The sequence below is a fragment of the Hymenobacter lucidus genome (assembly GCF_020447265.1).
Taxonomy (GTDB): Bacteria; Bacteroidota; Bacteroidia; order Cytophagales; family Hymenobacteraceae; genus Hymenobacter; species Hymenobacter lucidus.
In genome coordinates, this window is sequence record NZ_JAJADR010000001.1 from 573,191 (window position 1) to 630,082 (window position 56,892).

The window sequence follows — 56,892 nt, forward strand, 5'->3', positions numbered from 1 at the left end:
GGCACCACCGGTGATGGTTACGGTGTAATCTTCGGTTTCGCCGTAGCTGTAGCTGCCGCAGCTGGTCGTACCCGAGCCGTCGCTCATGACAACGCGCATGCGGGTGCTACCCGATTTGGCCGTGGCTGGCACCGTGAAGTTCGAAGAACGGGTGGTAGCCACGTTGCTGGCGGCCGAGCTTACTACCAGTTCGCCGGCGTCAGTAAATACGCCGTTCTGGTTGTAGTCGATGTACACTTTAAAGTACTCCGAGTAGGCCGTGCCCGTGAAACCTGCACTGTAGCTGATGGTTTGTGCCGAGCCAGCTGCCAGCGACGTGCTGATAGCCGTACCGTTGTAGTAGCCGGCATCAGCACCCGAAGTGCGGGCAATGGTACCCAGCTTCACGTAGTCGATGAACTCATACGATACGCTGGTGCCTTTCGAGGTGCAATACGTAACGGGGGTAGTTCCACCACCGCCAGTGCCGGGAGCAGTGCCGCCCAGCGAGGTAAGCAGCGAAGCGCGGCTGCCGCCCGAAGCAAACAGAGCGTTCATGCGGGTGCTCTGGCCGGTCGAGAACATGTACATGCAGGCATCATCGGTGTAGTCCATGTAGTTCATGAACATGTCACCGTTGGTAGTATTGCCGCAGGTGCGGTGGGGGAAGGAGGGGCAGCCGGCATTGTCGGCCTGCTGGGTCGGCGTGTCCGATACCAAGTCGCTGCCACAGTTGGCATCACCCCAGATGTGGCGCAGGTTCAGCCAGTGGCCTACTTCGTGGGTAGCCGTGCGGCCCAGGTTGAAGGGAGCCGACAGGTAGCCCGTGCGGCCGAAATAGTTGGGGCCGATAACAACCCCATCGGTGCTGGCCGCGCCGCCGGGAAACTGAGCATAGCCCAGAATGCCACCGCCGATGTTGCACACCCACAGATTCAGGTACTGGGTAGCGGGCCAGGCGTTCAGGCCACCCGTGCTGGTGCTTTTCATGGCATCAGCCGTGCCCCAGGTCGTCTTGGTGCTCGATTTACGCTCGATACCCGTAGTGGCGTTGCCGTTGGGGTCGCGCTTGGCCAGCACAAACTGCAGGCCGGCATCGGCGGCGAGGCCGGCGAAAGCCGCCGGCGTTTTGCTCACGTCGGAGTTAAGCTTGCGGAAGTCTTCGTTCAGAACGGCAATCTGCGACTGAATCTGGGCGTCCGAAATGTTTTCGTTGGCGTTGCTGTAAATAACGTGAACCACTACCGGGATGGTGCCGGTGAGGGCCGTAGCACGCTGTGCCGTTGAATTGGCTTCAAACTGACGGGTTCGGCTTTCGATATCGCCCATGCGCTGCGCCAGGGATGGATCGGCCGCCATCTGGGCCTGCAATGCTTCCATGGTAGCGCACTGGCGTTTGGTCAACGCCTTTTGTGCGAGGGCTTCAGAAGTTAACCCGAGGCCTAGACAAGCCAAGGCTACTGCGTAAAAGGTTTTTTTCATGTGAAATGGAAAGATTTGGTTGTGGAAAGGAGAACGAGGGTGCCAATGTATTGAATATTTTGACAGGAATAATTCGATATGATATAAAATCTATAATTTTTTAGCTGAAACATTTCGTTATGCTCAACGTAGCGCGGTATTAATTGGTGAATATTGTAATAAAGTCAGCCAAGCCGTGTAGGTACAGATAATTGGATTATTCCAGCGTTTGACCGGAATTGGACAAAAAAAGAAAAGCCCACCGATATCGGTAGGCTTTTCCGGTGAGTGAAGTTCAGATCCTAGATCAGAAAACCAGCAGCTGCTGCAACAACTGCCAGCGCTGCTAAGATAGAGTTTTATTGCTTTTCGAAGCGCTGACGGATGGTTTGCTTGCCGTCGGACAGCGTCATCTGGTACAGGCCTTTGGGGAGTCGACCTACCGATACCTGACCCTGACCATTGTAGCTGGCCTGCTTCATTTCGTAGCCGCGTAGGTCATATACTTTTACTTCCCAACCGTTAGTAGCCGTCGTTTGTGGCAGGCTCACATTCAGCAGCGAAGTGGCAGGGTTAGGATAGAGGGCCGCCTCCGAAGCTGCCCCCAAAGTGCTGGCCGCAACCAGGCGGGGAGCGGTGCCGCCGAGGGAGGAAATGAGCGAGGCGCGCGTGCCACCCGAGGTGAACAAGGCATCCATGCGGGCCGACTGACCGCCGGTGAACATGTACATGCAGGCATCATAAGTGTAGTCCATGTAGTTCATTGACATGTCACCCTGGTTGCCGCAGGTTACGTGGGGGAAGGTTGGGCAGCCGCCATTGCTGGTTTGCTGGGTTGGCGTATCCGATACCAGGTCATTGCCGCAGCTGGCATCACCCCAGATGTGGCGCAGGTTCAGCCAGTGGCCTACTTCGTGGGTAGCCGTGCGGCCTTTGTTGTAGTTGCTGGCCGTGCCGCCGGGTACCGACGAATACAGGCAAACTACGCCATCGGTAGCCGCGGCACCGCCGGGAAACTGGGCGTAGCCCAGCAGGCCCTGGCCCAGGTTGCAAAGCCACAGGTTCAGGTACTGGCTGGCGGGCCAGGCATTGCTGCCACCTTTGCTCGAGTATTTCACAAAATCATTGCTGCTGAACGAGCGGGTCTTGGTCGACACTCGAACGATGCCCGTGGTAGCTGCGCCGGTGGGGCTGCGCTTAGCCAGTACAAACCGCACGTTGGTACCAGCGGCCACGCCGGCAAAAGCTGCCGGAACCAGGTTGGCATCGGCGTTGGCCTTGGCAAAGTCATCGTTTAATACCTTGATCTGGGCATTGATCTGGGCATCGGTTACGTTTTGGGCAGCCGTGTTGTATACCACGTGTACTACCACCGGAATGGTTACAATGGCGTTTGTCCGTTTGGCGGTAGGGTTAGCCAGCACTTGGGCCGTGTGCTTCTCCACATCGGCCATGCGCTGGGCCAGGCTCGGGTCGGCGGCCATCTGGGCCGCCAGGGCTTCCATAGTAGCACACTCACGCGTGGTTGCGGCGAGCGGCGAGTGGTCAATGGCTATCATGCGCTGGTCCTGCGCCTGGGCTGAGAAAGAAGCTAAGCCCAGGCAAGCCAGAGCAACGGCGTAAAAGTTTTTTTTCATGGGGGAGAGGTTGATTGGGTTTGGATTGTGGAAAAGAGAATCGAGGATTCCAAGCTATTGAAATTATTATGTAATGCAATGCTGCATGGCTGTAAATTTATATTATAGTTAATTCAATATATTGGTTGAAATAATAACAAATGTTGAATTAAACGCCGTTTTGAGGGGGATTCAATATTAAACAAGGTGAAAAATAATTGAAAATAGTTTGTTAGCCATTCCGGTTTCGCTATTCGAATATTGCTATTTGCTCCGAAAAGGATAAAAACGAGCAACCGCCTTATACTGCTACTGATTTAATATGGTTACACATAAAAAAACGCCCGAACGTAGCGTCCGGGCGTTGATCAGAAAAATGGTAGGCGCCAAGCGTGGCTATTCGGCCTCGTCGTAGGCTTGGGTGGGGTAGCGCTGGGCCTGTAGCGTGGCTACGTGACGCACCAGCAATGCCCGTAGCTCGTCGATATTCTGGCGCTCCTGGGCCGAAATAAAGATAACCGGGTCGTGCATCTTAGCCATGTAGGTGGCCTGCATCTGCTCCAGCGTGAGGCGGGGCACGGCGTCCTCGTCGGGGTTCATTCCCTCAAAATCGGCGTGGTACTCGGTGCTTTCGTGGCTGTACTGGTCAATCTTGTTGAAAACCAGTAGCATGGGCTTATCGGCGGCGTCAATTTCCTTGAGCGTGTTGTTAACCACTTCAATCTGCTCCTCAAAGGAAGGGTGCGAAATATCCACGACGTGCACCAGCAGATCGGCTTCCCGGATTTCGTCGAGCGTGCTTTTGAAGCTCTCAATGAGGCGGGTGGGCAGCTTGCGGATAAACCCAACGGTGTCGGAGAGCAGAAAGGGCACCGTATCGAGCACCACTTTGCGCACCGTGGAGTCGACGGTGGCGAAGAGCTTGTTCTCAGCAAACACGTCGGAGCGGCTCAGCAGGTTCATAATCGTGCTTTTGCCCACGTTGGTGTAGCCCACCAGGGCCACGCGCACCATGCCGCCGCGGGCCTTGCGCTGGGTAAAGCTCTGCTTGTCGAGGTCTTTGAGCTTTTCCTTGAGGAAGGCTATCCGGTCGCGCACCACACGCCGGTCGGTTTCGATTTCGGTTTCCCCCGGTCCGCGCTGGCTCACGCCACCGCCGCGCTGCTTATCTAAGTGACTCCACAAACCCGTGAGGCGGGGCAGCAGGTACTGGTACTGGGCCAGCTCCACCTGGGCCCGGGCCGTGGCCGATTTGGCGCGGCGGGCAAAGATGTCGATGATGAGCAGGGAGCGGTCCACGATTTTGACCTGCAGCTCAGCTTCGAGGTTGCGCAGCTGGGAAGGCGAAAGGTCATCGTCGAAAATGACCATGCTGGATTTGGTATGCTGCACGTAGGCCTTAATTTCGGCCAGCTTACCCTCGCCCACGAAGGTGCGGATATCGGGCCGGTCGAGGCGCTGCACGAAGCGTTTGGTGACTTCGGCCCCGGCGGTTTCGGCCAGGAATTCCAGCTCGTCGAGGTATTCGTTGGTTTGGGCTTCGGGTTGGCGCTTATCGGGCACGGCCACCAGCACGGCGGTTTCCTGCTCGTTGGCCGTATCGTAAGTACCGTTGTCGTTGGCTTTGGCCAGAATGCGGCCGGCGCGGCCTTTTACGCCATCGGTGGCCCCCACGTGGCGGGTGCTATTGCCGGGCTTGCGGCCTTTGGAGGCGGGTTTATTAGCCATAATTCAGAAAAGAGGCGGGTGGAAATGAAAAGCCGGCGGGCCGGGTAGAAGAGCCCCGCAAACGAGGCTTATTTCAGCGTGAGAGAGTATTCCACGACCTGATAAATCTGCTCGTCCGTGAGCTGGGTTTTAAAGCCGGGCATCTTGCCCAGGCCCTGGGTTACCATATACACGCGGCCGGCCGTATTCAGGTTGCTTTTGGTCAGGTCGTGGGCGCCATTCAGGCCCTTCTTGCCGTCGGCGCCGTGGCATACGGCGCAGTTTTGCGTGTATAAGGCTTTCCCGGGCAAATCCAGGCTGGTGGCAGCGGCGGCGGTTTCGGTATTCTGCGCGGGGTCGGCGTGCTGGCAGGCGCCGGCCAGCACGAGCAGCGCGGCCGCCGGCAAAAGAAAAGAGGCAAAGCGAATCATAAGGACGAAGGTACGTAACCCAGAGAGGCAGTCCGCCGCTTATTTTTTGCAATTCCCGCTACCCGACCTACTACCTTTGCGACCCTTAAACCTGAGTTTGGCCTATGCGCGTTGCCATTGTTATTAATACGTCCTGGAATATCTGGAACTTCCGGCGGAGCCTGGTTAAGGCCTTGCAGGCAGCCGGGCACGAAGTGTTGGCTATTGCCCCGCCCGATGCCTATTCCGAGCGGCTCGAAACCGAGCTGGGCTGCCGCTACGTGCCGATTCTGATGGAAAACAAGGGCACCAACCCGCTCAAGGACGCCCAGCTCACGCGCCGTTTCTACACCATTTACCGCCGCGAAAAGCCTGATGTGGTGCTCCAGTATACCATCAAGCCCAACATTTACGGCACGCTGGCCGCCAAGCTGGCCGGTATTCCGAGCGTGAATAACGTGTCGGGGTTGGGTACGGTATTTATCGTGCAGAATCTGGTGAGCAAGGTGGCGCTGGGCCTCTACCGTTTTGCCTTCCGCTTTCCGAAACGCGTGTTTTTTCAAAACGGCGACGACCGGCAGCTGTTTCTGCAGCACGGCTTGGTGCAGCCCGATATTACCGATCTGCTGCCCGGCTCCGGCGTAGATACGGCTCGGTTTCGGCCGGCCAAGGAGTTTGTACGCCACGAACCCTTCACCTTCCTGATGATTGCGCGGGTGCTCTACGAAAAAGGCGTGGAGGAATACTTCGAAGCCGCCCGTATCGTGCGCGAAGCCATGCCCGGCACTCGAGTACAGCTGCTGGGCGGCGTCGATGAGTCGGGCAATATCGGGGTGAAGCGCGCCGTGTTCGAGGAATGGCTCAAGGCCGGTAACATCGAGTACCTGGGCACTTCCGACAACGTGGCCGAGCACATTCACTTGGCCGATTGCGTAGTGCTGCCCTCGTACCGCGAAGGCACGCCCAAGACCCTGCTTGAAGCCGCCGCTATGGGTAAGCCCATCGTAACGACCGACGTGCCCGGCTGCCGCGAAACGGTGGTGGATGGCCACAACGGCCTGCTCTGCCAAGTGCGCGACGCGGCCGATCTGGCCGCCAAAATGCTGGCCGTGCAGCGCCTGCCCACCGCCGGACTCGAAGCCATGGGCAAGGCCGGCCGCCAGCTGGCCGAGCAGAAATTCGACGAGCAGATCGTGCTGGATAAGTACCTGCGCATTGTGGAAGCCGTGGGCCCGGCCGCACGCTAGCAGATTGTTTTAACCTGACCCTTAGTGCTCCGTACAAGGCACACTCTATACAACATCTCTCCCTAAATGGAAATTAAGCACCACGCTCTGGCTGGCGTAATTGAGTTTACTCCTCGGGTATTTGGCGATGCCCGCGGCGCATTTTTTGAGTCGTTCAGTGCCCGTATTATGCAGGAAGCCGGGGCCGTCGGCGACTGGGTACAGGACAATCAGTCCAGCTCGAGCGTGGGCGTACTGCGCGGGCTGCACTTTCAGCGTCCACCCTACAGCCAGGCCAAGCTGGTGCGCGTAGCCACCGGCCGGGTGCTGGATGTGGTAGTGGATCTGCGCCGCTCTTCCCCCACCTACGGGCAGCACGTAGCAGTAGAACTCGATTCGCGGCGCTGCAACATGCTCTATGTGCCTACCGGCTTTGCCCACGGCTTCATGGCCCTGGAAGACAATACGCTATTTCTCTACAAGTGCACCGACTACTACAATCCCGGTTCGGAAGGTGGCCTGCGCTGGAATGACCCCACTCTGGGCATCGACTGGGGTATTGCCGAGCCGCTAGTATCAGACAAAGACCGGGTGCTGCCGCTATTGGCCGACTTTGACACGCCGTTTGAATAGCCACTTTTGCTTTGGGTAAAAGACAAAGAAGGCCGCCGGATTTTATTCCGGCGGCCTTCTTTGTGGCAGATCAAACAAGATGGCAGCCGAAGCATGACGTGCCTCCTGCTCAAAGCCATGCCTTACACCAACGGCAGCAGGGTTTCCAGGCCCATACCGCGGGAGCCTTTAATCAGGATTTGCCGGCCCGTGAGCGGGTGCGCTTCCAACCATTGGGCCGCTTCGGCTTTGGTGGGGAAGTGACGAAATTCGGGGCGCAGAGCGGCGTGCTGCATATCGGGGCCCACCAGCAGCACAGTGCCAAACTCTTGGGTGGCCAGCAGCTCGCCCAGGGCGCGGTGCTCGGCGGTGCTTTCGGTGCCCAGTTCAAACATGTCGCCCAGAATAACCACCTTTTCGGGGGTGTCGGGCCGGGCGCCGAAGCTAGCCAGGGCCACGGCCATCGACGACGGGTTAGCGTTATAAGCGTCCAGAATTACCTCGTTGCGGCCCGTCTGCACCAGCTGGGAACGGTTGTTGGTGGGCGCGTAGCCGGCCAGGGCGGCGGCTATGTCGGCCGCTGGTACCCCGAAATGCGCCCCCACGGCAGCGGCGGCGGCCAGGTTCAGGAAATTATAGCTACCCGTAATCTGGGCTTCTACCACCGTGCCATCGAAGAGGCGCAGCACCACGTTGGGCGCCGCTGCCAGCAGCTCGGCGGGATAGGTATCGGTAGTGCTGGGATAGGTGATGCGCTGCGGCACGGCGGCAGCCAGGGTCGGGAGCTGGGCATCGGCCGTATTCACGAAGGCCGTGCCGCCGGTAGCGGCCAGAAACCGCCACAGCTCACTTTTGCCCTTCGCAATGCCTTCCAGGCCGCCAAAGCCTTCCAGATGCGCCTTGCCAATGTTGGTAATAAGCCCGTGAGTGGGCTCGGCCAGCCGGCTCAGCAACTCGATTTCGCCCTGGTGGTTGGCTCCCATTTCTACGATGGCCAGCTCGTGCTGTCCTTCTCGGATGCTGAGCAGCGTGAGCGGCACGCCAATGTGGTTGTTGAGGTTGCCGCGCGTGTACTGCACAGCGTAGCGGCGGCTGAGTACGGCGTGTACCAGTTCCTTGGTCGTGGTTTTGCCGTTGGAGCCCGTGATGCCGATAACCGGAATGGCCAGCTGCTGCCGGTGGTAATGGGCCAGCTCCTGCAGCGCCAGCAGTGGGTCGGGGGCGTAGGTGTAGTGGTCGGGGGCTGAGGCGGCCAGCTCGGCGTCGTCCACCACGGCGTAGCGCGCGCCTTTGGCCAGGGCCTGGGCGGCGAAGTCGCGGCCCCGGAACGAAGGACCGTTCAGGGCGAAGAATAAAGTGCCCGCCTGGTCCTGCCGCGAGTCGGTGCTGACGGCCGTGCAGTGCTGAAACCGGGCGTAAAGAACCACTATATCTTCCATACTGTTTGTGCGTAACTTGGGGGGCTTTTGTTTTGCTCTAACGCTGTACTACTGATGCGACAACCGTTATTCTTCCTGCTTGTACTAGGTGCTTTTATTGGGTTGCCGCAGCGCGTTTCGGCCCAGACGCCCTTCGCGTTTGAATACCGGTCGGTGGCAAAAGTAGTACACGGCACCGACACGCTGCGCACGGCCTGGGTGGGCGGCCTCAACACGCCGCATTTCTCCAGCATCGACCTGAACGGCGATAACCAGCCCGACCTCTACCTGTTCGACCGTCAGACGCGCCGCTCCTACACCTACCTGAACGCGGCCAACCCCAGCGGCGGCCGGATGTGGCAATATGCCCCCGATTACCAGTCGCTGTTCCCGGCCGACCTCTCCAACTGGGTGCAGCTGCGCGACTACGACTGCGACGGACGCCCCGACATCTTCACGATGGGCCCCATCAGCGGCAGTATCAAGGTGTACCGCAACGTGGCAGGAGCCGGTGGTCGGCCAACGTTTCAGTTGGTCAGTGACGAGCTGAACTTCTTCGACCCCGGCCCCAATGGCGGTATGACCAACATTAGCACCGGCGGCTACAACACCCCGGCCATCGAGGATATCAACGGCGACGGGCGGCTCGATATCGTGACCTTCAACTACATCAACAGCACCACCGTCCATTCCTTTATCAACAGCAGCACCACGGCCTGCGGCGGGCTCGATTTTCGGCAGGACAGTCAGCGCTGGGGCGGCGTGAAAACCTGCTACACCAGTTGCTCGTCCTTCGTATTTGGTACCGAAGAGTGCCGTAGCAACAACGTGCTGAAGCCCAACCACACCAGCGGCAACAACCTACTGCCCATTGACTTGGACGGCGACGGCGACAAAGACCTGCTGACGGCCCGCGACAACTGCGCCGAACTGGTGCGCCTCACCAACGCCGGCACGCTGGCGGCGGCCCGCTTTACTTCTGCGGGCCAAACGGCCAGTTTTCCGCCCACTACGCCGGTGCGCCTGCCCAACTTTCCGGCTCCGTATTCTCTGGATGTAACGTTCGATGGCCGGCCCGACCTGGTGGTGACCCCCAACGTATTCGACCACCTCGATACGATTGATACCCACCAGACGGTGTGGCTGTATGAGAATACCAGCGCCACGGCTGCGCCCAACTACGCTTTCCGGCAAAACGACTTTCTGCAGCGCGACATGCTGGACGTGAGCGACAAAGCCGCCCCGGCTTTCGGCGACCTGACCGGCGACGGACTAAAGGATATGCTTATCGGGGGCGTGAGCCGAGCTACTACGGGGGGCTTTTACCGCGCCTCGCTGTGGCTGTACCAGAACGTGGGCACGGCTAGCAAGCCCGTGTATAAGCTCATTACCAACGACTACCTGGGGCTATCGGGCAAAAAGTACGGCTCGTTGCGCCCCGCGCTGGTCGATTTGAACCGCGACGGGGTGCTGGACTTAGCGTACTCGGCTTTTTCGCTGCGCAACAGCTCTTACAACTTCATTGCCTACGTGCTGAATACGGCCACCACTAGCCAGTCGGCCGCCTTCAATGTAGCTTCGCCCACGCTGCTGGAGAATATTCCGGGCCGGGTGTACGACACGCCCTGCTTCACCGATGTGGATGCGGACGGCTATGTGGATATGCTGCTGAGCACCAACACCAACTCCAGCGACTTTCCCGGCCAGGCCCTGCGCTACTACCGCAACAACGGCAGCCAGCCCCTTAGCCGCGCCTTTGTGCTGGTCAACAACGACTTCGGGCGCATTCGCACGCCTACCGATGAGCGGCCCAACAACCTGGCGACCACCGTGGCCGACTTCGATGGCGACACCCGCCCCGATCTGGTAACGATTGATGAGCTGGGCGTACTGCACTTCTATGCCGATTACCGCAGCCAAAGCAGCATTTTCCTTGACCGCAGCGACGTGCTCTTCAACCCCACGCTGGCCCGTCTCGAACCGCTGCAACTAGGCTCACGCATCGAAAACCTCTACACCCTGACGTCCAGTGACGTCAACAACGACGGTATTCCGGAGCTGTTTGTGGGCACCGAGGACGGGGGCGTGGTAGCCCTGGGGGGCCTGCGTCCAACGCTGGGTGCCAAAGCCGCGGCCCAGAAGCTGCCCTTGAGCGTGTATCCCAACCCGGCTACGACGACGGCCATCGTGGAAACGCCCCGGCCCACGCGCCTCGTAGTGCTCGACATGATGGGCCGCCGGGTCCGTGCCGAAGCTGCTCTGCGCCAGCGCCACACGCTCGATCTGCAGAACCTAGCCGCTGGTGTGTACCTGGTGCGGGCCGAGGCCGCCAACGGCGAAACCGGCGTGCAGCGCCTGGTGGTGCAGTAGCTCCAGCCACCGCACCTGACCACAAAAAAGCCTCCGGCGCACTGCCGGAGGCTTTTTTGTGGTTTAGACTCTATTCTATACCTGATGAGACAGGGCTGATACGACCGGTTCGTTGAGCGAGAAGGGGTCAGCATCGTTCAGGGCCGGGAACCGCTCCCGGAATGCTTCTAGGTCGGCGCGGCGCAGGGTGCGGGTGATGCTAGTTTCGTGGTTGCCGACTTCCACTAGGTACTCGCCGCGCATATCCAGCAGGGCCGAGTCGCCGGCGTAGGCCAGGCTGTTGCCATCGATGCCCACAATGTTGACGCCCACAGTGTAGGCCAGGTTTTCGATGGCGCGGGCCCGCAGCAGCGTAATCCAGGCGGTGCGGCGCGAGGCGGGCCAGTTGGCCATGTACAGCAGCAGGTCGTAGGGCTGGTTTACGGAGTTGCGGCTCCAGACCGGAAAGCGCAGGTCGTAGCACACCAGCGGGCAGATGCGCCAACCGTGCCATTCCTCAATCAGGCGCTCAGTGCCGGCCGTGTACACGTCTTTTTCGCCAGCCACCCCAAACAGGTGGCGCTTGTTGTAGTAACTAATGCTGCCATCGGGCCGCACCCATAGCAGGCGGTTGAAATACTGGTCCTGATCCTTGATGATGAGGCTGCCGGTTACTACTGCGTCGCGGGTGGCGGCCAGCTGCCGGAGCCAAGCCACCGTGGGGCCGTCCATGGTTTCGGCCAGGTTGGCGGCATCCATGCTAAAACCGGTGGTGAACATTTCCGGCAGCACAATCAGGTCGGTCGGAATGGAAATATCCTCGATGTGGCGGCCCAGCTCGGCCCAGTTGGCCGCCGGGTCGTGCCACTGCAGAGAAGATTGGACGAAAGAAACGGTCAGGTCAGACATTTGCAGATAGGTTTCAGGTAGGAAGGGCGAGAGAAGCGTACCGCCATTTTACAGAAAAAACCAAGACTTGTAGCGAGAATAATGCAAGATATTTTTCGATAGTTCCTACTGCGGAGCTGTCGGGGCTATTGAGCCATTAACGGGGCTGTTACTCTCTACACCGCCCGCAGCCGCTCGGCAGCCAGAGCCAGGGTTTCGTCGCGCTTGGCAAAGCAGAACCGGATCAGGCCCTGATCCAGCCCATCGTGATAAAAAGCCGACACTGGAATAACGGCCACGCCAAACTCGCGGGTGAGTCGGCGGGCAAAGTCCACGTCAGCTTCAGCCGAAATCTGGTCGTAGCGGGCCAGTTGGAAATAGGAGCCCGGCGCGGGCAGCAGCTCGAAGCGGGAGCCCTGCAATAAGCCGGCAAACAGGTCGCGCTTGTGCTGGTAGAAGTCGGGCAAAGTCTGATACTGCTCGGCGTCGGCTAGCACATCGGCCAGAGCGTGCTGGGCCGGCGTGCTCACGGCGAAGGTCAGGAATTGATGGACTCGTCGCACCTCGGCCGTGAGCAGCGGTGGGGCAATGCAGTAGCCCACTTTCCAGCCCGTGGCGTGGTAGGTTTTGCCAAACGACGAGAGTACGAAGCTGCGCTCGGCCAGCTCGGGCAGCTGCAGGGCGCTGGCGTGCTGCTGCCCATCAAACACCATGTGCTCATACACTTCGTCGCTGAGCACGAGCGTGGCCGTATTGGCTAGCAGCGCGGCCAGCGTGGCCAGGTCCTGGGCGGTGAGTACCGCACCCGACGGGTTGTGGGGCGTGTTGAGCATGATGAGCCGGGTGCGGGGCGAAAGCGCAGCCTTCACCAGGTCCCAGTCGGGGCTGAACTCGGGCACCCGCAGCGGCACGTACACCGGAATGCCGCCCTGGAGCCGGATGGCCGGCCCGTACAGGTCGTAGGCGGGCTCCAGCACCAGTACTTCGTCGCCGGGGCGCACCACGGCGGCCAGCACGGCATAGAGGGCTTCAGTAGCGCCGCTGGTAATGGTGATTTCGGTATCGGGGTTGGGCGCAGCCACGCCGTAGACGGCGGCCGTTTTCTGGCTGATGGCTTCGCGCAGACGGGGCAGGCCGGGCATGGGCGCGTACTGGTGGTGGCCCGGCGTGCGGGCGTGCCGGGCCAGGGCATCGGTGAGGGCCTGGGGTGGGTCGTAGTCGGGAAAGCCCTGGGCCAGATTGATAGCGCCGCACTCGGCCGCCAGCTGCGACATGACGGAAAAAATGCTGGTGCCTACATCAGGCAGCTTCGAGGTAAGGAGCGGTAAGGGCATAGGTAAGCATACTTGCGGGCAGCAAGAAACGAAGCCGTACCGGAATTGCTAGCGGCCAGCCGATTAAATTGAATAGATCTGCTCCTCAGAAGGGGCAGCGTCGAGCGAGTGGCCGGCCAGTGGGATATGGATGCGGAACGTGGAGCCCTGGCCCAGCTCACTCACCACCTCAACCCGCCCGCCGTAGCTCTGCACAATCCGGTTGACCAGGTACAAGCCCATACCAGAGCCGGAGACATGGTCGTGGAAGCGGCGAAATAGCTGAAACAGCTGGCCCCCAAACCGCTCCAGGTCGATGCCCAAGCCATTGTCGCGCACCCCGATAACGATGTGGCCGTCTTCCTGGCTGCTCCAGATGTGGATGCGGGGCGTGCGTTTGGGCGCGGCGTACTTCAGGGCGTTGCTGATGAGGTTATACAGTACGCTCTGCAGGTTGGGCCGCACGAAAACCACCAGTGGCGCGGCGGCAAAATCGGTGGTGACGATGGCGCGCACGTTGGCCAGCTGCTCGCCCATGCTGCTGAGCACTTCGCGCGTGAGGTTTTCGAGCAGCACCGGCTCGGTGGGCAGCTCGTGGCGCAGCTTCTGCACCTGCACCAGCTCCGAGAGGTTATAAATCGTGTCGTAGATCTGCTGCAGGGCGCGCTCAAACATGGTGATGAGCTTCATGGCGTCCGGGTCGCGGAAGTAAGCCGTGCGGGTCAGCTCCTCGAAGATGCCGGCCATGTTGTTGATGGGCTGCTTCAGGTCGTGAGAAGCGGTATACACGAAGCTGTCCAGGTCTTCGTTGATGCGGCGCAGCTCGTGGTTTTGCTGCTTGAGCTGCTGCTGCACCCGCTGGGCCTCCGTCACGTCGGTGTTGGTGCCAAACCAGCGCACGACTTCGCCCTGCTCGTTGAGGATAGGCTCGGCCCGCGACAAAAACCAGCGGTATTCGCCGTCCTGCCCACGCAGCGGAAAGGTGTAGGTCCAAGGCTGGCTGGCGGCCAGGGCAATGGCCCAGCTTTCCTGCACTCCCGCTATGTAATCGGGGTGCTGCATGGTGGTCCAGTCCCAGTCGGCCATGGCTGCCAGGGAGATGCCGGTGTACTCGTGCCAGCGCTGATTGTACCAGAAAATTCGGCCATCGGGGCCAGCCATCCAGGCCAGCTGGGGCATGGCGTCGGCCAGCAGGGTAAACTCTTTTTCGCGCTGGCGTACGGCCTCATCCAGGGCCTGGGCGCGGCGGCGCGTGAGCACCCGCTCAGTGGCTTCTACCGCGAATACCAGCAGGCCCTGGATGCGGCCAGTTTCGTCGAGTAGAGGCTGGTAGGTGAAATCGAGGTAATGGGTTTCGGGCTGGCCGGTTTGCTCATTCTCGATAAGCGTAAGCTGCTCGATGCCGTAGTGCGGCTGCCCGGTGGTATATACCTGGTCCATGATGGCTACAAACCCCTGGTCGGCGACTTCGGGAAAAGCCTCCGCAATTGGGCGGCCCGGCACCGCACGGCTGCCATAGAGACGCTGCATGCCTTCGTTTACGAAGCCAATAGTGTGGTCGGGACCGAGCAGGGTGGCAATATCGGCGGGCACCTGACCTAGAATGCGGTGCAGGAGCCGGTCTTTTTCCAGTAGCTGCTCGCGCAGCTGGCGGCCGTCGTGAATGTCGGTGTTGGAGCCTACCCACAGTAGAATAGCGCCTGTTTCATCCGTCACGGCCTCGGCGCGAGCCAAAAACCAACGGTAGTCGCCCTGGCGGTTGCGCCAGCGGTGCTCGGTTTCGAAGGGAGTACCCTGCCGGATTGCTTCCTGCCAGCGGGTTATGGTAATCGGCAGGTCGTCGGGGTGAATAAACCGCTCCCAGCCCCAGTCCTGGAGCTCAGCGAAGGTGCCGCCCGTGAAATCATACCAGCGCTGGTTGTAATACGTGACGCCGCCGCCGGGGTGTGAGGTCCAGGCCATCTGGGGCAGGGCTTCGAGCAGGCGACTGAAGCGCGCGTTGCTTTGCTGCAGTACCCGCTCGGCCTGGCGCTGCGTGGTCACGTCCTGCATGGCCCCCAGCAGGCGTACGGCCTGCCCGTCGGCCCCACGCACCACGTAGGCCCGGTCGACCACCTCGGCCCACGAGCCATCGGCGCGCTGAAAGCGGTATTGGTCGTTGATGACCGAAGCGGTACTGGCAAACACGGCCTCCCGGCCCGCTTCCACAGCGGCCCGGTCGTCGGGGTGGAGGTGTTCGAGCCACAGGGTCGAGTCGGCCGAAATTCCGCCCGGGTACCCAAACAGCGTGGTAAACATTTCGTTGCGCCACACCTGGCCGGTGCGCAGGTCGGCGTCCCAAATGGCGTCGTGCGTGGCCTGGGTCAGCAGGCTAAAGCTTTCCTGGCTGAAGCTGCCCTGGGCCTGCAGCGTAACCTGTTCCGTAACATCGAGCACGCGGCACACCAAGTGGCGCAGCTGCCCGGCCTGCACAATGGGCCGCAGCGTGGCCTGCCAGTAGCGGGTACTGATGGTACCATTGGCCCGGGGCAGGTCGTAGCGCTGAATGTCGAGCGTGCGTACAGTTTGGCGGGCCAGCACATCGAGCAGGGCCGCGCGCCACAGGCTGGCGGTGGCCTCGGGACCCGCAGCTGAGGCCGGCAAAATCGTGAGCAACTCCTGGCCTTCCAGCTCGGCCGCCGGCCGGCGCAACACGCGGCACATGGCTTCATTCACGGCCTCCACCACCAAGCCGGGGGAAAGCAGCAGATTGGGCGTAGGCAGGGAATCAAAAATGAGTTGAAAGTCAACGGCTTCGGCAGGCATAGCATCTCGCGAAAAAATGGCAGAAGATTTCTTCGGTCCGAGCAAGGCTGGGGAAGCAACCGGAACAAATATAACCTGGCCGGCACGCAACCCGGCGCACCGGCCCTGAATAAAACGAATAACAGGCGGCGCGTGCGGCGATCCGGTCCGCGTTGTCACAAAGGGCCAGCGAAATATTTTTTTGTAACGGACCCTGTCACAAAAATTAGCAGACAAAAAAAGTGTGACAAGCTCTGTCACACTTTTTTTAAACGGTTCTACACTGTGACGCGGCTTCAGCCTAGCTCAGCATGACCAACGTTCTGTTGCCAACAACATCAGCCTGCGAGATGCTTCAGCGGTGTCTCAGTAGAGTAGGCTCAACACACTATTCGGTGGTGATTTTGTCCTTAAAGGCTTTGCGGAACTTCTCGATTTTGGGCGTCGATACCGACTGGATGTAGGGGTTTTCGGGGTGGAGACGGTAGTAGCCCTGGTGGTAGTCTTCGGCGGGCCAGAACTTCTGGAAGGGTACCACCTGCGTCACGATGGGGGCGGAGTAGTGCTTGGAGGCATCCACCTTTTTGATGGTGGCCTCAATCAGCTGCTTTTCCTGGGGCGTGCGGTAAAAAGCTACCGACCGGTACTGGGTACCGGCGTCGGGGCCCTGGCGGTTGAGCGTGGTTGGGTCGTGGCCGGCCAGAAAAAACACGTCGAGCAGCGTCTGGTAGCTGATTTGCTTGGGGTCGTAGTATACCTCAATGGCTTCAGCATGGCCGGTACGGCCGCTGCCTACCTGCTCGTAGGTGGGGTTCTTTTCCAGCCCGCCGGCGTAGCCCGACACGACCTGCTTCACGCCGCGCAGCTCTTCGAATATTTCTTCGGTACACCAGAAGCAGCCGCCGGCGAAGGTGGCCACGGCCAGACCTTTGAGGTTGGTGGGCGCCGCGCCGGTCGTAGGGCGGCGGAAAGTTTGGGCATCGGTGTGGTTTTGCGAGCAGGCGGCTATCAGCAGCACCAGACCCAGCAGGAGCGGTTTTAGTTGGTTCATCACGGGGGTATCTACGAAAACAGGATTGGTTTGGACGTGGAGCTGGCGGTTGGATTTTGGTAATCCTGGCCGGGTCAGCGGTAGCCGTTTATTCTCCCGGCAAGTGTCAGCTTTGCCGTTAAATTTGTCAGACCCGCTGGCCTGGCTTTTTGTTCCGGCGCCGGTAGTTAAACCCTGCCTTTTATCCGGTGCGCCGCCCCACCTGTGCGCCTATTCCCACCGTGTGCATGTCCAAGCTTTTCCTGTCTACTCTGTGTGCCGTGCTGAGCTTTGTGCCAGCCCTGGCCCAGCCTACGCTGCCGGTGCTGCCTCAGAACCCGGCGTCGCTGCCCTGGTACCAGGTGCGCACGCCCCACTTTCAGGTGCTTTTTCCCGAAGGCTTTGCCCCGCAGGCCCAGCGCACGGCCCTGCGGCTGGAGCAGGTGTACGGGCCGGTGAGTGCCTCGCTGGAAAAGGAGCCCCGGCCGGTGTCGGTGGTGCTCCAGAACCAGACTATGGTAAGCAACGGCTTCGTGACCATCATTCCGCGCCACTCCGAATTTTTCACCACCGCGCCCCAAGACCCATTTCTGACCGGCACTCTCGACTGGCTCGACCAGCTGTCCATTCACGAGTTCCGGCACGTGGTGCAGTACGAGAAAGGCCAGCAGGGCATCGGGCGGCTGGCCTACTCGCTCTTCGGCTACGGCGGGCTGGGCGTGGTCACGCTCGGCATTCCCGACTGGTTCTGGGAGGGCGACGCAGTAGGCACCGAAACCCTGCTCACGCGCAGCGGCCGGGGCCGGATTCCGTATTTCAACGTCGGGCTGCGGGCTAATTTGCTGGCCGGGCGGCGCTACGGCTACAGCAAGGCGGTGGCCGGCTCTTACCGCGACAATGTGCCCAACCACTACGTGCTGGGCTATTTCCTGACTACCAACTACAAGCGCACCAACGGCCCCAACGCCTGGAGCGACGTGCTGAACCGCTACTACCGGTTTCCGGTGTACCCGTTCTCGTTTTCCCGCAGCCTGAAGCTCGCCTCGGGCACCGGCCTGCGCCCCGACGACCTCTACCAGCGCACCATGCAGCAGCTCGACTCGACGTGGCGCGCCGAGCAGCAGCGCCTCACCCTAACCGAGGCCACGACGTTTGCGGTGAAAGCCGAGCCGAAGGTCTTCACCGAATACCAGTATCCGCAATACGTAACCGACAGCACCGTGCTGGCCGTGAAAGCCGGGCTGGGCGACATTTCGCAGCTGGTGCTGCTGCGGCGCAACGGGGCCGAGCAGCGGGTATTCGTGCAGGGGTTGGTTAATAACCCCGAGATGCTGTCGGTGGGCGGGGGCAAGGCATGCTGGCCCGAATTTCGGCCCGATGTACGCTGGGGGCAGCGCGTTTATTCTGACATCAAGGTGCTTGACTTAACTAGTGGGCAGCTAACCAAACTCACCACCAAGCAGCGCTACACCGCCGCCGCGCTGTCGCCGGATGGCAATTCTATTATTGCCGTGCGGGCCGAGTCCGATTACCAGAACCAGTTGGTGGTGCTCGATGCGCGCACCGGCCAGGAAAAGCGGGTGCTGCCCAACCCCACCAACGCCTTTTACCTGCAGCCCCGCTGGCGCGCCGACAACCGCGCCGTGGTGGTCGTGAAGCTCGTGCCCGGCGGCAAAACCATCGAGAGCATCGACACCGAAAGCGGGCAGCACCAACTGCTCGTGCCCGTGAGCAACACCAACCTGAGCCACCCCCAGCCCTGGGGCGACTATGTGTTCTACAACTCCCCGCAGTCGGGCATCGACAACGTGTATGCCGTGGACGTGCGCTCAGGGCAGATTCGGCAGGTTACGTCGCGGCCGTTGGGGGCCTACCACGCCGCCGTGGCCCCCGGCGGGCAGCACCTGGCGTTCCACGATTTCCGGGCCGAGGGCACGCGGGTAGCCGAAATGCCGCTGCAGCCCGAAACGTGGCCGGTAGTAACCCCCGCCGCACCACCCGCCGCCTACACCGACCCACTGCTGACTCGGGAGCCGGGCGTGGCCACGGTAGGCGCGGTGCTGCCCGACTCGGCCGCGCCGGCCGCCACGCCGCTGGCCTTGGCGCGCTACCACCGGCTCAGCCACGCCTTCAATGCCTTTAGCTGGGGTCTGGTGCAGGCGCCCACGGGGCAGGGCCTCAGCGTAGGCATTCGTTCCCAGGATATTCTCAATACCACCCAGGCCGTGCTGGGCGTGGGCTACGACCAGACTGAGCGCACCGCCAACGTCTCGGCCGACATCAGCTACCAGGGCCTATTCCCAATTCTGGATCTGGGCTTCCAGCGCGGCGGCCGCAATGTAGCCGTGCACTTCGACCAAAAACGGCCACTTGACAGTCTGCGCTCCGACCGGTGGACTTACAACCGCGTCACCATTGGCGGGCGGCTGCCTTTCAACCTGACGCGCTCCAAGTACCAGCAGTTTCTTACGCTGGGCGCTTACTACAGCGGCGAGCAGGTGCAGGGCTACGATTTGCCGGGGCGCTATTCCTTTACCGAGGTGGGCGGCAGCACCGGCCTGCACGTACTCAACTACACGCTGGCCTACTCCCGCACCCTTAAGCAGAGCAAGCGCGACGTGGCTCCGCGCTGGGGCCAGGCCCTCACGGCTTCGTGGCGCAACACGCCGTTTGGCGCGGGGCTGCAGGCCCGGCAGTGGGCCGCGTTTGGCAGCCTGTATCTGCCCGGCATCGGCAAGCACCACTCCTTGCGGCTGCGGGCCGGCTACCAGCGGCAGGAACTGCTGCAAGATGCCCAGCAGTACCGGTTTGGCGCGGCGGTGTTTTACCCACGGGGTGAAGGCTACGTGAGCTTCCGGGAGTTGCAGGTGGGCAGCGTGGAATACCGCCTGCCGCTGGCCGATACGCACTGGGAGCTGGGTCGCCTGCTCTACGTGCAGCGCATTAAAGCCATGGGCTTTTTCGACGCGGCGCAGGGCACCAACACCACCAGTCGCAACTTCCAGACGGCTGGCCTCGACGTGTCGTTCGTGTTCAATCCGCTGCGGCTGCGCACCTCGCTCGAAGCTGGCGTGCGTACCATCTACAACCTGCGCACCGGCCTTTGGGAAGTGCAGCCGTTGGTGCTGAACATCGGGTTTTAGGGAGGGCAGGAAAACAGAACGTCATGCTCAGTGAAGCCGAAGCATCTCGCGTGCTGACGTTGTTTGGTCTGTCATCCTGAGCTTGCGAAGGACCTTCCTCGCCTGAGTGGAAAGCACTATTCAACGTGCAAAAGCCCTTTACTGCTGCGGTAGTAAAGGGCTTTTTCATATTGTTATAAACGGCGGTGAGGTGAGTCAGGAAAGCCCTTCACTCTGCTTTGCGGCGTTCAGGATGACAGACGAAACAGGAGAAATCTTCGCGCCGGGAAATCCAGTGGGGAAAGAGGCTGCGTAAGTGCCCACAGTTCCGACCCCCCCAACCTTTTTCTGCAAAGAAGTACCATGAAAAAAAATCTGTTTTCCCTCGCCGTAGTGGCCCTGTTGGGCGTTGCTAGCACGCAGTCGGCTTCGGCCCAGGCCAAGATGACGCCCGCCGGCACCGTGATGGTAGGTGGTGAAGCCATGTATGCCAACAAAGATATTGTGGCCAACGCGGTAAACTCGAAAGACCACGAAACGCTGGTAGCCGCCGTGAAGGCCGCCGGCTTGGTAGAGACACTGCAGGGCAAAGGTCCCTTCACCGTATTTGCCCCCACCGATGCCGCCTTCAGCGCCCTGCCCGCCGGCACCGTGGAAACCCTGGTGAAGCCCGAAAACAAGGCCACGCTTACCAAAATCCTGACCTACCACGTAGTAGCAGGCAACATGACGGCCGATAAAATCATGGCCGCCATCAAAGCCGGCAAAGGCTCGGCTACGCTCAAAACCGTGAGCGGCGGTACCCTGTACGCCACCATGAACGGCCCGAAAAACGTAGTCCTGACCGACGAAAAAGGCAATGTATCCTGCATTTCGACCTACGACGTAATTCAGAGCAATGGCGTGATTCACGTCATCGACAAAGTGCTGATGCCCAAATAAGCTTTCGTAGAATTTCTGCTCTACAGTACACGCTTACATAGATTTCCTCTCTAAAAAAGCCCGGCTCTTTGAGTCGGGCTTTTTTTATGGTCCACCGGCCAGCTGCTAGGGTAGTTCCAGGCGCACGTCGCCGTGCACCGGGTAGCCAGTGCAGGTAAGCACCAGGCCGCGGGCCGTTTCCCGGTCGGTCAGCACTTCGTTGGTGGCCATCCAGACGGTGCCGGCGGTGCAGCGGGCGGCGCAGTTGCCGCACTGTCCGGCCTCGCAGCTGTAGGGCAGTACCAGTCCCCGGGCTTTGGCCGCCTGCAATATGGTTTGCGGATACTGCACCCGGAAACGGTGCTCGGTGCCGCGCAGCCGGATACATACCTCGTGGGTCTCGGTATCGGGCGGCACGCTGTGGGGCACGGTGGCCGTGGCCGTATGGAACAGCTCGCGCCGGATGTGGCTGAGCGGCAGCCCGGCTTCGTGCAGACCGTAGGTACCCATGCGCATAAAGTTGAGCGGCCCGCAGAGGTAGGCCAGCGTCTGGGCGGGCGGCGTGGGCGCATACTTGGCCACCAGTGCTTCGAGCAGCTCCTTGTGCAGGTGGGCCCGCGCCAGGTTCGGGTCGGTGCTGAAAATAAGCTCCAGGTGCAGCTGCTGCGGGTGCTGCTGGGCCAGCTGCTCCAGATTTTCCCCGAAGATAGTAGTGGCCGGACTACGGTTGCTGTAAATAAGCAATACCCGCAGTGCTGGATGCTGGTGGAGCACGGTTTTGAGCAGTGAAAACAGGGGCGTAATGCCACTGCCCGCCGCCAGCAGAATCAGCTGCTGGTAGTCGTTCAGGTTGTCGGGTAGCGTGAAAAAGCCGGCGGCTCCGAGCGTGTGCAGGGTTTCGCCCACCCGGGCCTGGTCGATGAGGTAGCGCGAAAACAGACCGTTATCGACACGCTTGACGGTGATGGTCAGCAACTCGTCGAGAGCCGGCGCGGAGCTGATGGAGTAGGAGCGCCGGATTTCCCGGCCCTGCTGGGTGTGTACCAGCGTCAGGTACTGGCCCGGCTGGTAGCTGATGAACTGGCCGGCAGCTGGCTCCAGCACGAAGCTCTTCGTGTCGGGCGCTTCGTCCCGGATGGCGCGAATGGTGAGGGGAATATAGCTGGAAGACATGCGGACAAGCGGCAAAAAAATACGGTCGGGACGCAGATGCCCCGACCGTATGGTACGAACTATTCCGGTACGCCGGGCGGCAGCGGCTTACCCAGCCGTTGGTAGTTTGTTCAGCTCTTTGGTGATGTAGTCCAGCTCCTCACTGGAAAGCTTCACGTCCATGGCTTTAGCGTTTTGGGTGGCCTGTTCGGCGTTGCGGGCGCCTACCAGGGCCACCGTAATACCGGGCTGGGCCAGCGTCCAGCGCAGCACTACCTGCGAGAGGCTGACATTCTTGCTTTCAGCCAGGGGCCGAATCTGGTCCAGGAAGGCATTGACGCGCGTCACAAACTCGGGCTTGAACAGCGGATGAGTAGCGCGCAAGTCGCTGGCGTCGAAGTGCTGGCCGGGCTTGATTTTACCGGTCAGTAGCCCCAGTTGCAGCGGGCTATAGGCCAGAATAGCTTTGTTGTGCTCCAGGCAGTAGGGCACCACGTCCTTTTCAATGTTGCGCCGCACCATGCTGTAGGGCACCTGGTTGGAAGCCAGCGGCACGGTTTTTTCGGCTTCGGCCATCTGCGCGGCTGAGTAGTTGCTCACGCCCACGGCCCGCACTTTGCCCTGCTGCACCAGCTTGGCCACGGCTTCCATTGTCGCGTCGATGGGCGTCGTCACATCGGGCCAATGAATCTGATAGAGGTCGATGTAGTCGGTACCCAGGCGGCGCAGGCTGTCCTCGCACTCCCGAATGATGCTTTCTGGCGCGGCGTATTTATACACGTCCAGGTCGTGGCCGCTGTTGTCCTTGGTCTTGAAGCCGAAGTCGCCCTGGGGCGTGGGCAAGTCCCAGCGCATGCCAAACTTGGTGAGCACCTGCACCTTGTCGCGCGGCAGGCCCTTGATGGCCTGGCCCACGATTTCCTCGCTCAGGCCCATGCCGTAAATCGGGGCCGTGTCGATGGAGGTGACGCCCAAATCGTAGGCGGCCCGAATGGCGCCTACGGCGTCGTTCTGCTCGGTACCGCCCCACATCCAGCCGCCCGCCGCCCAGCTGCCAAACGTAATAACCGAGGCGCGCACGCCCGAATTGCCCAATTCCTTGTATTCCATAGTCCTATTGTGAGTGGCTGTTATGAATGCTTGATACAAGCCAGTTTACCGACCGGCCCATAGCCTGCTAAACCGGCCGGCCGCGCCGAAGGTTGTGGTCCAGCTCGCCCCGGCCCATCTGATTTCTGTTGTCAGGGGGCGGAAATAATCCGGTAATCAGCCTGATTATCTTAGTTTTGTAGCCGGATGATCGGCGGGGGCCAGCTCCTGGTTTACTCTTTTTTAGCCTGGCATATGGCGTTGCGCATTCTTCAGGAGCTACCATACCTTACTATCTACTACGACTACAACAACGAGTGGCTTTACGCTTTCTGGTACGGGGCCATTGGCTTTGAGCAGGCTCTGGAAGGCGGCGAGGCAGTGTTGCGCTCGGTGCAGACGGAGAAATGCCATAAGTTGCTCAACGACAACTCGGAGGTGACGGATATGTGGCTCGAAACCCCGGAATGGCGCGAGATGAACATGTTTCCGCGCCTGCACGCGGCCGGATTGCGTTACGTAGCCTGGGTGTATTCGGCCAATTTGTACAGCCGCTTTTCCGCCGACCGGGCCCTCGCAGCCCTAGCTCAGCCCGTGGCCCTCGCCTTCGAAGACTTGGACATGGCTAAAAACTGGCTGCGCGTGGTATAGCAGTACCTAGGGCCGATAAGGAAACGTGCGGGCCGAATTGCGCACCAGCACCCGGGCCAGCGTGGCGGGGCTGGGGCTCAGGTCGCCAATGAGCTGGTGGTCGAATTTCCAGACCAGCTCCCCGCTCTGGCAGTCGTGAATCGTGACGTTGGTCAGCACTTCGCTGGGGGCCAGGCCGCCCGTGTCGGTGAGCACCAGCAAGGCCACGGCCAGCCCATTAGGCAGAGGCTGAAACAGCGAGGTTTCGCCCGACAGAATAGCATCGACGCCCAGGGCCGCCTGCAGCTCGGCCATGCTGTGGTCGTTGAGGTTGTCGTATGTAATACCGGCCCGCTCCAGGCGGCTGTTGGTTTCGGCTACGTTCTGAAACTGCACCGAATACGGGTGCTTGGCCTGCCGCTCGGCCAGCTGTTTTAGCAGTTCCTGCTGCAACTGGTACGCTACCAGCCGGCGCTGCTCCTGCTGCTTTTCGGGGTCCGGGGCGGCGGCAATGTCCTGTAGCCGGATTCGGGCCAGCTGCACGTCGAAGGGCAGAATGGCCACCAGCCGGTGCCGGGTCAGGGCCTGGGGCACTATTTCGCGGGTGCTGTATACGCGCTGGCTGCACGAGGCCAACAGGCCCAGCAGGAGCAAAGGAAGTAGATAACGCCGCATAGTAAGCCGCATAAGAAGTAGGGTAGAGAAGGATAAACTCCCTGGGCAAATATCCGAATTTGCCGCCAGCCGGCCCAGGGCTCCGCGGGTTATTCCAGGTCTTTGGGGGCCCGGAAGGGGTGTCCGCCCGTGGCCAGTTGCCGCAGTACCTGCATGGTGCGGTTGAGGCGGGTTTCGGGGCGCTTGGCGCTGTTGACGTGGTAGGCAATGGCCCGCTTCACGCCCCCAGTCAGCTGCTCGAAGCCGGCGGCAGCCTCGGGCCATTCGGCCAGGCCCTCGGCCAGCTCGGCGGGCAGGTCTACGGCGTCGGGCGTCGGGTCGGGGGTTAGGGTCACGGTCAGCTGCTGGCCCAGTTGGATGCCGGCCGCCTTGCAGGTTTCCTTGTTCACCATTAAGTACCGCTCGCCCGTACTCAGGGGCAGTAGGCCCAGCCGTATCGGGTAGGTGTTGAGGGTGCCTACTACGCGCCGCGTCGCTTTGCCGCCCAGCGCCTCTACTACTTCCAGGGGCACTATCACTACCTGGGTGGGCATAAAACTGGGGCCGCCGGGCTCAAGCAGGGCGGTGAAGGTGAGACTGGGAGCAGCAGACATGGGAGCGTACATTAAAGCCGGACCAAACAGGAGCTACCGCAAGATAGCGTAGCACCGCGTCTGGGGCCAACTACATGCGCCGGAACTCCGGCGGCCGGCCGCATTGTTGTCCTGGATTGGAGCTAGCCCGCCCAAACATTCCGGCCGGCTCCGGCTTATTACGCCTGTCAAATCCCTGAAGCAATGAAAATAGAAATCTGGTCTGATATCATGTGCCCGTTTTGCTACGTGGGCAAACGGCGCCTGGAAACCGCTCTGGCGCAGTTTCCGCACCGCGACACGCTCGACATCGTGTGGCGCAGCTTCGAGCTGGACCCCACCATGCACACCAAGCCCGGTCAAAGCATTCATGAGCTGCTGGCCGAGCGCAAGGGCGTATCGGTGGCCCAGGGCCGCCAGATGAACGAGCACATGGCCCAGATTGCCCGCGAAGTTGGCCTCGACTTCGACTTCGAGCACATGGTGCCGGTCAATACCTTCCTGGCCCACCGCTTCCTACACTTGGCCGCCAAACACGGTAAGCAGAACGAAGCTAAGGAGCGGGTGCTGGCCGCCTACTTCACCCAGGGCCGCAACGTAGCCGACCTCGATACGCTAACCGAGCTGGGCACCGAGCTGGGACTCGACGCAACCGAAGTACGCACAGCCCTGGCGTCGGAGGCTTATGCCGAGGAAGTACGCCACGATGAGTACCAGGCCCGCCAGATCGGGGTGCGGGGCGTGCCCTATTTCGTCTTCGACGATAAGTACGCCGTATCCGGGGCCCAGCCCAGTGAGCTGTTTCTGGAAGTGCTGGAAAAAGTGTGGGAAGAAAAGCACCCCGCGCCCGTAGTGCTGGCTTCCGGCGGCGCCTGCGGCCTCGACGGCTCCGACTGCTAACGTCGGCTAGCTTCTTACGCCTGCCCACGGCCCCTTCCCCAGAAGGGGCCGTGTTGTTTTCGGCCCGTTGCGGTTCCACACCGCAACCGCGCGGTTTCACATCGGAAAGTCGCGGGTTTACACCGCAGTTTTGCGGTTTTGCACCGCGAAGTCGCGGTTCCGCACCGCAGTTTTGCGGTTTTATACCGGAAGCTTGTGGTTCTACACCGCGAAGTTGCGGTTTTGCACCGCGGCTGCGCGGTGTAGAACCGCAACTTCGCGGTGTAGAACCGGGCGGCGGCATTTGGGTTAGGCGCTGAGCAGGCCCCGGCGGAGGAGCTCAGCGCGCAGCTGCTCGGCCGACTGGAAATGCACCGTTTGCATGCCCACGGCCTGCGCCGCCAGAATGTTCCGCTCGTTGTCGTCGATGAACAGAGCCTGGCCGGGCTCGATGCTGTAGCGGGTAAAGAGCGTGTGGTAGAAGTCGGGGAAGGGCTTGCGCGACTTCTCCGTGCCCGACACCACGATGCCTTCAAACCAGTGCAGAAACTCGAACTGCTGCAAAGCCACCGGAAACGTTTCTTCCGACCAGTTGGTGAGGGCATAAAGGTGGTAGCGGCCACTGGCGCGCAGCTCAGTCAGCACCTCCACGGTACCCTGAATAGCGCCGCCCAGCATTTCGGGCCACCGGCCGTAGAAGTGCTCAATCAGCTCCCGGTGCTCGGGGTGCTGCTGCACCAGTAGGGCCGTGCCCTCAGCAATGGTGCGGCCCGCGTCCTGCTCCTCGTTCCAGTCGGGCGTGGTGATGGTGCTCAGGAAGCGGTTCATTTCCTGCTCATCCGGAATCAGCTTCTGGTAAAGGTAGCGCGGGTTCCAGTCGATAAGCACGCCGCCGAGGTCGAAAACGATGGTGGTAATAGGGGAGGAGTTCATCAGCAAATCACAGGGTTTAGCGGCTGCAGCCCACTGGGGCGCCGCCGAAAGCTTTATATTTGGAGTGAGGCGCGGCACATTAGCCGGCCATAGTACACCGTTTATTCTCTTTTTCCATTCCGGGTTTTATGTCCTTGAATATCCCCCGCATTTTTGTTGCCAGCCTGCTGCTGGCCCCCACATTAGTATTTGGCCAGGCCACCAAGCAGGTCACCCGCACCAGCCAGTCGCCTATCAGCAAGGAAGTATACTCCGTGCTCAAGGCCGACAAAGCCGTGAAGCACGGCACCTACACGCTCTACAAGGGGCAGCAAAATAAGCTGGCCACGCAAGGGCATTTCAGCAACGGCCGCAAAGATAGTACCTGGACCACCTACGGCTGGGACGGCCGCACGGTAGTGGCCAAAGGAGCTTATCAGAACGACCAGCCGGCCGGCATCTGGGAGTTCTTTACCAGCAAAGGCGAGCTGGAGCAGAAATACGACTACGACCAGCGGCAGATGCTGTTTGTGCGGCCCGGCAAGAACAAGAGTATGTCGGTAACGCTGCTGGCGCCCACCGCCACGGGCCAGACCTCGCCCGACGTGGCTCCGGTATACATCGGCGGCACCTCGGCTATTACCAACAATATGCTTATGATGCGCTATCCGGTGGAGGCTATCCGGGGTGGCGTGAGCGGTACGGTGCAGGTAGCTTTCAGCATCGGCAAAGACGGTACTGCCTCCAACCACCGCGTTACGCAGGGCATTGGCAGCGGCTGCGACGAAGAAGCCCTGCGCGTGGTCCAAAGCCTGTCCAACGGCTGGATTCCGGCCCAGGTAGCCGGGCAGCCGGTGGCCGTCGAGTGCGAGCTACCCATCAAATTCGGCTTGCAGAAGCCCGTTGTTACGCCCATTAGGTAGCAACGCTGATTAGGCCGCTGTTAGCGCCGAAAGTTTTAATTTGAGCCGATCCGAGGGCTGTTTGCAAAGCACCCTGCGGCGGCGAAGTCATTAACTCTCCAGGTATTCCCAACTTATTCCCAACTATATGTTCCAATCCTCAACTACCTGCTCTATCTCCCGCCTCCTCGTGCTGCCCTTGCTGGCGCTGCCCCTGCTCGGCTTCGGGCAGGGAACCCGGAAAATCACCGTTAGCCACCATGGCCCGGATTCTAAGGAGGTGTACTACACACTGAAGTCTGACGCCAAGGTGCGGCACGGCAGCTACGAGCTCTACGGTGGGCGTCGGCGCCAGCTGGCTACTACGGGCTATTACACCAATGGCCAGAAAGACAGCATCTGGACCAGCTACGGCGAAGACGGGAAGACCGTGCTGGCCCGCGGCGCCTACCGCCACGACCAGCGCGTGGGAGTATGGGAAGTGTATAATTACAAAGGCGAGCCAGTAGAAAAGTACGACTTCACCAACCGGATTCTCGTCTTTTCGCAGCTCGCCCCACCCGTCGGCTCCGAATCGTATAAAGTAATCCTGCACGAGCCCACTGCTGACGGCCAAACCAAACCCGAGCTGGAGCCGCTCTATATCGGCGGTGCCAATGCGCTGTTCAGCCACTTGGCGGCTATTCGGTTTCCTGCGGCGGCTATCCGTAGCCGCGTCAGAGGTAAGGTCTGGATTGGCTTTACCATTGATGCCGACGGCAATGCCTCCAGCTACCGGGTAGTGCAGGGCATCGGCAGCGGCTGCGACGAAGAGGCCTTGCGCGTGGTAAAGAGCATTCCCAGCAACTGGCTGCCGGCGCAGGTTGCCGGCCGGCCCGTCACCGTCGATTTTGCCATGCCCGTTACCTTTGCCGTGATGTAGTAGCCACTAGGCACAAAAAAGCCTGCTCCGGGTTGGGGCAGGCTTTTTTGTGCCTAGTGGCTTACATGCCGTTATTTCTTCACCGCGGCGGCCGGCCGGGCTTTGTCCACGGCCTTCATCACCCGAAACAGGTTGCCGCTCCAGATCTTAAAGATGTCCTTTTCCGAGTAGCCGCGCTTTACCAGCTCCAGGGTCAGGTTCGAAAACTCACCCGCGTCGCCCAGGCCCGTCAGGCGCGTGCCGCCGTCGAAGTCGGAGCCGATGCCCACGTGGTCGATGCCGGCTACTTTCACGATGTGGTCAATCTGGTTTACCGCGTCCTGCACCGTGGCCAGGGCCACCGGAAACTGCTTGTCGAGCTGGTCAATATCGGCCAGGGCCTGCTGTTGCTCGGTGGCCGGCAGGCCATACACGTTCAGGAAGTTCTTGATTTTCCACTTCGCGAAAAACGCCTGCTCGGCGGCCAGCCGCTCGGGCGTTTTGGCCTCCGTTTTCACGTAGGGGCTATATAGGTTCACCTGCACCACGCCGCCGTTGCGGGCCAGAGCCTTCAGCATCTCGTCGCTCAGGTTGCGGGGCGAGTCGCCGAGGGCCCGGCTGCCGGAATGGGAGGCAATAACGGGCGCTTTGCTCAGGCGCAGCACGTCGTAAAAGGTCGAGTCGGAGGCGTGCGACACGTCGACCATCATGCCCAGGCGGTTCATTTCCGTTACGGCCTGCTTGCCAAAGGCGCTCAGTCCCTGGTGTTCGGGGCCGTTGGGGTCGGTGGCCGAGTCGCAGAGGTCGTTGTTGGAGGAGTGGCACAGGGTGATGTAGCGCACGCCCAGGTCATAAAATGACTTAATCAACCCCAATTCCTGGCCGAGCGGGTAGCCGTTTTCCATCCCGATAAACACCGCCCGCTTGCCCACGCGCCGAATCTGCAGGGCCTGCTCCTCGGTGGTAGCCAAATCCAGCTTGGTGGAGTGAGCCTGAATGGTGGAGCGAATGGCGTTGAAAATCGTCAGGGCTTCTTGCTTGGCGGCAGCATTGCCGCCCGGCGTGCGGGGGCCCTGGCCCATATACACCGCCCAGAAAGCGCCGTCGAGGCCGCCGCGCTGCATTTTGGGCAAATCCACCTGCGCTTCCTTCGGGTCGTGGTCCTGGCTGATGTCGAAGCCCGGCTTCATCAGGTTGATGGGCGTGTCCTCGTGCGAGTCCAGTACAAAGGCCTGGTTGTGAATATAGTTAGCCTTGGTTTCTAGTGTCGACTCCGCTTTCTGGGCGCTGGCGGCGGCCGGGCTCAGCAGTGCCAGCAGAATCGGCAGCAGGCGCAGGGTAGAATTTTGCATAAAATCAGGGAGTAGAATATTGATGCCGCCCAAAATTACTCAATACCCCGCAGCTTATCACGGCAATGGCTATGGATGTCGAAGTTATTATTTAGGCAATAGACTGTTATTCAGTGTAGTATATGTCGAAAATAATTCGGCATGACGACTACTTTGTATTCGATTGGGTGAGTCGTAAAACGGCCTTACGTAAGATGTTTAATGTACGGTGTAACTTTTCTAAGATGACAAAGGGGCGTTTGGTAAGTGGCAGAAGCTGGTGCTCCGGTAGCTCTCAAAAGCCGGGCTGATCAGCCTGAACGGTAAGCTGAACTATAACTTTTTCGCGGTGGCCTATCTATTGTGCGTAGCTTTGTAGCCTTTGCTTACCGCTTTTTAGCACTATTAATGAAAAAATCAGTACTCTTTATCGGCCTGCTATTCAGCAGCAGCGCAGCCTTTGCGCAGGCCAATTTCCGCCCCGGCTATATCTTGCCCCTCACCGGCGACACGGTGCGCGGCAGCATCGACTACCAAGGCGAGTTACGCAACAGCCTGCTCTGTCGGTTCCGGCCCACGGCTGAGGCGGCCGTTGTTGAGTACCAGCCCGCTCAGCTGCGGGGCTACGGCTTCAGCACGGGCCGCGACCTGCAGAGCCGGCAGCTGCCGGGCACAGCTGCTAAGCAAGCTTTTCTGCAGACGCTGGTGCTCGGCAAGGCCTCGCTCTACCACTCCATTAACGACAAGGACAAAGACCTGTATTACGCCGGCGCGGGCACTACGGGCCCACTGGAAGCCCTCATTCAGCAGGACAGCACGCAGTCGGGCAACGATGCGCAGCGCTACACCACGCTGCAGCAGGTGCGCACGTATCCGTTTCGCAACGTGCTGTGGAAGCTCATGGCCGATTGTCCGTCAGTGCAGGCCAAACTGGTGCGGCTGGAGCTGAAAGAAGCTGCTTTGATCAAGACGTTTGAAGCCTACAATGCCTGCGGGGCCGATGGCAAGCCGCAGTACGTAGTAAAGAAGCAAACGTCGAAGCTGCGCTTTGCGGCGCTGGGCGGGATGCAGCAGTCGTCTTTAACCTACGTCAATAAAGGTGACCACCAGGTAAAGTCGTCCCTGCAACCCGTGCTTGGAATAGGGCTGGCGCTGCAGCCCGGCCGTTTCAATCCCCGGCTTTCGCTGCAGGTGCAGGCGTTGTACCTGCAGCAGACGTTCAATGACAAAATTCAGACCCTCGGCGACGGGCTGTATGCCAACGAATATGTGACGCGGGAAATAAACGTCAGCATCACTTCGGTGCGGGTACCCGCAATGCTGCGCTACACCTTCCTGACGACCGGCATTCAGCCTTATCTGCAGGGCGGCGGGGCTTTTTCTATCAATGTGAATGGTGAGGGTACGCGCCGCACAACCGGCTCCCGCTTCAACGTGGATGAGACGCAGAAAGTGGAATTGCGCCCAACAAATATGTCGGTACTGGCGGGTGTGGGGGTGGCCAAGGATATGGGCCCCGGCCGCCTGTCTCTCGAAGTGCGCGTCGATTTCCTGGACGGCACCTCTTCCGTGGCTTCGGGCGAAAACCGGCTGTCGGGTTCCCGCAACATAGCCTTGCTGGCGGGCTACACCTTCGGCCGGTAGCCTACCCCAAAGCGGACGGTTACTAACGACTACCAAAAACCAAAAAAGCCCGGTACTACCGGGCTTTTTTGGTTTCAAAATGGAGCAGAGTTAACCGCGTTTGACAACTCAGGCCCCCTCATTATGCCGCCAGTGTGCGGCCACGAGTGCGTAGCGAGTCTACACTCCAGATGCCCGCGCCGTAGGCGGCAATGAACAGAAAGACAAAGCAGTAGAGCACCGCTAGCTCGCCTTGGTTTACGATGGGGAGAGCGCCTTTGGAGGCGTGGGCCATGAAGTAGGCCACGGCCATGGTGCCACTGGCCAAGAAGGCCGCCCCACGGGTAAAGAGCCCAATGGCAATGAGCAGGCCGCCCACCAGCTCGATAATACCGGCCAGCCCCATCAGCGACAGTAGCGGCATCGTGGTACCGTCGCCGCCGGGGAAGCCGAGCAGCTTCTGGCTGCCGTGCATGGCGAACATGAGACCCGCCACGATTCGGAGTAGGGCATACGCGTAAGCAGAGTAAGAAGCAGTATTCATGGTGTTTTTCGGTTTGGTATGTAGCTACATACGCCGGAAGGCGGACGGGGTTAAGCGCCCGGGGCTGCCGGCGGCGGGCCAGGCTGGTAGGTAAGCAGCACTACGCCCGAGCTGAATGTGCGGCTGCCGGTGAGCCGCAGCGTGGCGGCGCTGTCGTCGGCAAAGAGCCGCTGGCCGCTACCCACCACGATGGGAAATACCATGAGCCGGTACTCATCGGCGAGGCCCAACTGGAGCAGCGCCCGTACCAGGCGGGCGCTGCCGTACACCAGAATATCCTGGCCGGGCTGGGCTTTGAGCTGAGTTATTTCCTCGGCGAGGCCGCCCGAAAGCACTTGGGTGTTGTGCCAGGCTGGCTCCCGTAGCGTGGCCGATACCACGTATTTGGGCAGGCTATTCATGCGGCTGGCCAAGCCCTGCTCGTCGGTGCGCGTGGGCCAGGCCGCCGCAAAGCCCTCGTAGGTGCGGCGCCCCATCAGCAGCGCGTCGGCAGCCAGCAACTCGTCGAGCTTGAACTGCGCCTGTCCGGCCGAATGGAACCGGAGCGTCCAGGCTGGATTCTCCATCACCCCATCCAGCGACACGAACTCGGAAACAATTAGTCTTCTCATGTTGCGGAACAAAGGAAATGAAGTGCCGGCACCGGGCAGTTATCAAGCCTTTTCGTGCTGGTAGTGCAGGCCGATGACGCCGGAGGAAAACGTACGGCTGCTGAGCAGCTCGAGCGGCGTGCGGCGGCGTGCCCCGTGAAACAGCGGCACGCCCTGGCCCAGCAGCACCGGATTCACATTGAGCAGGTACTCATCGATAAGGCCCAGCTGCATGAAGCTGTGCGCCAGTCTGGGGCTGCCAAATAGCATCATATTCCGGCCGGGCTGCTGCCGAAGTTGCTGTATTTCTTCCGCCACGTTGCCGCTTATCAGCCGGGTATTGTGCCAGTCGGCGTGGGGAAGGGTGGTCGATATGACGACTTTGGCCACCTGCTCTACCCAGCTGGCGTGGTGCCGCTGCCGCTCGGTGCTAGCAGGGTTGGCGGGCACCGTGGGCCAGTAGTCGCGCATGCTCTGGTAGGTGGCGCGGCCGTAGAGGCAGGTGTCCACGGTTTGGAAATGCTCGGTGACGTAGTCGAAGATTTCGCCGTCGTGCCGCACCCAGTCCAGGTTGCCGGCGGGGTCGGCCACGAAGCCGTCGAGCGAGACGTGCATCAGCATAATTATCTTACGCATAGTACTGCTGGGTTAAACCGGCTGCTCGACCGGCACCTTGTCGTAGTTCAGCATCCAGGCAATGCCAAACCGGTCGGTGAACATGCCGAACGTGGCCCCCCAAAACGTGTCGCCGAGTGGCATCGTGACGTTGCCGCCCGCGGAGAGCTTCTCAAACCAGTCTGCAATCTGGGTTTCGCTGCCGCAGTTGATGGAAATCGAAACCGAGTTGCCGGCCGTTACTTGCTGGCCGCCGCTGTCGGAGCCGAACAGCAGCAGGTCGCCGTTGGTCAGGCTGGCGTGCAGCACGCTGTCGGCGGTGGCGTTGGCAGGCAGATACTCGGCGGCCGGCGTATCGGCAAAGGGCTGAATCATCAGCTCGCCGCCCAGGCACTGCTGGTAGAAAGACATGGCCTCGCGGCAGTTACCATCGAAAGTGAGGTAGGGAACCAGATACGGCGTGTTCATGGCGTGCAGGGAAAAGAAGTGGAAGATGAGGTTGAAAAATTGGCTCAGGTTGCTGCTAATAAATGTAGTATTATTGGCCTCAATTCAACTCTGAGCGCCAACAAAATTAGTAACAGCGGCGTACTATATAGGGGGAAATCCCGACGAATAGCGGGTTGATTGCGACACCACGTTCCACTAGCTTTAATATCATGAAGCACATCACCATCCTGGTTCCTAAGGGAGCTATTCTGGGCAGCATCGAGGGCCCACGTTTGGTATTTGCGGAAGTAAATGCCCTGCTCGGCCGCATGGGCCGGCCGCCGCTGTTCGATATCCAGCTGGTGGGCCTCACCCACGAAACGCCCGTGTGCGGGGGCCTCTACGCGGTATACACGCCCCTGCTTACTACTGATGTGACGCAGACCGACCTCGTTATAATCCCGGCCGTGGACGGCGACCCGGCCCAGGCCTTGGCAAACAACCGCGCCTTTCTGCCCTGGATTATTGCGCGGCACAAAGCCGGGGCTGAAATAGCCAGCCTGTGCATGGGCGCGTTTCTGCTGGCCGCCACCGGCCTGATAGACGGGCGGCACTGTACCACGCACTGGGCGGCGGCCAACGACTTCCGGCGGATGTTTCCGGCCGTGGAGCTGCTCGAAAATCAGGTCATCACCGATGAGCACGGCATTTATTCCAGTGGCGGCGCGTTTTCCTACCTGAACCTGGTGCTGTATCTGGTGGAGAAATTCGCGGGCCGGGAAATGGCTGTGGTCTGCGCCAAGGTATTCCAGATTGATATCGAGCGGGTCAGTCAGTCGGCCTTTATCATGTTCAACGGGCAGAAAGAGCACGGCGACGAGCCCATCAAGAAGGCCCAGGCGTTTATTGAGGGCAACTACCAGGACAAAATAACGGTGGAGCAGCTAGCCGATATGCTGGCGCTGGGCCGCCGCAACCTGGAGCGGCGCTTCAAGAAAGCCACGGCCAACTCGGTGGTCGAATACATTCAGCGGGTGAAGATTGAGGCCGCCAAAAACAGCCTCGAATCGTCGCGGGAAAACGTGAACGAGGTGATGTACCAGGTGGGCTACACCGACCCCAAGGCGTTTCGTAGTACCTTTAAGCGCCTAACGGGACTCTCGCCGAAGCAGTACCGCAACAAGTATAACCGCGACCTGGTAGCCACACCGTAGCGCCTTTTTATCCCCTTTCCTGCCCGTATGAGTTGGTTGAGCGTTTCCGAAATATCCCTGCAGGAAAGAGAAAACACCGTTTTAGAAAATATCAGCTTCAGTCAGCGGCAGTTTCAGAAGCTGGCCATTGCGGGCGAAACCGGGGCCGGCAAAAGCACGCTGCTCCAGATTATTGCGGGCCTCAACCAGCCCACGGCGGGCACCGTGCATTTCGAAGGCCGCCGCGTGAAAGGCCCGCACGAAGTCCTGATTCCGGGACACGCGGGCATTGCCTACCTCTCGCAGCACTTCGAGCTGCCGCCTTCCCTGCGCGTGGAGCAGGTGCTGCGCTACGCCGATAAGCTGCCGGCCGGCGCGGCGGACGAGCTCTACGCCGTGTGCCGCATCGAGCACCTGCTGGAGCGGCGCACCAACCAGCTTTCGGGCGGGGAGCGGCAGCGCATTGCGTTGGCGAAGCTGCTGCTCTCAGCCCCGCGCCTACTGTTACTCGACGAGCCCTACTCCAACCTTGACCGGGTGCACCGGCAGGTGCTCAAGCAAGTAATTCACGACCTGGGCGACAAGCTGGGCATCACCTGCCTGCTCATTTCCCACGACCCGGCCGATACCCTGTCGTGGGCCGATGAGATACTCGTGCTGAAAAACGGCCGACTGGTGCAGCAGGGGTCACCGGCGCAGGTGTATGGCCGACCGGTAGACGAGTACACGGCCGGCCTCTTTGGCGACTACAACCGGCTGAGCGGTAAGCTGGCCACGGCCCTGGCCGCCGCCGCCGGCACGCCCCGAAAGCGCCGTCCGCTGCTGGTGCGCCCCGAGAATTTCCGGCTGGCCGCTGCCGAAGCCGCTGCTGACGGTCTCGCGGGCACGGCGCGGGCGGTACGGTTTTTTGGCAGCTACTCGGAGGTCGATGTGCGGGTGCTGGGCACGGAGGTTACCGTGAAAACCGCCGAGGCCGGTTATCAGGTCGGCCAGACAGTGGCGGTTTCCGTGGTGCCGGGTGCTATGTGGTACCTGTAGGCCGCCGGCTGGGGCAGTTGAATATCGTTTGTTTAAAATATATATTGTTTGCGGACAGCCGCACCGCCGCGGCTTCCCCGAGCTGCCGGAGGAGCTTGCGGATGAAGAAGATAGTACTGGTTATTGGCTTAGGTGCAGGGTTGATAGCAGGAGCCTACGGGCAGGCCGCCCCGCCCGACATGGTGCTGCTTAATGCGCAGGTGTTTACTGCCGATGCTGCCCAACCCACGGCCCAGGCGCTGGCCATTCGGGGGGAGCGAATTGTAGCGGTGGGCACTACGGCCGACATTGCCAAGCTGGCCGGCCCCAACACGCGCCGCATCGATGCCCAGGGCCGGGTCGTGACGCCGGGCTTTAACGACGCCCACACCCACTTCGACCCGCACCCGGCCGGCGTGCAGCTGCGGTTTGCGAGCATGGAGCCCACCTGGGCCGAGACGAAGCAGGCCATTGCCGCTGCCGTGCAGCAAGCCCCGCCCGGCACCTGGATTTTCGGCACCGTGGGCGCCACCGTGGTGCTTGATACGCTCGTCAACCGCGCCGCCCTCGACGCGCTGGCGCCCAACCACCCGGTGCTGCTGCATCCTCATTACGGCCACCTGCGCGTTATCAACAGCAAAGCTATGCCGCTGCTGAACATAGCCGCCGAGCAGCCCGACCCGCTGGGCGGCACCTTTGAGCGGGTGCGCGGCTCGCGCCAGATCAACGGGCGGCTGCGGGAGTATGCCGAATGGCGGCCCAGCCGGCTGCTGACCGAGCAGGTGCCCGACACGGCCGCCATCCGGCAGCTGCGCGGGTTTGCCACCGAGGCTGCCAGCTACGGCATTACCACGGTGCAGCTGTTTACCAATATGCCCATTGCCCGGTTTGCGCGCCTGGCCCAGCAGGCCGATCTGCCGGTGCGCGTGCATGCCCGGCCGTTTCCGGTGACCAATGCCAAAGAGCGGGAAACCACCGAGCAGCGCCAAATGAGCAAGCTGCCTTCCTATGGCCCTAAAGTGCGGGTGAGCGGCCTGAAATGGGTGCTCGACGCCACGCCCTACGAGCGGGGCGCGGCCCTGCGCTACGACTACCTCGACCGGCCCGGCTGGCGTGGCCAACTCAATTTCAGCGCGGCCGAAGTGCGCAAAATCGTGCAGGAAGGCCTCGACTGGCAGCAGCCCCTGCTGTTTCACTGCGCCGGCGACCGGGCGGCGGAGCAGGTGCTGACCACGCTCGAAAGCTACGGCACGAAGGTAAACTGGCCGGCCCAACGGGTGCGCATCGAGCACGGCGACGGGGTAGTAGAAGACCTGCTGCCGCGGGCCAAGCGGCTGGGCGTGGTGGTAGTGCAAAACCCGGCGCACTTCACCGAGCCGGCCCTGTTTCACCAGCGCTGGAAACCCACGATGCAGCCGCTCCGCTCGTTGCTGACGGCGGGCGTGCCGCTGGCCCTGGGCTCCGACGGGCCCATGAATCCGTTTCTGAACATCATGCTGGCCGGCATCACGCCGGCCAATCCGGCCGAGGCCATTACGCGCCAGCAGGCAGTACAGGCTTATACCACGGGCTCGGCCTACGCCGAATTTACGGAAAAGAACAAGGGTAGCCTGGCCGTGGGCAAGCTGGCCGACCTGACTGTATTGTCGCAGGACATCTTCACGGTGCCCCCGCCCGCGCTGCCCAGAACCACCAGCGTACTGACCATTGTGGGTGGCAAAGTGGTGCACGACGCCAAGGTGCTGAAGTAGCGCGGTCGACAGCGGGCTTACTCAATGACACGCACCTCCGTCGGGTCGTAGAGTTGTAGCCAGTCGCGGCGCAGGATGGCGTAGAGCAGCTCGTCCTCAAACTCGCCCGCGTCATTCACGCCCGACTCGCGCATGATGCCTTCGAACTGCAACCCGCGGGTTTTGGCCAACGAGCGTTTCGACGCCTCGTTCGACACCCGGCAGCCGGTGGCTACGCGGTTGAGGCCCAGCAGCTCGAAGGCCAGATAAAACAGGTGGGGCTTGCTGCCAGGCGTAGCGCCCCGGCCCCGCATGTGCCGAAACACGTCGGCCCCAGTGGAGCCGGCGCGCTCCTCCCAGCTGTCCACAGTGAGCAGCGTCATGCCGGCCAGTTCGCCGTGCAGCAAGGAGTAGAAGCCGAAGTTGGTGCGCTGGTCTTTTTCGTAGCGGGGCAGGTAGTTGCGAAACAGCTCTTCCTGCATTTCCCGGGAATCGGGGAAACCGCGAAACAGCTCGTAGACCTCGGCCAGGTTGTCGTCGTTGATCAGGTGCAGGGTGATGAAATCGGTTTGCAGGGCTTTGAACATAGCTGAACAGGGAGTTGGTGAGCAGAAGGAGCCGACCCATAAGTTACGGGTGGCATCTGTATATTCAGCCCTGCCAATGCTTTGGAGCCACCCGGCGCAAGCATAACATTGGCATAACTCCGGCCGCCGGGCCAGTGCCGTTCTTTGCCGCTGCTTTTTCTGTCGCCTTTCTCCTCACCACACTTTTTCTCTCCCCATGAACAAGCTTTTTCCCGCTCCGGCTTTGCTGCTGGCCGCCGCTGCCTTCCCGCTGCTGCTGAGCTGCGACGATGATGATGCCCCGGACACCGACACCGCAGGGCCGCCCACGTCGGTAGCCTCGCTGCGCTTTATCGGCGAAAAGCTCGTGCCCTTCAAGCAGGACTACCAGGGTACCACGCTCGGCGGCTTCTCGGGCATCGACTACCGCCCCGACAACAACTCGTACTACCTCATGTGCGACGACCCGGCCAACCTGCAGCCCGTGCGCTACTACACCGCCAACCTGGCCTTCGACGCCAGCAGCTTTACGGGCATCACCTTCACGGGCGTTACCACCATCAAGCGGCCCGACGGCTCCAATTTCCCCAGCGTGGCCGCCGACCGCAACAACGTCATCGACCCGGAAGGAATCCGCTACGATGCGGCCACCAAGCACATCATCTGGTCGAGTGAGGGAGTGCGCAACGTGGCCGTAACGCCGGCTGTGCTCACGAATCCGTTCCTGCGCGAGGCCAACCTCGACGGTACCCACGTAGCCGAATTTGCCCTGCCGCCTATCTTCCAGATGAAGGCTACCGACAACGGCTCCCGCTCCAACGGCTCGTTTGAGGGTATGTCGATTTCCCCGGGCGGCAAGTTCCTGTTTACGGCCCAGGAAGAGCCCATTTATGAAGATGGCCCCCGGGCGGCATTCGGCGTCACGTCCACCACGCGCATCGTGAAGTACGACAAGGCCACGCGCCAGGTGGTGGGCCAGTATGCCTACAAGCTCGATGCCGTGCACAAGGAGCCCGTGCCCAGCACCCAGTTTCAGCTCAATGGCGTGGTAGAAGTGCTGGCCCTCTCCGAAACCAAGCTGCTGGTGATGGAGCGGTCCTTCGCCGTGGGCGCCACCCCCGATTATCTGGTGCGCATCTACGAAATAGACCTGGCCGCCGCCACCGACGTGAGCAGCGTAGCCGGGCTGCAGAGCGCCACCTATACGCCCGTCACGAAGCGACTGGTGCTGGATCTGGCTACCACCGGCATTGCGCGCGTCGACAACCTGGAGGGCATGACCTTCGGGCCCAAGCTCGCCAACGGCCACTATTCGCTCATCATGGTGTCGGACGACAACTTCGGCGCGTCCCAGATTTCGCAGTTCCTGGCTTTCGAGGTAATGCCATAGTTGGCTAGTTGGGAGTAAAAACAAAAGCGGAAGCCCGGATATCGGGCTTCCGCTTTTGTTTTCAGAAGCTTAGTGGTGATGATGATGGGAAGAGTTGGTCGACTGGCGCTCAACTTCCTGCAGGTCTTCGGCTGTGCCGGCGTAGCTGCTGCCCGCGGGCAGGTCGAAAGCCTTCGACCAGGGCGGGGTTTCGGTCAGGCCGTCGAGGTCGTAGCCGGCGTACATTTCCTGGCGCAGCCGGTAGCGGGCCTTATCCAGCAGGCCGGCATTCTGGGCCAGGGGCGGCGGAGTGTAATGCACTGCCAGGGCCAGGGTGGGCAGCACCCTCGGCGAATTGTACTCAACCAGGTCAATTAGCGGCTTGGCCACGCGCACCTGCTCCGAGTAAATAACCTCACACCGGGTACGGTCAGGGAAAAAGAACAGCATGGCGCTGCAGTCGACCAGAGCCCCTAGGGTGAGGCCGGTTTTGAGCTCCTGGGTCAGCGCGTGGGTTTCGGCGGGCAGCGCTTCAAATACGGTGCCGTAGGGCCGCAGGTCGAGGGAAGTCAGAATGGGCTCGTTGGCGGCCACCCGCGCCAGGTAATCGGTGCGCTTCAGGCTGCAGTGCACGTTGCGGAACTGGTTCTGCACGTAGTACGTCACGCTGTCGGTGCGTAGGTCGGCAATAATACCGTACCGGTCGGTGGAATCGGCGAAGCTATTCGTGCGAACATCGCGCCGTATCCGGTGGCCGTCGAGAGTGAGCGTGACGTACTTGGTACTGATGCGGCCCAGGCCCGCGCGGCGCTCCAGAAACCGCAAAGTGCCCACGAAAGGGCCTTTGGTACGGGTCGGAGTCGTAGTTTGGAGGGTGGTGTTTTGGGGCTCGTCGGTGGCCGGCGAGCAGGCCAGCAGCAGGCCTAAAGCGGCAACCAGAGGAAAACGCAGAGCGGTAAGTAGCATTAGAGAAGGAAAGAGGCAAGGCCCGAAACGGGGTGGAAGATACCTACGCCCGGCGGCCCGGCAAGAAATCAAAGCCTCTCCCGCTTCTTTTTCAAATGGCAGTCTGACAAGCGCGGCGTTGTTATAAAAGCCGCTTAAACTGGGCTATAGACGCGTTTTCGGCCAAGCTGGGCTATATCCAGGGCTGCCAGTGGGGCGTATGGACGGGAAAAACCTATCCATTCACTTGTCCCCATTTGCTATGCGCCATCCGATATTCCAACGATTCTGCGCCGCCCGGCAAGCCAGCCGCACTGCCTGGGCTCAGCTGCAACGACCAGCGCACCTGGCCTTGGTGCTCGTACTACTCGGGTTGTTGCTGGGCGGCTGCGCCACCGCCCGGTTGGGCGCCAGCGGGCGAAAGAAAGTACAGGGCAAAACCTACGTCATCATCGGGGCTTCCAGCGGCTTTGGCCGGGGCGTAGCGCAGGAATTGGGGGCCTGCCACGCCAACGTGGTGCTGGCGGCCCGGCGCACCGAGCTACTGGAGGAAGTGGCCGCCACCATCCGGGCGGCCGGCGGCACGGCCCTGGTCGTCACCACAGATATCAGCCAGCCCGAGCAAGTGCAGCGCCTAGCCGAGGCTGCCGTGAAGCAGTACGGCCGCGTAGATGTGTGGATCAACGACGTGGGCGTGGGCGCCATCGGGCGGTTCTGGGACGTTCCACTGGCCGATTACTCCCGGCTGATTGACGTCAACTACAAAGGCATCGTGTACGGCAGCCAGGTTGCCATCAAGCTATTCCAGACCCAGAAGAGCGGCACGCTCATCAACCTGGGCTCGGTGGAAAGTGAAGTGCCGCTGGCCTACCACGCCGTGTACGCGGGCACCAAAGCCGCCATCCGCAACTTCGACCAAGCCCTGAACAACGAGCTGCGCCTGAGCGGCTACAAAGACATTAAGGTGGTAACCATTGAGCCCTGGGCCGTGGACACGCCTTTCTGGGGCCATGCCGCCAACTACAGCGGCGGCACCCCGCGCATGGCCGCCATGGACCCGCCCAGCAAGGTGGTAAATGCCATTGTGCGCTCCTCGCTGCGGCCCCGCCAAGAGCTGCCCGTGGGCTGGAAGGCTAGGGGCGCCGTTTTCTCCCACCACGTGCTGCCCCATTTCACCGAGCGGCTCTCGGCCAACATTGCCCACCGCTACCAGATCAAAACGGCCCCGCCCGCGCCGGCTACTGCGGGCGCAGTGCAGCAGCCTATGCCCACGGGCCGGGGTGTGGATGATGGGGTGCGGCAGCGCATGAAGCAGGAAAAGCAGCAGCGCAAGCAGCAGAAAACCAACGGCCAGTAAGTGGGTTGCAGTCGGTAGCAAATACCCCCGGACCACAGCCGGCCGGCCCCATTGACTGTGGCAGTCTTTCTGAATGGGCGGCTTTAATCACCAGCCCGATGGTGGGCATCTGGCCGGGCCCGCGCTGCCTAGGTGCTTGCGCGTGGCCAGCTGCCCGCTCACGGCCGGCCACCCCGCCGATTGGCCGCCCGGCAACTATCCACCGCCTGGCTGGTTGTTTGGGGCGCACTGCTCCGGCCGGGGCCGCTGTTTTGTTCTTACTACCTACCACAACCAACCCGCATATGAAGTACAATCTGTTAGGAAATACTGGCCTGAAAGTATCGGAGCTGTGCCTAGGCACTATGACGTTTGGCGGCAAGGGCTGGGCCAAAGCCATTGGGGAGCTGGGCCAGCCCGCCGTGGATGCGCAAGTAAAGCGCGCCGTGGAAGCGGGTATCAACTTTATCGACACGGCCAACGTGTATTCCGAAGGCGTATCGGAGGAAATGACCGGGCTGGCCATCCGCAACCTGGGCCTGCAGCGCGACGAGCTGGTGGTGGCCACCAAAGTACGCGGCAAAATGGGCGAAGGTCCCAACCAGGCCGGCCTCACCCGCAAGCACATCATGCAGCAGGCCGAAGCCAGCCTCAAGCGTCTGGGTACCGACTACATCGACCTCTACCAGATTCACAGCTACGACCCGCTCACGCCCCTGGAGGAAACCCTGCGCGCCCTCGACGACCTGGTGCGCTCGGGTAAGGTGCGCTACATCGGGGCCAGCAACCTGGCCGCCTGGCAGCTGATGAAGGCCCTGGGCTACTCAACCTATAATCATAAGGAGCGGTTCGTGTCGCTGCAGGCCTACTACACCATTGCGGGCCGCGACCTGGAACGGGAAGTTGTGCCGCTGCTACAAGATCAGAACGTGGGCCTGCTGGTGTGGAGTCCCTTGGCCGGCGGCCTGCTCAGCGGCAAATATACCCGCGAGCAGCACGAGGACGAAGGCCGCCGGGGCCGCTTCGACTTCCCACCCGTGGATAAGGACCGTGCCTTCACCATCGTGGATGCGCTGCGGCCCCTGGCCGAAGCCAAGGGTGCCACGGTGGCTCAGCTGGCCCTGGCCTGGCTGCTGCACCAGCCCGTAGTGAGCAGCGTCATCATCGGGGCCAACAAGCCCGAGCAGCTCGACGACAACCTCAAGGCCGTGGACGTGCAGCTCACCCCCGACGAACTGCGGCAGCTCGACGAAATCAGTAAGCTGGCCCCGGAATATCCCGGCTGGATGCTCGACTTCACCGCCGGCGACCGGCAACCCGGCTAATCCCGCTCCGCTGCTCTAAACTCACGCCCCGCCTTGCCCTGTCCGGCAGCGCGGGGCGTCTGGCTTTGGGCCTTTGGGGCGCACCGGCCGCGGATGGAACATCTGCTCTGTCAGCGCCTTGCTGCACTTTTAGCCGGGAGCGGATGGCTGCAATACTTTCACATACTTGATGATGTCCTGGCCGAAGCCCGCCCGCTCATACACGGCCCGGGCGTGGTGGTTTTGGGCAAATACGCTCAGGGTAAGCCACGCGTAGCCGCGCTCCAGCGCCCAGGCTTCCGCGTACTGCAGCAGCGCCCGGCCGATACCCCGGCCTTCGGCGGCCGTAGTCACGGCCAGATCGGCAATGTGGGCGTGCTGCTGCTGGTAAAAATCGGTGTTGACGGTAAGATGCAGCAGCCCGACAGGCTGCCCGTTTTGCTCGGCCACTACCACGCTCCGCTGGGGCGTGGGCTCGTGCAGCGCGTGCAGCAACACGGCTACGTCGGTGGCTGTGAGTTGGGCCGGGTCGCGCCAGGCGGGTGGGCCAAAGGCTACCAAGCGCGGCATCAGTTCCCGGATAAACGCCTCGTCGGCCGCTGTGGCCGGGCGAATGTGGAGCTGATCGGCGGAAGCCGGTGAGGTGGGAGTAGACATATACGCGGGGCAAAGTGGCTACGACAACAGTATACGTACCGGCCCGCATCAGGTGCCACCGGTAGAATCTGCGGCGTGCTACAGTCGGATGCCGAAATACCGGGCCAGCGCCGCGTGGTAGGCCGGCTCGTCGGGCAGAGTCTGCTCGGTAATGCTGCCGTGGTCGGTGATTTTCAACGTGTGCCCGGTCAGGGTAATACGGCCAGCGGGGGTGAGCAGGCTGCACAGGCTCTTGCGGGTGAAGTGCGACTCGGGGCTGGTTTGGTGGTAGCGGCACATGGGCTCAAACTCGGTCAGCTCCCGGGCAGTCAGGCTGAAGCGGTACTCCGGTGTCCAGGTTTCCCCAGTCAGCTTCTGCACCACTAAGTCCTGGTCGGCGAGCTGCTCGATGCGAAACCGGCCGCGTGGGTCAGGCTGCTCCAGGCCGGGCAGCAGCCGCAGCGGGTGCAGCGTGAATTCGCCGAAGCCGACGTCCACCAGATACTCTTCCTTCCCCAGCGCTACAATCAGGGCCAGGTGGTCGAATTCGGGTCCGTAAGTCTGCGTGCTGCTGCTGTATACCCGCGCTGCTACCAGCTTCACCCGGTAGCCCAGCGCCCGGAGCAGTTCGGCAAACAGCGAGTTGAGCTCGTAGCAGAAGCCACCCCGCCGCTGAGTAACAACTTTGGCGAAGCGCCCTGCAAAGGTGATTTCCCGGCTCCGGTGGATGTCCAGATTCTCGAACGGCACGGCCAGCAGGTGCGCCTGTTGCAGCCGCGTGAGGGCCGCTAGGGAAGGGTGGGTATCGGAGGCCTCCGCCCCGATTCGCTCCAAGTAAGCCGGTGTGTTCATCATGCGCGGGAGCTTCGGTTGGCGCATCAGCGTGGAATGAAGGTGGGGCCAGCAGTAACTCTGGACGCAAGGTATTTAAAACCGATTTTGGCCCGCGTATTTTCTCAGATTCAGGCCGAAGAAGTTCCGGGAGGTTTCAGGACATTGCAGGTGCTGGGCAGCCGGGTCGGTACAGGAGGACAAATGACTTTTATGGCCTCACCGGCCTACCCGTATTTCGTCGCAAATGGCCATCTTACTTGTCGGGTTTGCCCCGTTTGGCGGGCAGCAGAAACGGTACTTTTACCCATATCCGCCGGGCTGACCGGTAGTATCTGTCTAGCCGCCATGCCCAAGCCTGTAATTACCTCCGTCGACGACTTTCTACAGCAGCTTGACCTACCACTACGGGCAGTGGTAGAAGCACTGCGGCTCTCCATTCTGGCCGCTGCTCCCACCGTAGCCGAGCAGATTAAGTGGAATTCGCCGAGCTTTTACTACACCGGCCCGATGGCCCCATTCGAAGCCCGGGAATACCGGCGCGACATTGTGGTGCTCAACCTGCACCGGGGCCATCCGCTGCTGGTGTTTCCCACCGGCGCTGGCATTTCCGACGCTACCGGCCTGCTGGAAGGCTCTTATACCGACGGCCGCCGCCTCATCCAAATTCGCGACCTAGCCGAGGCCCAGGCCAAGGCCGCCGGACTGCAACAGGTGGTGCGGGCGTGGCTGGCCCTAGTGGAACCGGCCTGAAACGGTAGCTGCGGCTCCCCAATGTTGCCAAAACAGCAACGCCCCGACCGGGTAGGCCGAGGCGTTGCTGTTTTGGGTAATAGACTCTACCGCTGGGCCTTGGCCGTGGGAGCCAGGGCTTGCTGGAGCCGGTCGAGTTGCTGCTGCAGGCTGAGCAGAGCGGCGTGGTCGGCCTGCTGGGCGGCCTGGGCCTGGTCGGCGCGCTGGGTTTGGGTGCTGAGTTGGGCGTGCAGCTCCTTGAGGGCCTCCAGCAGCACGGGCGTGAGTTGGGCGTAGTTCACGGCCTTGTAGCCCTGGGCATCGGTGCTGACCAGCTCGGGGTAGAATTTCTCGATTTCCTGGGCCAGCACGCCTACCTGTTCGGTCCCGGCCTTGCCGCCGTGCTGCACGCCCAGCGCGTTCCACTGGTAGCGCACCCCACGCAGGGCCAGCACGGCCGACAAAGCTCCGCTCAGCGGCCGGATGTTCTGTTTGAAGCGCACGTCGGAGGCCGACACGTTGTTGCCGCGGATGGTGCCGGCCACGTCCAGGGTATAGCCCGCGTTGAGTGTGTTGATGCCCACGTTGCCGTTGGCCTGGTTCCAGCTCATCACGCTTACGGCCCCGGCGCCGTTCAGGCGCTCCAGAATCAGGCGGTCGGTGGTCTGCCCGGCTTCGGCGCCACCGGTGTTGTGGCGCAGGTTCCAGCCGTAGGCGGTGTTGTCTTCGCGCCACTGCAGGGTGCCCGCAGTTACGTCGTCGTTGCCATTAGAGTGTAGCAGCAGGGTGGGGGATTCCACGCCAGCCTGCTCTACTACACCGCTATTGCTGATGCGGATGCCGTTGCTGCCACCGTTTCCCACTAGCTGGTAAGTGCCCAGGTTGAAATTGCCTCCGGCGGCCGTAATTGGCATCCACTTGCCGTTGCCTACCCCGTCGGAGGTGAGTACCCGGCCCGCAGCCTGGGTACCGTCGACGATGCGGATGGCGGAGTTGGCATTCACGTAGCCGGGGTGGCCAGCCAGACCTACCCAGCGCAGGGGCTGGCCAGGCCGCCCCGCCGTAAAGATGCCGGCCCAGCCCTCGGAACGGTAGGCGTTGCCCCACACGGCGTAGTCGATATCCTGGCCGTAAGGGCCCATGCCGTAGCCCGAGAGCATGGTGCGGCTGTAGTTGCGGCCGTAGTAGCTGCGCGTGATGAAGGCTACGCTCTTGCTGGGCACCGTCGATTGAATCTGCACCTGAGCTATAGAGTCGCCGAGGGGAGAGGTAGCGGCGGCGGTTAGCCGCTCATTGTTCAGGTCGAAGGTTTGGGTAGCAACGTGGTTGCCGAGGTTGTCGCCGGTGCGGGCCTTATCGGGAATGAAGAGCCAGGCGTTGCTCATGGCGTACCAGAAGCCCTTGCGGCCATTGGTCTGAAACACCATGAGCCCGTCGGGCGGAGCACTGATGCCCACGCGCGTCACCGAGTCCATGCGCGGAATGAGCAGGCCCTTACCCTGGGCATCCAAGTCGAGAATAGCTTTGTCGTGGGCGGTGCCGGCCGTGCCGATGCGCACCCCGCCGGGCGTGGTTTGAGCTTGAGCGGCGGTGGCCGCGACGCTCAGAGCAGTCAATAAAGCGTAGAATGTTTTCATTAGCAGGAGTATATAGATACGCGAAGATACTTAGCGGCCCTTATAGCTGTACCCTCTCCCCAAAAAATTTGGGCTTGGTTTAGCTTATCCGGCTGCGGCAGGATGCCCAGGAAATTGCCTGGCCAAACGCGGGCCGCGTGGGTGGCAAGCAGCGTGGCCGCCAGTCAGATAAAGAATATTTTGGTGCCGCAGGATATCCAAACGTTTCCACAAACGATTCCGGTACTTTCATTTTAGCCCGTCCGCCAAAACCGGTAAATCCGCTTTCGGCGCTACCTATATTCCGGAATTAATGGCTTTCCAGCGTGCCAAGGCATATCTGGGTGGGCGGCGCGTGCCCTGCTTTGGGGTTGCCAGCTGTGCTTTTTCCCGGAAACGTTTGCGGTGCTCCTAACGCCTTTCGGCGGCTGGATCAGTCCCGGTTTTCCGCCATTTCTCAGGTCATACTTCTCCGCCCGGTTCTGTGGAAAATATGCGCCTAATGGGCCGTGCCGGGCCATTCTCACTCCTCCGTTCTTCTGTTCTGTTCCACTATTCCTTTCAATTCCCCAATGAAAACAAGAACTACCTTATTAACCCTCTTGCTGAATGGCCTCAGTCTGGGCCTGTTTGCGCAGATTCCGCTGGTGTACTCGGCCGAGAATACCGGTGCCAACTGTGCGGCCCCGCCCTTGCCGGCTTTCGGCCAGCTGCCCGTCGTCGAGCCACTAACCGACCCTTTTATGTGGTCGGATGGGCGGGGGCGCTCCACCAGCTTCAGCGACTGGGAGTGCCGCCGCAACGAAATAAAGGCTGAAGTCGAGCGGTACGAAATAGGCACCAAGCCCGCCCAGCCCCAAAACATTACGGCCAGCTACGCCGCGGGCACGCTCACGGTGAACGTGACGGTGAACGGTCAGACCCTCACGCTCACCGCGGCGGTGGCTTTGCCCACGACGGGCACCGGGCCTTTCCCGGCCATCATTGGCATGAACAGCGCCACGGGTAGCCTGCCAGCTGATGTGTTTACCAGTCGCAACGTTGCTCGCATCACCTACAGCCACAACCAGGTAACCACCTACGGCAACCCCCAGCTCACCGACCCTTACTACCGGCTCTACCCCGACCAGAACCTGGATAACGCGGGCCAGTACAGCGCCTGGGCCTGGGGCGTAAGCCGCCTCATCGACGGGCTGGCGCTGGTGCAGGCCAGTCTGCCCATCGATATGAGCCACATTGGCGTCACGGGGTGCTCCTACGCGGGCAAGATGGCGCTGTTTTCCGGCGCTTTCGACGAGCGGATTGCCCTGACCATCGCCCAGGAATCGGGTGGGGGCGGGGCGCCGGCCTGGCGGGTATCGGAAACGCTGGGCGCGGTGGAAAAGCTGGATGCCACCGACTACAAGTGGTTTCGGGAAGATATGCGCCAGTTCAACGGCGCCAACGTAGCCAAGCTGCCCCACGACCACCACGAGCTGATGGCCATGATTGCGCCCCGGGCCTTGCTGGTTACGGCCAACACCGACTTTGAGTGGCTGGCTAATCCGTCGGCCTACGTGTCGGCGCGGGCGGCGCACGAGGTGTGGAAGGCTTTCGGCATCGCCGACCGGTTCGGGTTTTACATTGATGGGAGCCACGGGCACTGCGCCATTCCCACCACCCAGCGCCCGGCCATCGAGGCGTTTGTCGATAAGTTTCTGCTCGGTAATACCAGCGTCAGTACCAACATTACCACCCACCCGTATCCGGCCCTGGACTATCAGCGCTGGTACCGCTGGTGGGGCACCAACAACCCCGTGCTGCCGGCCGAGCCGCTGGGCAAACGCATCTGGGCGGAAGCCGAGTGTGCCACAGTGGGTGCCAACTGGGAAGTGGTAAACGATGCCGAAGCGGCCAACGGCAAGTACGTGCGGGTAAAATCGGGTTTCAGTAGCCCTACCACGCCGCCGGCCGGGGCTACCGCCGCCCTCACCCTGCCTTTCACCATCGACAGCGCGGCTACTTACAATATCGTGGCCCGGCAGAGCGTGCCCACCGGGGAGGAATATGGCTACTGGCTGAAAATCGACGAGGGCCCTTTCCAGGCCGTGAGCAGCCAGCTGATCGGCAATACGGGCTTTGAAACCGGGCTGACGGGCTGGACGACCCTGAACACCACTGGCGCTACCATCACGGCCAACACGGTGGCGGCGGAAGCCCACACCGGCACCGGCTCGATGAAAGTGGTGAACCCCACGGCCCAGCCCGGCAACCAGTGGCGGGTGCAGGTAACCAGCGCGGCTTTTTCCACTACCGTGGGCAAGCAGTACGTCATTTCGTACTGGGTACGGGCGGCGTCCGCCGGGGGCTCCATCCGGCTATCCACCGGGCCCTCGGGCGCCCAGTACCAGGCCGACCAGACCATTGGTACCGCGTGGCAGCAGGTTTCCTGGACCATCACAGCCTCGTTGGCATCCACTACTTTCCTGTTCGACATGGGGCAGGTGGCCAACACCTATTATATCGACGATGCCAGCGTGAAGGAAGTGAATACCGGCAGCGGCTGGAACTGGACCAAGCTGCGGGATGCCGTGCTGCCCATCGGGCCCCACACGCTCACTATTGCCTACAACGCCGGCGGCGGCACCAAGCTCGACAAGGTAGTGCTGGCTACCTCTATGGCGTCTATCAGCGGCTTGGGCGCGGCGGGCACCAACTGCACCGTTACGGCCAACGCTACCAGCGCGGCCGACAAAGGTATCGACGTGTACCCCAACCCGGCCCACGGCGCCATCAACATTCAGCTGGGTACCAACCAGCTCCGGGTGAAGTCCATTGATGTGGTGGACGTAACGGGCCGGGTGCTGATGCGGGCAGCGGTAGGCAAGCAAGCTACCCTGAGCATCCCGAGCGGCAAGCTCCTGCCGGGCGTCTACATCCTGCGCTTCCACGGCGACGAAACCCGGGCGCAGCGGGTCGTCGTGCAATAGCAAATCTGCATATCGTAAACCTAAAAAAGCCCCGAATCGGGGCTTTTTTATGCCCGCGCCGGTAGGTGGCGCGGCTGTGACGCATGCATTAGAACTGCTGAGTATCTCTGACCCCACTGATTCGCGTCGGTACTCCAGCGGCAAGTGCCTGGGGGCGTTAATAGGATAATTTGAAATGCATTTAATATTTACAATATATAAATAGCTTTATGCCGAATTATTAACCTTCTAGCTGAGATTATTACAATGATCCAAGCTATACAAACTGATTCTATGATGAGAAACAATTACTCTGTTGGTTACCGGTATGCTCTGTTGCTGCTATTGCTGCTTATTGCTCAGGCGGCACGAGCCCAGAGCTCCGGCCTTGGCTTTGTAATTCCGAAGCAGCCCCTGGCTTTGGTGGAGGATTCGGTTGATAAAGCCTACTTTATTCCGGTGCAGTACACGGGAGAAATACCAAAGGACTCCGTTTTAGTGGTGCAGGTGCTAGTGCTGAAAAGCAGCACTGCGCAAGTCAAAGAAGACTTTGAGCTGGATGCCGAGCCGCTGCTGCTGGCCTTTAGCAACAAGGCCCCCAAACAGCAGTATATCCGGTTGGTGGTCAAAGCCGATACGCTTACTGATACGAAGGAAAGCGTGACCTTACTGTTGCAGGGACAAGGCAAGCTGAGCGCTAAAAGCATCATTACGAGTGATGACCGAATCACCGTTGCCATTGGAGATATCAGCGAAAGGAAGGAGAAAGGGAAGTCGTACCTGGAGGATTTTAACTATCCGCTGCGCTTTTCTATCGGCACCAACCTCAACGTAATTGACAAGGAAAAAGTAGGCGGCAATATCTACTTCGACCTGATGGCGCTGGACCAGGATATGGTCGTTTGGCCTTCTGCCAGAAGGAAGGTGAGGGTTGCCAGAAAAACAGCTGAGAAGACCGCCAAGCTCAAAGCTGAAACCCCTCCCAGGACATACGTGCCTCGCTATCGTACCAACATTGAGGATACTCACTTCGGCGGCTACTTTCGGGTGGTGCAACAGCAGGGAGTAGCCGTGGTGAACGACTCGGTGGCCCCGGCGCGCCTGCAGCGGACCACCATCAGCCAGCTCGGCCGGGTAGCCGCCGACCAGTCAGTGAGCGTTGACCGGCAGAACTTCAACTATGCCCTGGCCTCAACCACCGTTCGGAGCTCGGGCGTGACGCTGGGCGTGAACAAGCTGCTGTATACTAGCCCGGCCTCGGCCCAGATGGAGTGTAAGATGAGCCTGGGCCTGCAGGGCGAGTTGATCAAGCGGGAGATACTGAACACGTACGAACGAACCCTGGTGTTGAGGGACACCATTAAGATGACGCGTGACGCGTATTTGAAGGACGCCGCCAGTGGGGATTTCGAGCTGGAGCAGCGCCTCAATAGCTTTGATGGCTATTTCGGGGTGAGTTCCACTGTGCTGTATCGGTTTGGAAACCTTGAGCTTATTGCTATTCCATCCGTGGGTTTTGTGGGCACTACCCTTGCCGATAATGGACCCAAGAAGAATTTTCTTAGCAATAACTTTTACATGAATGTGTACGCCGTTATTACGGAGCGCAAATTCGGGTTTACCCTGGGGTGTGACTTGAAATCGGTACCCGGAAACAATACGATAAACAGCTTTAATATCTTCGCCAACAAGGCCTTTTCACTGGAGAAAATAGCGGAGGCCCTGCGCTTCGACTAAGCTGCTGGCAGCAGGCACGGGCTAGCAGGAGGCCGGTGCGGGTAAGCCACCAGGAGTCGATGGCCACATGCTTTTTGAGTCAAACATTTCCTGCAAGTTGCAGCTCCACATAACCACCAACCCAATGGCAGCACAACCCAGCGAAACGACCGGCTCACCCGCCCCACACGGCCCTACCCCGAAAGTGACGGGTATCGGCGGCATCTTCTTTCTGACCGACAACCCCGCCGCCACCCGGGAGTGGTATGCCCGCCACCTGGGGCTGGACACGAACGACTGGGGCGCGACTTTCGAATCCCGGAATGCGGAGCGGCCCGAGGAGGTAACCACGCTGCAATGGAGCCCTTTCCAAACCGGCAGCGACTATTTCGCGCCGTCCCGCAAGGAGTTTATGATCAACTACCGGGTGCAGAATATCGAAGGACTGGTGGCGCAGCTCCGGGCCAACGGCGTGACTATTCTCGACAGCATCGAGAGCTTCGACTACGGCAAGTTTGTGCATATCCTGGACGCCGATGGCAACAAGCTCGAACTCTGGGAGCCTAGCTAGCCGGCCTCGGCCAAGCTAGCGGGCCGCGCGGGGCCGGATTGTCGTCTCGGCTCCTGCCGCAGCGGGTGCCGGCACTGTGGGTAGGCGACCCGGCGGCCCGGCTTGTTCACATTCCGTCGGGGGCGGGCGGCAGGGCGGCGGCCAGCAGGCGGTGCAACTCCTGGTTGACGAGGTGGTCGGCGGCGCGGGTGGTTTCGGGCTGGCGGTAGGTGGGGGCACAGCGCAGCACCCAGTGGCAGGCCGTAGCCAACGATACCCGGTGGCCTATCGACACAAACAGCGGATTGATGCCGGGCTGGGTGCGCAGCGCCTGCCCCACCACTTCGCCATCGAGCACCAGCTCGGCGGTACTGCCCCGGGGGTGGCCCAGGGCGTGGTAGGAGCCCACCAGCCGGGTTTTGGCGCACCCGATGGTGGGCAGGCCGGTGGCTACCCCCAGGTGACAGGCCAAGCCGAAGCGGCGCGGGTGGGCCAGGCCCTGCCCGTCGCAGATTACCAGGTCGGGAGCTTCGGGTAGCTGGGCCAGGGCCTGCTGAATGGGCGGCAGCTCACGAAAGGAAAACAGGCCGGGAATGTAGGGAAAGGCGGCCCCCAGCCGTACTACGGCCGTGTGCCGGATTTCCAGGGTGGCGGCATCCAGCAGCACGGCGGCGGCTACCAACTGGTCGCTGTGCTGGGCGTAGGCCACATCTACGCCTGCCACGGTCCGGATGGTGGTCGGGAGCTGGTCGTGCCGCACGACCTGGGCGGCCAGGAGGCGCTGCTGCTGTTCAGCGGCTGCCTGGTCGGCGGGGGAGAGGAAGTCGTTGGGCATAGCGGTGGGAAAGGCAGAAGGCAAGGCGCGGCGGTGGCCGGCCCCCACGGCGCGGGGCTTAGGCTTCGGTGGGGCACTCGGCTTGCTCGGTCAGCTGGAGCAGATAGGTGAAATAGAAGAGAATATCTTCGTTGGAGGTCTTCACCCGGACAAGGATGTTTTGGAAGTCGTACGTGGGGTTTTGCACGGCCCATTGCAGCTGGGTGCGCATGGCCAGGCGGGTTTCGGCGTCGTAGCGGCAATACCAGCGCAGCATGCGAGGGCCAAACTCGGCATCAGCTTGCTCGATGCGCTGCCGGATGTTGGGCGCGTCCCACAGATTGGAGAGCGGGATGCGCAGAAAATTGAGCGGGCCTAGGTTTTCCATATTAGTGTTCGAAGTCAACTACGTTGATTTTATCGGTGTCTTTCGCCCCGCTGCGCCAGAGCTGCTCCACAAACTGATGGGTAAAGGATTGCTCGGGCTGGTAATGACCACTGCCATTGGACACCTGCTTGACGACTCCCTGCTTGACCACCAGCTCGCCCGCGGCGGCTACGGGTGCTCCCGCCAGGAAGCTGGAATGGTGAAACTGCCCCCGTACCTGTAGCATGGAGGCGTAAATGGCACCAGTGTCATCCATGACGAAGATGGACTTGCCGGTATCGGTGGCCGTTTCGGCGGTGGTAGTATCAAACAGCTGATTTTGCGCATTACGCAGCAAGCCGTCCTGGCCTACGGTCAGGGCGTAGGGCTTGCGCTCTTCGGCCGACAGATACTGCACCTTGGTACCCCAGACGGCCCCGGTTTCTTCGCCCTCGTAGTGGGGCTCCATTTTCTTGGTCAGGTAGCTGACCACCGCCGGGGCCGCTGCGGCCGGGGCGGCGGGCAGGTTTGGTACTGCTGCCGCCGCTGCGGCCGCCAGCGGAGCTGCACTGGCCGCCAGCCCCGCTGAGGGCCGGTATTCCGGTGGCTTGGTGAGGGCCCGGTAGCGGGTGGCCTCGTCGGCGGCCCAGGGAATCACGCTGTGGGCTTCCGTGAACTGGCCCTGCACCTCCTTGGCGGCGGCCGAAAGGTTGAGCTCTACCTCAAACGAGCTGTGCCCATCCTCCCCCCGGGCATCGAAGCGGCACTGGAAATGGACGCAGAAGGCATCGTAGAAAATGACGGTTTTGGCTTTCTGGTCTTCACTCTCGAAGAAGATCAGCCGGCCGCTCTGGCGGCGGTGGGGGTCGAGCATCCAGGTTTCCCAGAAGCCCCAGGCGGCGGCTTCCCCAGTGAGTGTCAGCTCAATCAGACCCAGGCGCACGTCGGTGCTGGGGCGGCCCACGTAGTCGGTGATTTGCCAGAAGGAAAACGAGCCGGCCACGAAAGGCACTTGCCGCCCCCCAACTTGAATCTCAGCGTGTAGAATAGGCATAGGCAGATAAAGGCAATAGGTAGCGGCGGGCAAGATAAAGGTTTCAGCCCAAGCGCCCGGCCTTCGCAAACGGAAAGCCGGGCGTGGCCGTTGCCTCAGCTAGGTCGGGCTGGGCGGGGTACGAAGCACAACGCCCGGCTTCCTGGGCAGGAGGCCGGGCGTTGGCGGTTACAATAGATAGTGCGACTAGGATAGGAAGCAACGGGGCTCTGGGCGTTTGGGAACGTGCTGCTGAGCCTGAGCAAAGCAGCACGTTCTTTCTTTTTGCGGGCGCCGACTGGCAATGAAAGCACGCGAGATTCCTCGCTTAGGCTCGGAATGACGTTCTATCGGTGTCAGCTGACTACTGGCTTGGTGGGCTTCCCGGCGGAGCGGGCGGCGGTGTTGATAACCTGCCGGGCCGACTGGTAGGCGGTGTGGAACTGGGGCTCGGGCCGCTGGTAGCGAATCAGGAACTTGTCGATGCGGTTGCGGAGCAGGGCCGTGGCCTGGCGCAGGTCGGTGGCCAGGGCTTTGGTGTGGGCCTTACCGCTGGCAGTGGCGAGGCGGGGAGCGGTTTGCTCGGCCTGGTAGGCGGCCAGGGCATCGGCCAGCTCGGTAAGCTCCTGCTGGGTGACGCCCTGCTCCTGGAGGGCGGTGAGGTGCTCTTTGGCCTGGTCGAGCAGGTTTTTGGCAATGCGGGCCAAGTCGTTGTCGGTGGCGCGCTGGAGCTGGCGCTCGGAGTAGTCGGCATCGGTCTGGAGGCGGATGTCGTTGTGCTCGTCGGCGTAGGCGAGCAGGGCGGCGGCTACTTCGGCGGCGCGCTGGGCCAGGTGTTCCTTGGTGGCGCGTTTCACGGCCCCGGCGGTTTGGGGGTTGGTGGCGGCCTGCTGGGTTTCGGCCGTGGGGTCGAGGTGCTGCACCAGGGCGGCCAGATCGGTGCGGGCCTTGCCGAGGGCCTTGTTGGTGGTGTAGAGGTCGGCGTGCTGGTCGAGCACGGCGAGGGTGGCCTGCATCATCGTGAGACGGGCGCGTTGCTTATCATTCATAATAGGGTAGGATTAAAGTACCCGAGGAAGATAGAGAGTTGGGGAGAGGATAGTATAGACCGGGCGGTATATATTTTTTGACGGGGTGTCAAGGGCTGCTGCCCGGGTGTCAACGGGCGCTGCCCTCGTGACATTGGCCGCTGCCCGGGTGTCATTGCGCCGTGACCAGGTGACATTGCCCGCTGCCCTCGTGTCATTGGCCGGTGACCGGGTGACAATGGCCGCTACCCTCGCGTCATTGGCTACTGCCCTCGTGACAATGCCCGGTGCCGGGGTGTCAAGTCGCGCTGCCCTCGTGACAAGGCGTAGTGGCGGGGGCGAGAGAGGCGGGAGTAGCTGCGGGGGCTGGGGTGGCTTTGGCTACTGGCGCGGGGCTGGGTTGCCGCGTTGCGGCAGGTGAGGTGTGGCCTCATCGTTATAGTTGGGCACGAACTGCAAGCCCGCGTCATATGGGGGAGCTACAAGCTCTCATCTGATGTGGACGGTTTTTCAGCTGTTAACCCTAACTCAATAGAAGCCGACATTGGGTCTAGTGAGGTCTCAGATGTTGTAGATAGAGCTTGAGTCGCTAAGAACTCTACAGAATCTTGCAAGGGCTTAACGCTAGGTAAAAATCGGCGAAATGCTGTTTTGAAAAACAGATTAAATTCCTCCATTAGAAAATAGTCGTCAAGTTTATGGCCTTGTTCTACTAATTGTCTGATGTTGATAAGTCGTGTCTCCTTTGATCCATCTATTTTTTTTCCTTCGTTTGTTAAATAATCTTCCAGTTCTCCTCTTTTAAGTATAAAGATGTTGTTGCTGTTGAATATCTCATCTATGCATTTGTATAAAGACTGCTTGAAGTTTTTGTTTTCTTCTTTTTCAATGTCTTTGTGTGCTATTTTTCTTTTTACTTTAGGTTTTAGATACTTCCATAAATGCAGAAGTTCTGGGAGTTTTGAATTGTCTTCCTCGACTTCATTCATTTTCTCGCAAAAACTCTTAGCGTCTACACTTTTGTCAGGCTGTAAGAGGCGCTTTTGTAGATACTTGCTTTCGTATTCGTCTACTATAGTCGTTTTTGCTCCACGTATATTTCCAATTTCTGGATGAATTGCGTTGTCTATACCTTCAAATAGATAATCTAAATCAGCAAGAGCGTAAGATGTAATACCGCATTCATTTAATACATCAATTATTTTGGATATATCGTTCTTTCCATTGGCACGAACAATTGTAATATTGTATTCATCAAGCCATTCTTTGCTTTTTACATAGTTATCGACCATTGTTGGTAGAATTAATTTTTCACCGCCTTCGCATATAATAACCATGTCAGCGAAAAACATTTCGCTGTTTTCGCTTCTTAGTAATGTTTGTATTTGGCTTTTGTTTTCTTGCTGGATGTGAAAGAAATTTGACTTTGTTTTTCCTTCTATCTTTTTTATAACTGATATGTTGTTTAATTCGCCTGCTCT

The 56,892-nt window shown here is 60.8% G+C and carries 49 protein-coding genes (2 of these 49 only partly in view); 20 read left to right on the top strand and 29 right to left on the bottom strand.

What is annotated here, in order from left to right:
- From LGH74_RS02410 to LGH74_RS02425, 4 genes are all read right to left on the bottom strand, one after another.
- Positions 1–1,359 carry the 5' portion of a GEVED domain-containing protein gene (locus LGH74_RS02410; protein WP_226171404.1) on the bottom strand. It extends 270 nt beyond the left edge of the window, so only the first 1,359 of its 1,629 coding nucleotides appear in the window; the start codon lies at positions 1,357–1,359; the stop codon falls past the left edge of the window.
- Positions 1,360–1,799: 440 nt separating this feature from the next.
- Complete coding sequence (locus tag LGH74_RS02415; RefSeq protein ID WP_226171417.1) at positions 1,800–3,077, bottom strand: M43 family zinc metalloprotease; 1,278 nt, start codon at positions 3,075–3,077, stop codon at positions 1,800–1,802.
- Between the two features lie 375 nt (positions 3,078–3,452).
- A complete protein-coding gene (gene hflX / locus LGH74_RS02420; protein WP_226171427.1) occupies positions 3,453–4,784 on the bottom strand; it encodes a GTPase HflX in 1,332 nt (443 codons plus the stop codon).
- A gap of 68 nt (positions 4,785–4,852) precedes the next feature.
- Entirely contained in the window at positions 4,853–5,194 is a 342-nt protein-coding gene (locus LGH74_RS02425) for a c-type cytochrome (protein WP_226171429.1), read from the bottom strand.
- 104 nt (positions 5,195–5,298) lie between these two features.
- On the opposite strand from LGH74_RS02425, the gene LGH74_RS02430 reads away from it, so the two are divergent.
- Entirely contained in the window at positions 5,299–6,420 is a 1,122-nt protein-coding gene (locus tag LGH74_RS02430; protein ID WP_226171431.1) for a glycosyltransferase family 4 protein, read from the top strand.
- Between the two features lie 66 nt (positions 6,421–6,486).
- Positions 6,487–7,032: a dTDP-4-dehydrorhamnose 3,5-epimerase gene (rfbC, locus tag LGH74_RS02435; RefSeq protein ID WP_226171433.1), complete on the top strand. Its 546-nt coding sequence runs from the start codon at positions 6,487–6,489 to the stop codon at positions 7,030–7,032.
- A 122-nt stretch (positions 7,033–7,154) separates the two neighbouring features.
- Here rfbC and LGH74_RS02440 read toward each other — a convergent pair whose 3' ends face one another.
- Positions 7,155–8,450: a UDP-N-acetylmuramoyl-tripeptide--D-alanyl-D-alanine ligase gene (locus LGH74_RS02440; protein WP_226171438.1), complete on the bottom strand. Its 1,296-nt coding sequence runs from the start codon at positions 8,448–8,450 to the stop codon at positions 7,155–7,157.
- Positions 8,451–8,504: 54 nt separating this feature from the next.
- On the opposite strand from LGH74_RS02440, the gene LGH74_RS02445 reads away from it, so the two are divergent.
- Positions 8,505–10,799 carry a T9SS type A sorting domain-containing protein gene (locus LGH74_RS02445; RefSeq protein ID WP_226171440.1) on the top strand — a complete coding sequence of 765 codons (2,295 nt, stop codon included), beginning with the start codon at positions 8,505–8,507 and terminating at the stop codon, positions 10,797–10,799.
- Positions 10,800–10,874: 75 nt separating this feature from the next.
- Here LGH74_RS02445 and LGH74_RS02450 read toward each other — a convergent pair whose 3' ends face one another.
- The 4 genes from LGH74_RS02450 to msrA all read right to left on the bottom strand — a co-directional run bounded on the left by LGH74_RS02450 (position 10,875) and on the right by msrA (position 16,814).
- Positions 10,875–11,687: an amidohydrolase gene (locus tag LGH74_RS02450; RefSeq protein WP_226171443.1), complete on the bottom strand. Its 813-nt coding sequence runs from the start codon at positions 11,685–11,687 to the stop codon at positions 10,875–10,877.
- A 155-nt stretch (positions 11,688–11,842) separates the two neighbouring features.
- On the bottom strand, positions 11,843–13,000 hold the full coding sequence (locus tag LGH74_RS02455) for a methionine aminotransferase (protein ID WP_226171445.1): 1,158 nt from the start codon (positions 12,998–13,000) through the stop codon (positions 11,843–11,845).
- Positions 13,001–13,063: 63 nt separating this feature from the next.
- Entirely contained in the window at positions 13,064–15,784 is a 2,721-nt protein-coding gene (locus tag LGH74_RS02460; RefSeq protein WP_226171447.1) for a PAS domain-containing protein, read from the bottom strand.
- A 367-nt stretch (positions 15,785–16,151) separates the two neighbouring features.
- Positions 16,152–16,814: a peptide-methionine (S)-S-oxide reductase MsrA gene (gene msrA, locus LGH74_RS02465; RefSeq protein ID WP_226171449.1), complete on the bottom strand. Its 663-nt coding sequence runs from the start codon at positions 16,812–16,814 to the stop codon at positions 16,152–16,154.
- 227 nt (positions 16,815–17,041) lie between these two features.
- Between msrA and LGH74_RS02470 the strand changes: the two genes are divergently transcribed.
- Both LGH74_RS02470 and LGH74_RS02475 read left to right on the top strand, forming a co-directional pair.
- On the top strand, positions 17,042–19,936 hold the full coding sequence (locus LGH74_RS02470) for a TolB-like translocation protein (protein WP_226171452.1): 2,895 nt from the start codon (positions 17,042–17,044) through the stop codon (positions 19,934–19,936).
- 342 nt (positions 19,937–20,278) lie between these two features.
- A complete protein-coding gene (locus tag LGH74_RS02475) occupies positions 20,279–20,857 on the top strand; it encodes a fasciclin domain-containing protein (RefSeq protein WP_226171454.1) in 579 nt (192 codons plus the stop codon).
- A 105-nt stretch (positions 20,858–20,962) separates the two neighbouring features.
- On the opposite strand, the gene LGH74_RS25005 is transcribed toward LGH74_RS02475, so the two are convergent.
- Positions 20,963–22,009, bottom strand: coding sequence for a ferredoxin--NADP reductase (locus LGH74_RS25005; protein WP_284439286.1), 1,047 nt, complete (start codon positions 22,007–22,009; stop codon positions 20,963–20,965).
- A gap of 87 nt (positions 22,010–22,096) precedes the next feature.
- On the bottom strand, positions 22,097–23,098 hold the full coding sequence (locus LGH74_RS02490; RefSeq protein WP_226171457.1) for an aldo/keto reductase: 1,002 nt from the start codon (positions 23,096–23,098) through the stop codon (positions 22,097–22,099).
- A gap of 234 nt (positions 23,099–23,332) precedes the next feature.
- Between LGH74_RS02490 and LGH74_RS02495 the strand changes: the two genes are divergently transcribed.
- The gene (locus tag LGH74_RS02495) at positions 23,333–23,728 is read left to right on the top strand and encodes a hypothetical protein (protein WP_226171469.1); all 396 of its coding nucleotides are present in this window, start codon (positions 23,333–23,335) and stop codon (positions 23,726–23,728) included.
- 6 nt (positions 23,729–23,734) lie between these two features.
- Here the strand turns inward: LGH74_RS02495 and LGH74_RS02500 are convergent, their stop codons facing one another.
- Entirely contained in the window at positions 23,735–24,382 is a 648-nt protein-coding gene (locus LGH74_RS02500) for a hypothetical protein (RefSeq protein ID WP_226171472.1), read from the bottom strand.
- A gap of 89 nt (positions 24,383–24,471) precedes the next feature.
- On the bottom strand, positions 24,472–24,975 hold the full coding sequence (locus tag LGH74_RS02505; RefSeq protein WP_226171474.1) for a YdeI/OmpD-associated family protein: 504 nt from the start codon (positions 24,973–24,975) through the stop codon (positions 24,472–24,474).
- A 183-nt stretch (positions 24,976–25,158) separates the two neighbouring features.
- On the opposite strand from LGH74_RS02505, the gene LGH74_RS02510 reads away from it, so the two are divergent.
- Positions 25,159–25,854: a DsbA family oxidoreductase gene (locus LGH74_RS02510; RefSeq protein ID WP_226171476.1), complete on the top strand. Its 696-nt coding sequence runs from the start codon at positions 25,159–25,161 to the stop codon at positions 25,852–25,854.
- Positions 25,855–26,142: 288 nt separating this feature from the next.
- On the opposite strand, the gene LGH74_RS02515 is transcribed toward LGH74_RS02510, so the two are convergent.
- Positions 26,143–26,766 (bottom strand): HAD family hydrolase, encoded by a 624-nt coding sequence (locus LGH74_RS02515; RefSeq protein ID WP_226171478.1) that lies wholly within the window; start codon positions 26,764–26,766, stop codon positions 26,143–26,145.
- A 128-nt stretch (positions 26,767–26,894) separates the two neighbouring features.
- On the opposite strand from LGH74_RS02515, the gene LGH74_RS02520 reads away from it, so the two are divergent.
- Together LGH74_RS02520 and LGH74_RS02525 are read left to right on the top strand one after the other, a co-directional pair.
- A complete protein-coding gene (locus LGH74_RS02520; RefSeq protein WP_226171480.1) occupies positions 26,895–27,668 on the top strand; it encodes an energy transducer TonB in 774 nt (257 codons plus the stop codon).
- 127 nt (positions 27,669–27,795) lie between these two features.
- Positions 27,796–28,569, top strand: coding sequence for an energy transducer TonB (locus LGH74_RS02525; protein ID WP_226171482.1), 774 nt, complete (start codon positions 27,796–27,798; stop codon positions 28,567–28,569).
- A 71-nt stretch (positions 28,570–28,640) separates the two neighbouring features.
- On the opposite strand, the gene LGH74_RS02530 is transcribed toward LGH74_RS02525, so the two are convergent.
- Positions 28,641–29,900 carry a dipeptidase gene (locus LGH74_RS02530; RefSeq protein WP_226171484.1) on the bottom strand — a complete coding sequence of 420 codons (1,260 nt, stop codon included), beginning with the start codon at positions 29,898–29,900 and terminating at the stop codon, positions 28,641–28,643.
- Positions 29,901–30,287: 387 nt separating this feature from the next.
- Between LGH74_RS02530 and LGH74_RS02535 the strand changes: the two genes are divergently transcribed.
- Positions 30,288–31,523: an outer membrane beta-barrel protein gene (locus tag LGH74_RS02535; protein WP_226171486.1), complete on the top strand. Its 1,236-nt coding sequence runs from the start codon at positions 30,288–30,290 to the stop codon at positions 31,521–31,523.
- Positions 31,524–31,644: 121 nt separating this feature from the next.
- Here LGH74_RS02535 and LGH74_RS02540 read toward each other — a convergent pair whose 3' ends face one another.
- Genes LGH74_RS02540 through LGH74_RS02555 form a run of 4 tightly spaced genes read right to left on the bottom strand, consistent with a single transcriptional unit; the run spans position 31,645 to position 33,719 of the window.
- Entirely contained in the window at positions 31,645–32,046 is a 402-nt protein-coding gene (locus tag LGH74_RS02540) for a DoxX family protein (protein WP_226171488.1), read from the bottom strand.
- Between the two features lie 50 nt (positions 32,047–32,096).
- Positions 32,097–32,657, bottom strand: coding sequence for a dihydrofolate reductase family protein (locus LGH74_RS02545; protein ID WP_226171491.1), 561 nt, complete (start codon positions 32,655–32,657; stop codon positions 32,097–32,099).
- Between the two features lie 42 nt (positions 32,658–32,699).
- Positions 32,700–33,272: a dihydrofolate reductase family protein gene (locus LGH74_RS02550; protein ID WP_226171494.1), complete on the bottom strand. Its 573-nt coding sequence runs from the start codon at positions 33,270–33,272 to the stop codon at positions 32,700–32,702.
- A 12-nt stretch (positions 33,273–33,284) separates the two neighbouring features.
- Entirely contained in the window at positions 33,285–33,719 is a 435-nt protein-coding gene (locus LGH74_RS02555; RefSeq protein WP_226171497.1) for a VOC family protein, read from the bottom strand.
- 191 nt (positions 33,720–33,910) lie between these two features.
- Between LGH74_RS02555 and LGH74_RS02560 the strand changes: the two genes are divergently transcribed.
- The 3 genes from LGH74_RS02560 (at position 33,911) to LGH74_RS02570 (ending at position 37,641) form a co-directional block, all read left to right on the top strand.
- Entirely contained in the window at positions 33,911–34,894 is a 984-nt protein-coding gene (locus LGH74_RS02560) for a GlxA family transcriptional regulator (RefSeq protein WP_226171499.1), read from the top strand.
- Positions 34,895–34,921: 27 nt separating this feature from the next.
- On the top strand, positions 34,922–35,911 hold the full coding sequence (locus LGH74_RS02565; protein ID WP_226171502.1) for an ABC transporter ATP-binding protein: 990 nt from the start codon (positions 34,922–34,924) through the stop codon (positions 35,909–35,911).
- Between the two features lie 101 nt (positions 35,912–36,012).
- Complete coding sequence (locus tag LGH74_RS02570) at positions 36,013–37,641, top strand: amidohydrolase (protein ID WP_226171505.1); 1,629 nt, start codon at positions 36,013–36,015, stop codon at positions 37,639–37,641.
- A 17-nt stretch (positions 37,642–37,658) separates the two neighbouring features.
- Here LGH74_RS02570 and LGH74_RS02575 read toward each other — a convergent pair whose 3' ends face one another.
- On the bottom strand, positions 37,659–38,207 hold the full coding sequence (locus tag LGH74_RS02575; protein ID WP_226171508.1) for a GNAT family N-acetyltransferase: 549 nt from the start codon (positions 38,205–38,207) through the stop codon (positions 37,659–37,661).
- Between the two features lie 196 nt (positions 38,208–38,403).
- Here LGH74_RS02575 and LGH74_RS02580 point away from each other — a divergent pair, with 196 nt between their 5' ends.
- Positions 38,404–39,576 carry an esterase-like activity of phytase family protein gene (locus LGH74_RS02580; RefSeq protein WP_226171511.1) on the top strand — a complete coding sequence of 391 codons (1,173 nt, stop codon included), beginning with the start codon at positions 38,404–38,406 and terminating at the stop codon, positions 39,574–39,576.
- 69 nt (positions 39,577–39,645) lie between these two features.
- Here LGH74_RS02580 and LGH74_RS02585 read toward each other — a convergent pair whose 3' ends face one another.
- Positions 39,646–40,521 (bottom strand): hypothetical protein, encoded by an 876-nt coding sequence (locus LGH74_RS02585; RefSeq protein ID WP_226171514.1) that lies wholly within the window; start codon positions 40,519–40,521, stop codon positions 39,646–39,648.
- 241 nt (positions 40,522–40,762) lie between these two features.
- Between LGH74_RS02585 and LGH74_RS02590 the strand changes: the two genes are divergently transcribed.
- Positions 40,763–41,857, top strand: a complete 1,095-nt coding sequence (locus LGH74_RS02590; RefSeq protein WP_226171517.1) for an SDR family NAD(P)-dependent oxidoreductase — start codon at positions 40,763–40,765, stop codon at positions 41,855–41,857.
- Positions 41,858–42,141: 284 nt separating this feature from the next.
- Positions 42,142–43,161 carry an aldo/keto reductase gene (locus tag LGH74_RS02595; protein ID WP_226171520.1) on the top strand — a complete coding sequence of 340 codons (1,020 nt, stop codon included), beginning with the start codon at positions 42,142–42,144 and terminating at the stop codon, positions 43,159–43,161.
- A 129-nt stretch (positions 43,162–43,290) separates the two neighbouring features.
- Here LGH74_RS02595 and LGH74_RS02600 read toward each other — a convergent pair whose 3' ends face one another.
- Together LGH74_RS02600 and LGH74_RS02605 are read right to left on the bottom strand one after the other, a co-directional pair.
- Complete coding sequence (locus LGH74_RS02600) at positions 43,291–43,797, bottom strand: GNAT family N-acetyltransferase (protein ID WP_226171522.1); 507 nt, start codon at positions 43,795–43,797, stop codon at positions 43,291–43,293.
- Between the two features lie 78 nt (positions 43,798–43,875).
- A complete protein-coding gene (locus LGH74_RS02605; RefSeq protein WP_226171525.1) occupies positions 43,876–44,655 on the bottom strand; it encodes an arylamine N-acetyltransferase family protein in 780 nt (259 codons plus the stop codon).
- Between the two features lie 300 nt (positions 44,656–44,955).
- Between LGH74_RS02605 and LGH74_RS02610 the strand changes: the two genes are divergently transcribed.
- Entirely contained in the window at positions 44,956–45,360 is a 405-nt protein-coding gene (locus LGH74_RS02610; RefSeq protein ID WP_226171529.1) for a DUF1801 domain-containing protein, read from the top strand.
- An 86-nt stretch (positions 45,361–45,446) separates the two neighbouring features.
- Here the strand turns inward: LGH74_RS02610 and LGH74_RS02615 are convergent, their stop codons facing one another.
- Complete coding sequence (locus LGH74_RS02615) at positions 45,447–46,976, bottom strand: tail fiber domain-containing protein (protein WP_226171532.1); 1,530 nt, start codon at positions 46,974–46,976, stop codon at positions 45,447–45,449.
- A gap of 551 nt (positions 46,977–47,527) precedes the next feature.
- On the opposite strand from LGH74_RS02615, the gene LGH74_RS02620 reads away from it, so the two are divergent.
- The 3 genes from LGH74_RS02620 to LGH74_RS02630 all read left to right on the top strand — a co-directional run bounded on the left by LGH74_RS02620 (position 47,528) and on the right by LGH74_RS02630 (position 52,190).
- Positions 47,528–49,924, top strand: coding sequence for a glucuronyl esterase domain-containing protein (locus LGH74_RS02620; protein WP_226171536.1), 2,397 nt, complete (start codon positions 47,528–47,530; stop codon positions 49,922–49,924).
- A 273-nt stretch (positions 49,925–50,197) separates the two neighbouring features.
- A complete protein-coding gene (locus tag LGH74_RS02625) occupies positions 50,198–51,640 on the top strand; it encodes a hypothetical protein (RefSeq protein ID WP_226171539.1) in 1,443 nt (480 codons plus the stop codon).
- Between the two features lie 124 nt (positions 51,641–51,764).
- A complete protein-coding gene (locus tag LGH74_RS02630) occupies positions 51,765–52,190 on the top strand; it encodes a VOC family protein (protein WP_226171541.1) in 426 nt (141 codons plus the stop codon).
- Positions 52,191–52,296: 106 nt separating this feature from the next.
- Here the strand turns inward: LGH74_RS02630 and nfi are convergent, their stop codons facing one another.
- The 5 genes from nfi to LGH74_RS02655 all read right to left on the bottom strand — a co-directional run.
- On the bottom strand, positions 52,297–53,004 hold the full coding sequence (nfi, locus tag LGH74_RS02635) for a deoxyribonuclease V (RefSeq protein WP_226171544.1): 708 nt from the start codon (positions 53,002–53,004) through the stop codon (positions 52,297–52,299).
- Between the two features lie 58 nt (positions 53,005–53,062).
- A complete protein-coding gene (locus LGH74_RS02640) occupies positions 53,063–53,371 on the bottom strand; it encodes a hypothetical protein (RefSeq protein ID WP_226171546.1) in 309 nt (102 codons plus the stop codon).
- Position 53,372: 1 nt separating this feature from the next.
- Positions 53,373–54,404: a type VI secretion system tube protein TssD gene (tssD, locus tag LGH74_RS02645; protein WP_226171548.1), complete on the bottom strand. Its 1,032-nt coding sequence runs from the start codon at positions 54,402–54,404 to the stop codon at positions 53,373–53,375.
- A gap of 335 nt (positions 54,405–54,739) precedes the next feature.
- Positions 54,740–55,432 carry a hypothetical protein gene (locus tag LGH74_RS24820; protein ID WP_262904524.1) on the bottom strand — a complete coding sequence of 231 codons (693 nt, stop codon included), beginning with the start codon at positions 55,430–55,432 and terminating at the stop codon, positions 54,740–54,742.
- A 458-nt stretch (positions 55,433–55,890) separates the two neighbouring features.
- Positions 55,891–56,892, bottom strand: the end of a protein-coding gene (locus tag LGH74_RS02655) for an ATP-dependent nuclease (protein WP_226171550.1). The gene runs 1,197 nt beyond the window's last position; the window shows 1,002 of its 2,199 coding nt (coding positions 1,198–2,199); its start codon lies beyond the right edge, outside the window; its stop codon occupies positions 55,891–55,893.

Coding starts and splice junctions, on each gene's coding strand:
- LGH74_RS02415 (WP_226171417.1), bottom strand. CDS start 3,077: ATGAAAAAAAACTTTTACGCCGTTGCTCTGGCTTGCCTGGGCTTAGCT.
- hflX (WP_226171427.1), bottom strand. CDS start 4,784: ATGGCTAATAAACCCGCCTCCAAAGGCCGCAAGCCCGGCAATAGCACC.
- LGH74_RS02425 (WP_226171429.1), bottom strand. CDS start 5,194: ATGATTCGCTTTGCCTCTTTTCTTTTGCCGGCGGCCGCGCTGCTCGTG.
- LGH74_RS02430 (WP_226171431.1), top strand. CDS start 5,299: ATGCGCGTTGCCATTGTTATTAATACGTCCTGGAATATCTGGAACTTC.
- rfbC (WP_226171433.1), top strand. CDS start 6,487: ATGGAAATTAAGCACCACGCTCTGGCTGGCGTAATTGAGTTTACTCCT.
- LGH74_RS02440 (WP_226171438.1), bottom strand. CDS start 8,450: ATGGAAGATATAGTGGTTCTTTACGCCCGGTTTCAGCACTGCACGGCC.
- LGH74_RS02445 (WP_226171440.1), top strand. CDS start 8,505: ATGCGACAACCGTTATTCTTCCTGCTTGTACTAGGTGCTTTTATTGGG.
- LGH74_RS02450 (WP_226171443.1), bottom strand. CDS start 11,687: ATGTCTGACCTGACCGTTTCTTTCGTCCAATCTTCTCTGCAGTGGCAC.
- LGH74_RS02455 (WP_226171445.1), bottom strand. CDS start 13,000: ATGCCCTTACCGCTCCTTACCTCGAAGCTGCCTGATGTAGGCACCAGC.
- LGH74_RS02460 (WP_226171447.1), bottom strand. CDS start 15,784: ATGCCTGCCGAAGCCGTTGACTTTCAACTCATTTTTGATTCCCTGCCT.
- msrA (WP_226171449.1), bottom strand. CDS start 16,814: ATGAACCAACTAAAACCGCTCCTGCTGGGTCTGGTGCTGCTGATAGCC.
- LGH74_RS02470 (WP_226171452.1), top strand. CDS start 17,042: ATGTCCAAGCTTTTCCTGTCTACTCTGTGTGCCGTGCTGAGCTTTGTG.
- LGH74_RS02475 (WP_226171454.1), top strand. CDS start 20,279: ATGAAAAAAAATCTGTTTTCCCTCGCCGTAGTGGCCCTGTTGGGCGTT.
- LGH74_RS25005 (WP_284439286.1), bottom strand. CDS start 22,009: ATGTCTTCCAGCTATATTCCCCTCACCATTCGCGCCATCCGGGACGAA.
- LGH74_RS02490 (WP_226171457.1), bottom strand. CDS start 23,098: ATGGAATACAAGGAATTGGGCAATTCGGGCGTGCGCGCCTCGGTTATT.
- LGH74_RS02495 (WP_226171469.1), top strand. CDS start 23,333: ATGGCGTTGCGCATTCTTCAGGAGCTACCATACCTTACTATCTACTAC.
- LGH74_RS02500 (WP_226171472.1), bottom strand. CDS start 24,382: ATGCGGCGTTATCTACTTCCTTTGCTCCTGCTGGGCCTGTTGGCCTCG.
- LGH74_RS02505 (WP_226171474.1), bottom strand. CDS start 24,975: ATGTCTGCTGCTCCCAGTCTCACCTTCACCGCCCTGCTTGAGCCCGGC.
- LGH74_RS02510 (WP_226171476.1), top strand. CDS start 25,159: ATGAAAATAGAAATCTGGTCTGATATCATGTGCCCGTTTTGCTACGTG.
- LGH74_RS02515 (WP_226171478.1), bottom strand. CDS start 26,766: ATGAACTCCTCCCCTATTACCACCATCGTTTTCGACCTCGGCGGCGTG.
- LGH74_RS02520 (WP_226171480.1), top strand. CDS start 26,895: ATGTCCTTGAATATCCCCCGCATTTTTGTTGCCAGCCTGCTGCTGGCC.
- LGH74_RS02525 (WP_226171482.1), top strand. CDS start 27,796: ATGTTCCAATCCTCAACTACCTGCTCTATCTCCCGCCTCCTCGTGCTG.
- LGH74_RS02530 (WP_226171484.1), bottom strand. CDS start 29,900: ATGCAAAATTCTACCCTGCGCCTGCTGCCGATTCTGCTGGCACTGCTG.
- LGH74_RS02535 (WP_226171486.1), top strand. CDS start 30,288: ATGAAAAAATCAGTACTCTTTATCGGCCTGCTATTCAGCAGCAGCGCA.
- LGH74_RS02540 (WP_226171488.1), bottom strand. CDS start 32,046: ATGAATACTGCTTCTTACTCTGCTTACGCGTATGCCCTACTCCGAATC.
- LGH74_RS02545 (WP_226171491.1), bottom strand. CDS start 32,657: ATGAGAAGACTAATTGTTTCCGAGTTCGTGTCGCTGGATGGGGTGATG.
- LGH74_RS02550 (WP_226171494.1), bottom strand. CDS start 33,272: ATGCGTAAGATAATTATGCTGATGCACGTCTCGCTCGACGGCTTCGTG.
- LGH74_RS02555 (WP_226171497.1), bottom strand. CDS start 33,719: ATGAACACGCCGTATCTGGTTCCCTACCTCACTTTCGATGGTAACTGC.
- LGH74_RS02560 (WP_226171499.1), top strand. CDS start 33,911: ATGAAGCACATCACCATCCTGGTTCCTAAGGGAGCTATTCTGGGCAGC.
- LGH74_RS02565 (WP_226171502.1), top strand. CDS start 34,922: ATGAGTTGGTTGAGCGTTTCCGAAATATCCCTGCAGGAAAGAGAAAAC.
- LGH74_RS02570 (WP_226171505.1), top strand. CDS start 36,013: ATGAAGAAGATAGTACTGGTTATTGGCTTAGGTGCAGGGTTGATAGCA.
- LGH74_RS02575 (WP_226171508.1), bottom strand. CDS start 38,207: ATGTTCAAAGCCCTGCAAACCGATTTCATCACCCTGCACCTGATCAAC.
- LGH74_RS02580 (WP_226171511.1), top strand. CDS start 38,404: ATGAACAAGCTTTTTCCCGCTCCGGCTTTGCTGCTGGCCGCCGCTGCC.
- LGH74_RS02585 (WP_226171514.1), bottom strand. CDS start 40,521: ATGCTACTTACCGCTCTGCGTTTTCCTCTGGTTGCCGCTTTAGGCCTG.
- LGH74_RS02590 (WP_226171517.1), top strand. CDS start 40,763: ATGCGCCATCCGATATTCCAACGATTCTGCGCCGCCCGGCAAGCCAGC.
- LGH74_RS02595 (WP_226171520.1), top strand. CDS start 42,142: ATGAAGTACAATCTGTTAGGAAATACTGGCCTGAAAGTATCGGAGCTG.
- LGH74_RS02600 (WP_226171522.1), bottom strand. CDS start 43,797: ATGTCTACTCCCACCTCACCGGCTTCCGCCGATCAGCTCCACATTCGC.
- LGH74_RS02605 (WP_226171525.1), bottom strand. CDS start 44,655: ATGCGCCAACCGAAGCTCCCGCGCATGATGAACACACCGGCTTACTTG.
- LGH74_RS02610 (WP_226171529.1), top strand. CDS start 44,956: ATGCCCAAGCCTGTAATTACCTCCGTCGACGACTTTCTACAGCAGCTT.
- LGH74_RS02615 (WP_226171532.1), bottom strand. CDS start 46,976: ATGAAAACATTCTACGCTTTATTGACTGCTCTGAGCGTCGCGGCCACC.
- LGH74_RS02620 (WP_226171536.1), top strand. CDS start 47,528: ATGAAAACAAGAACTACCTTATTAACCCTCTTGCTGAATGGCCTCAGT.
- LGH74_RS02625 (WP_226171539.1), top strand. CDS start 50,198: ATGATGAGAAACAATTACTCTGTTGGTTACCGGTATGCTCTGTTGCTG.
- LGH74_RS02630 (WP_226171541.1), top strand. CDS start 51,765: ATGGCAGCACAACCCAGCGAAACGACCGGCTCACCCGCCCCACACGGC.
- nfi (WP_226171544.1), bottom strand. CDS start 53,004: ATGCCCAACGACTTCCTCTCCCCCGCCGACCAGGCAGCCGCTGAACAG.
- LGH74_RS02640 (WP_226171546.1), bottom strand. CDS start 53,371: ATGGAAAACCTAGGCCCGCTCAATTTTCTGCGCATCCCGCTCTCCAAT.
- tssD (WP_226171548.1), bottom strand. CDS start 54,404: ATGCCTATTCTACACGCTGAGATTCAAGTTGGGGGGCGGCAAGTGCCT.
- LGH74_RS24820 (WP_262904524.1), bottom strand. CDS start 55,432: ATGAATGATAAGCAACGCGCCCGTCTCACGATGATGCAGGCCACCCTC.